Here is a 57,671-nt window from a genome sequence, read left to right as displayed (position 1 = left end):
CGCAACCGCATCCTGAAGATGAGCACCGCTGTGGCCGCCCTGGCCGGTGCAGGCGGCGCGCAAGCCGTGCAGCTGTACGGCGCCGTCGATACCTTCGTCAGCTACGCCAAGGTAGGCGCCACCTCCACGGCCGCGCTGCAGAGCGGCGGCACCTCCACCAGCCGCTTCGGCCTGCGCGACAGCGAAGACCTGGGCGGCGGCTGGAAGGCCAATTTCCAATTGGAGAGCGGCTTCGAGGCCGACACCGGCCGGCAGGCCAACCCCGGCGCGCTGTTCAACCGCGAGTCGTGGGTCGGCATCAGTCACGCGCAGTATGGCGAGCTGCGCCTCGGCCGCGTGTACCCGGCCTACCTGCCGCTGAACGCCGATCCTTTCTATGGCGTGGGCAAGCTGTCGCCGTTTGCCAGCTTCTTCATGCTGGCACACGACCTGGGGCCGGGCGCGTCGGCAGTGGCGGCGCGGCAGGCGAAGTCCATCGTCTACACCACGCCGTCGGTGGGTGGGGCGACGCTCAAGTTGCTGGTGGCGCCGTCGGGCAACGTGACTGGGCCGCGTACGGAGAATGCCGGTGCGGTGGCCGAAGTCAAACAGGGGCCGTGGCATGCGGCCGCGTCGTACAACGCGGTGTGGAAGCTGCGCGCGCCGGGCGCGTCGCAGGCGGTGCGCAGCGACATCGTGTCGGCCGCGCTGGCGCACGACTTCGGCAAGTTCACGCTGCTGGCGGCCTACAACGCCATCCGCCCGAACGCCGACAACACCTATCTCGCGCAGGCGGCGACGCTGGGCACCGAGATCAAGGTGGGGCGCGACGTGATTCGTGCGTCGGTGGCGTATCGCAACGTGTCTGGGCAGCCGAACAGCTCAGTGGGTGTGCTGGTTGGCTATGACTACACGCTGTCGAAGCAGTCCAACCTGTATGCCCGGGTTGGGAGCCTCCGCAATCAGGGCAAGGGGCGGATGCATTACCTGGCGGCGCCCATCAACACGCCGGGCGAGTCGATGCCCTTTATCGTGGCGCTGGGTTTGCGGCACAAGTTCTGACGCGCGTGCGATGGCTGTGGCGCTTGTTGCGATGCAGCCATCCGCGCGTCTTTCAGCGGCCGGAGCGGCGATACAGCTCGGCCATGGCGCCGCACGTTTCGATGTGCAGCATCAGCGCGCGCTTGGCTTCGCGGCGCACGATCTGCCAGACGTGGCTGAGGCGGGAGACAGGGGCAGTGTGGAGGGCGATGGCTTTCATGGCGGCTTCTTTCTGAGTGATGACCTAGGGAATACCCTAATGTTAGTCGCAATATTGCGTTGCAGCAATTTTGCGCGCCGCCATGTCGTCACATCGCCACAATCGAGTGACTAACCGGTCACTCGCGTCACCGTGCCGGCATCTCCGTTCACGCAGATCGTCTCGCCTTCCTCCAACACCGCACGGATGCCCGGTACGTTCACCACCGCCGGAATGCCGAACTCGCGCGCCACGATGGCGCCGTGCGACAGGTAGCCGCCGGTTTCCATCACCAGTGCGCCCACCTTCAGGAACAGGGGCGTCCACGCCGGATCGGTGCTGGGCGCGACCAGCACGTCGCCCGCTTGCAAGGTGGTGCCCTCGGCCGCGCGATCGACCAGCCGCGCGCGGCCCTGGGCGATGCCCGCGCCGACCGCCGTGCCGGTCCATTGCGTACCGTGTTGAGCGCGCGCCGGCGTCGCCGGTGTGGGAGCCAGTGCGCCGCCGTGCTCGGTGATGAGGTCCGGCTCATGCTCGGTGGCCCAGCGTTCCAGCGTGTGCCGGCGCTCGCGTGCACGCTGCGCGGCGAAATCCCGTGCCAGCGCACCGGTGGCGGCGCTCACGCATTCGTCGAGGGTGAGGTTGAAGATGTCGTCGGGCTGCTCCAGTCCGTCGGGTCCGCCTAGATGACCGGCCAGTTTCAGCAGGCCGATGCGCAGCGCGTCGAGGTAGGCCGTCAGCGCACTGCGCGCAGCCTCGCGCTGGTTGCTGTCACGCACGGCGCTCTTGAGCAGGGTCCGCACGAGCGGGCGCAGCCAGAGCGGCAGCCGCTGCGCGAGCTGCTGCCATGCCCGTTGTGACGCAGCTTGCTGGCGCGCATGCACGGCCTGCGCATCGCTGCCGACCAGCCCGACGACGAGGTCGAGCAGGTAATCCGGCTGCTCGCGCCAGCGCGGGTTGCGGAAGTAGCTCTCGGCAATGGCGCGGTGGCCGTAGCGCTCCAGGAAGGTGCCGAAGCGCTGACGGAACGCGCTGTGCGCCGGCAGGTGCTGTGCCCACTCGGCGCCAATGCGCGTGTCGCTGCGCAGCCAGGCGAGCGCTTGATCGTCAGACGCCGCCACCTGTGCCAGCGCCATCAGGTCGTAGCCTTGCTGCGCGGTGACGCTGGGTTCACCACCGGCCATCAACGCGGCGGCCAGAGCATGGCCCTCGCCGGGGCAGTATTTCTCGATGACGTCGACCAGGCCCGACACCGAACCGCCCGCTGAGCCCTGCAGGAAGAACAGGCTGTTGGCGCGCGCGACGATGGCGCAGCGTTCGCGCAGGCATGCCGCCAGCGCGGCGGCATCGTCAGGCCAGGCGTCTTCACGCCATTGCGCGGCTTGCTTGCGCGCGCGGTTCAGGTCGCTTTGCGCGTGGCGGCGATGCGCACCGGCGCTGAGCAGATAGCGCAGCAGCCGAGCGCCGCGTGCCAGGCGCTGCGGCCAGGTCACGGCCGGTACAGTGATCTCCGGTTGCGTGCCGCCCAGCATGGCGTTGATGGCGCGTGGCGCGATGCCGAACGCGTCGAAGGCCTCCCACTGCATCAGCGAGACGTCCAGATAGAGGCGCCCATGGAACAGCGCCGCGTGGTCCGTGCCGGGCAGCACGGGGTAGCCCGCCAGCTCGTAGGTGAGCGTGAGCATGCGGTTGGCGGCGTTGCGATAGAGCGCCCAATCGAACGGCGAGAGCGGATCGGGAAACACCTCGCGTGTGTTGCCGCGTGTCCAGACGTTCTGCTGCGGCTGCAGCGCGGCGTAGGTGTGGCGGCCGCGCGTGGTGACAGGGCGCGCCTGCACGATCCAGAATCGTGCGCCGTCCCAGACCCATTCGATGTCGTAGCGCGCCTGGGCAAAATCCAGGGCGCGGGCGGCGTCGCGCGCGAGCGCCGCGAGCTGCATGAGCTGCGCATCGTCCAGGACCGCGCGTGCCGCCTGGGCCGGCGGCGTATCCACGAGCGCTGTGCCGCCGTTGGCGCGCGGCTGCGTCATGCGCTGCTTGCTGCCGATGTGCCGCTCCAGCACGTGCAAACTATCGTCGATGGGTGAGGCTTGCAGCCGGTAGGTGTCGCCGTCGGTCTGGCCACTCACCAGGGCTTCGCCCAGGCCCCAGTGCGCGTTGATGATGAGCTGGTCGTCGCGCCCCAGCAGCGGGTCGCAGGTGAAGGCGATGCCCGAGACGACGGCCGGCAGCATCGGCATGACGACCACGGCCATGGCGAGGTCCGTGCTGTCGATCTCGAGCCGCGCGCGATAGGCCAAGGCCTGCGGCGACTGGGCGGAGTCCCACACCGCTTGCACCGCCTCGGCCAGCGCCTGCACGCCGATCACGTTGAGGCGCGTTTCGTGCATCCCCGCGAACGAGCGCTGCGACGAATCCTCCTGCGGTGCGGATGAGCGCACGGCCAGTGGCGTCTCCAGCCAGCCGCGGTCTTCCAGTGCCTGCGCGAGTGCTGCCTGCACGGGGTCAGGTATCGGTTCACCGATCGTGCGCCCGCGGCTCGACCGCGCCGCCAGCACGAACCCATCCGGCACGGGCACACCGAGCGCGGCCATGCGGCCGAGTTGCCAGCCTTTGCCACCCGCCACCGCGGCGCCTGCCATGGCGGCACCCTGCCAATCCAGCACGACATCCAATACGCGCGCGTCCATCACGCCTCCTTGCGGCCGGCGCCGCGCACGAACACGTCGATGATGGCGGCAAAGCCTTCATGCAGGCTTTGCTCCGGATGCGGCAGCCAGCGCATGAGCGCGCCAAGGTAGAGGTATTCGAACAGTGTCGCCAGGTGGTCAGCCGTGAGCGTGGTGTCGAGTTCGCCCGCGAGCTGGCCGGCGTGGATCAACGCATTGAAGATGGACGCGAGGCCGCTGCGCCTGCCGACGTCGCGGTAGCGCGAGGCCAGATCGGCGTCGGCAAACCGGTAGCGGAAATACGGGGCGAGATACGGGCGGCGCGTGTTGCACCAGTCGGCCGAGGCCGACAGCAGCACGGACATGCGTGCCACGAAGCCGGTCTGCGCTTCGATCAGCGGGCGCAGTTGCGCGCCACCGTCTGCCAGTTCGGTATGGAACTGGTGGGCCAGCAGCGCTTCCTTGACGGGAAAGTGGTTGTAGAGCGTGCCCTTGGAGACATCCGCCTGCGCGGCGATCTGCTCCATCGTCACGGCGTCGTAGCCGTGTGTTTCGAACAGCGCAAAGGCGGTGGCGGCCAGGTGATCGAGCGTCTGGATGCGTTTGCGTTCACGGCGGCCAGGTTCGTCCGCCAGCAAGACCGATATCATCGCGGCACCTCATTTATTTGACGACGTACAATTTTATACGTCGTTCAAAAATATGCGCAAGCGCTGACGAGGGATTCGGATGTCGGTGGGACGGTACCGTCACTCAACTTTGCGGATGGTGCCCTGCGCCGCCGCGCACAGCCGGCGCTCGCCGGCCTGCACGGCAAATACGTCGCAGCGGCACACGGCCTGGGTCTTGCCGCTGCCGACCACGGTGGCCACCGCCAGCAGCTGGTCGGCATCCTTGGCCGGGCGCAGGTAGTTGATCTTGAACTCGGCGGTCACGGCATCGCCCAGCACCGAGCCGCCGGCGAAGGTGAGCGCGTTGTCGGCCAGGTACGACAGCACGCCGCCGTGCACGAAACCGTGTTGCTGCAGCAGCACAGGCGCCATTGGCAGCGACAGTTCCGCATGGCCCGGCGAGAACGCCTCAAGCTGCGCGCCCAGCGACGCGCTGAAGGGTTGCTCGGCGAGGACCTTGCGGCCAAAGGTAAGCAGGTCGAAGGACATGGGCGTCTCCTAGGGGAAATCAGGCGCTGATTGCGTGCCAGATGCCGATCGCGAGCTGCTTGCGCGTGGCCGGCGCGACGGTGATGGGCTGCTGCCGCGTCCACAGCGGCGTGAGGTGGATCAGCGGCGCGAAGACCAGGGCGATCCACACGTCGAAAGCCATCGCGCGCATCTCGCCGGCGGCGGCCTTGCGCTCGGCCCAGGCGCGCAGCACGGCAAAGGCCTCTGCGTTGGCGGCGCCGAGCGCGTGCGGTGCGCTGGCTACGGCGTCGGTGCGGCGCAGTTCGTGCAGCACGCGGGCGCGCTGCGGATGCAGCGTGACCCAGTCGATATATGCCATCACCAGGGCCCGGGTGCCGCGCTCGGCCGCCGGATCATTGGCCAGCACCGGCAGCAGGTGCGCGTGGAAATCCTGCAGCGACTGCTGATACAGCGCCAGCACCAGCTGTGCCTTGGTCGGGAAGTGGTGGTACAGGCTGCCGTTGCTCGCTTGCGCGCGCACGCGCACCTGCTCCATGGAGGTGGCGTCGTAGCCCTGCGCAAGGAAGAGATCGGCGGCGGCGTCGAGCAGCGCGTCGCGGGTGGTCGGTGTCGTCATGGACTGGAGTATTGCTCTGGAGTTCTACTCCAGTCAAGCGCCGAAACCCAGCGACCCGGTACGTGACGGGCGGGAAAAAAAAAAACGGCCGATCTTGCGACCGGCCGTTGCTGCTGCGGCTTCAGCCCGCTCGGGCCTACGCCCTGCGATCAGGCAAGCTCAAAGCGATCCAGGTTCATCACCTTGTCCCACGCGGCAACGAAGTCGTGCACGAACTTCTCCTGCGCATCCGCGCTTGCATAGACTTCAGCCAGGGCCCGCAGCTGCGAGTTGGAACCGAAGATCAGGTCAACGCGCGTGCCTGTCCACTTGCGTTGGCCGGTGGCGCGGTCCTGCCCTTCAAACACGTCCTCAGCGTCCGATAGCGGCTTCCACTCCGTGTCCATGTCGAGCAGGTTGACGAAGAAGTCGTTGGTGAGCGCCTCCGGCCGCTGGGTGAAGACGCCGTGCTGGGTTTGCCCCACGTTGGCGTTCAGCACGCGCATGCCGCCCACGAGCACCGTCATTTCCGGCGCGGTCAGCGTCAGCAGCTGCGCCTTGTCCACCAGGAATGCCTCGGCCGGCACGGCACGCTTGCCTTTGAGATAGTTGCGGAAACCGTCGCCGATCGGTTCGAGCACCGCCATGGAAACCACATCGGTCTGTGCCTGCGAGGCATCCATGCGGCCCGGCATGAACGGGACCTTTACCGCGTGCCCGCCGTTCTTTGCGGCTTGCTCGACGCCCGCGCAACCGGCCAGCACGATCAGGTCGGCCAGCGATACCTTTTTGTTGCCGGACTGGGCGTTATTGAACTCGCTCTGGAGTCGCTCCAGGGTCTCCAGCACCTTGGTCAGCTGCGGTGGCTGGTTGACCTCCCACGTCTTCTGCGGTGCGAGCCGGATGCGTGCGCCGTTGGCGCCGCCGCGCTTGTCGGAGCCCCGGAACGTGGACGCCGACGCCCAGGCCGTCGACACCAGTTGCGAGACCGACAGCCCCGAGGCCAGGATCTTGCCCTTGAGCGCTGCAACATCCTGCTCATCGACGAGCGTGTGATCGACCGCCGGGATGGGGTCTTGCCAGAGCAGTTCCTCCGTCGGCACTTCCGGGCCGAGATAGCGTGCGCGCGGTCCCATGTCGCGGTGCGTGAGCTTGAACCATGCGCGCGCAAACGCATCGGCAAACTGATCCGGATGCTCGTGGAAACGCCGCGAGATCTTTTCGTAGGCCGGGTCGAGCCGCAGGGAAAGGTCGGTCGTCAGCATGGATGGCGCCCGACGCTTGGACGGGTCGTGCGGGTCCGGCACGGTGTCGGCGCCCGCATCGCCCTTCGGCTTCCATTGATTCGCGCCGGCCGGGCTCTTGGTCAGCTCCCATTCGTACCCGAACAGGTTCTTGAAGTAGTCATTGCTCCACTGGGTTGGCGTGGTGGTCCAGATGACTTCCAGGCCGCTGGTGATGGTGTCATCGCCCTTGCCCGTGCCGAAGCTGTTCTTCCAGCCGAGGCCCTGCGCCTCGATGCCGGCCGCTTCCGGCTCGGGGCCCACGTTGGATGCTGGGCCGGCACCGTGCGTTTTGCCGAAAGTATGGCCGCCGGCGATGAGCGCCACCGTCTCTTCATCGTTCATCGCCATGCGCGCAAACGTCTCGCGAATGTCGACGGCGGCCGCGAGCGGGTCCGGGTTGCCATTCGGGCCTTCCGGATTGACGTAGATCAGCCCCATCTGCACCGCACCGAGCGGATTGGCGAGATCCCGCTTGCCGGAGTAGCGTTTGTCTTCCAGCCAGGTGGTTTCGGGCCCCCAGTAGACGTCTTCCGGCTCCCAAACGTCTGCACGCCCGCCGCCGAAGCCGAAGGTCTTGAACCCCATCGACTCCAGCGCGACATTGCCGGCCAGGATCATGAGGTCTGCCCATGAGATGTTCCGGCCATACTTCTGCTTGACCGGCCACAGTAGCCTGCGCGCCTTATCCAGGCTGGCATTGTCGGGCCAGCTGTTGATGGGCGCGAAGCGCTGCTGGCCGGCACCGGCGCCGCCACGGCCGTCGCCGGTGCGATAGGTGCCGGCGCTGTGCCATGCCATGCGGATGAACAACGGCCCGTAGTGGCCGAAGTCGGCCGGCCACCAGTCCTGGGAGTCGGTCATCAGGGCCAGCAGATCTTCCTTCACGGCCGCATAGTCGAGATGCTTGAACGCTTGCGCGTAGTCGAAGTCCTCGCCCATCGGGTCGGACTGCGGCGAGTGCTGGTTCAGGATCTTCAGGTTCAGCTGGTTGGGCCACCAGTCACGGTTCGACATGCCGCTGCCGGCGGTGTGGTTGAACGGGCATTTCGATTCAGTCGTCATGCGTTGTCTCCTGTGATCGCTTCCACTCGATGACCCGGTTGAGTTCATCGTCCGAACACTCCAATCAAATACTAATTTCTGCCAACCGCAGGCGGAAATTGGCTTATTTGATGGCGATGAGAGAGAAAACCTAAGACCGATGCGTGCCCAGCCTGCGGTGCCTTGTCACGCGGGGCATGGCGGCTGCACGCGTCTTCGACGGCGCAAAAGTGGCGTGTCCGACGGTCCGGTTCCGGTCACTGGCTCGATGAATGCACCACCGATTTTTCGGTGTGATGACAAACCTGGATCCGGAGCGAGGGCGCTCGACGCACGCTACGACAGCGGTTCGTGGCGGCCAGGCAGGGCGGGCGCGTGCTGGGCGGGGGAATGGGCTGGAAGAGGTGGCGCGCCGGGGAAGTGGGCGTGGCGCGCGATCAGCAGGGGAGCGCGTCCGGGGCGACGATTCCGCCGCCCCGGACCACAGTACAAGGTCGCTAGCGACCTTGCCGTGCTCAGAAGGTATGTCGAATGCCGACTTGCACGCCCGTCTCACCCTGCCCCGCGTCCGGCGTCAGGAACGATCCGGTGGTGATGCTGGCGCCGGCCATCTTGAAGCGCGCGGTGTTGTCGTTCTTCAGCCGCGAGATCACGCCATAGAGCCGCGTGCGCTTGGACAGGTCGTAATTGACGATGCCGCTGACCTGCCAGGCGCTGTTGCCCAGCGGCGAGCTGTCGCGGATGGTGGCGTACCCGGCGCCGACCGTCCACGCCGGCTGGATGCGGTAGTCCGCCGACAGCGAGTAGGTGCTGTGGTAGTTGCCGGGCACGTTGCCCACCGGACCGACCGTGGGGTCGTACTTGCCGGCCGGGTTGCTCAGCGCGTTGCCGGTGGTGGCGGAGATCACCTCGTTCGCGCGGAAATAGCCGAAGTAGACCTTGCCGCGGCCGTAGTCGACGTTGCCGCCGGCCATGAATTCGCGCACGCGGTTGCTGTTCGACGCATTGGCGGCGTTCAGGTAGGCCAGCGCGAAGTACACCGGGCCTTGCGTGGTCTGCACTGCCGCCTGGTAGACCGCGTTGCCCGCCATCGAACCCGCCTGTCCGCCCACGGAGTAATGCAGCTCGAACTGCGTGTTGGCGAACTTGGGCGAGAGATAGCTGAGGTCGTTGTCGACGCGCGCCAGCCAGTTGGCGAAGTTGTTGTAGCCCGAGCCGTAGGTGGCGGCGCCAAAGGCATCCATGTTGCCGCTGTAGGTGAACATGGCCGAGTTCTGGCGGCCGGCACGCAGCTCACCATACGGCGCGGCCACGCCCACCCAGGCCTGCCGATCGAACAGGCGGTACGAGTTCTGCGCCTGGCCCGAGCTCGGGTCGAACCCGCTTTCCAGGTTGAACGTCGCACGGTAGCCGCCACCCAGGTCTTCCGACCCGCGCAGGCCCCAGCGGCTGGTCATCTCGCCATTGCTGCCGAGCACCGACAGCGACGTGCTCTTGCCGCCCACGGTGGCCGACTGGTAGCCCGTAAACACGTCGAGCACCCCGTACAGCGTTACGGCCGGGGTCGCCGACGCCTGCGCATGGGCCTGCTGCGCGCCGATGGCCCCGATGGCCGCAGCCGCCAGCATTGCATTCCATTTCGTCTTCATATTGTCTTGATGCCTCCTCTCTTTTTTCCCTCAAAAAAACTGTGCTGCCGGCTCAGCGATTCGGCTGCGGGGCCAGCAGTCGCTTCACGATCAACGCCAGCGGTACCGTGAAGCAGAAATGGGACATGAACCCGCCGATGATCACGACCGGGTCGGTGTAGTTCGGGTGGTTGTCGGAGACGACTGCGATGGCCACGTGCATCACGATCCAGGCGACGATGGCGTAGAACAGCGCGACGAAGGTCGCCTCGTAGCCGCGCCGGCGGAAGGCCGGCCAGATCATCGCGAACAGCACGCCCCAGCTCAGCGCAAAGACGAAGTGGATGCCCGTGCCGATGAAGTACGCCCAGAGGCCGATCGACTCCTGGAATGCCTTGCCGAACACCAGGCCGGTGGCGTTGCGTGGAATGCCGGCCAGCGGCATCAGGTGCTGCGCCCCGACCCAGATCAGCGCCTCGTAGATCCAGATGATGACGGCGCCCGCCAGGCCGCCGATCAGGCCGGCACGGAGGATGGCGTGAAGGCTGGGCGCATCGGACGTATCCGGGCGCGTGCCCCCGACGAATTCGCTGCTGCTGACATGGCTGGCCATGGTGGTCTCCTGATGATTTTTAAAATGGTCTGGGTACGGCTGCAGTCATGGGAAGGACGGCCGCGAGACTGCAGGCGCGGCGAGAATCGGAAACGACGATTTGCGAGGTGGCCTACGGCGAAAGTGCTGCGTCCGGCGCGGGCGCGTGCTGATGCCGCTGTCCGAGAATCGCGTCGGCATAGGCCTGCCAGCCGTCGCGCTCGGTGATGCCCTGGAATGCCTCGCTTTGCGCCAGCCGTGCCACCCACTGCTGCTTCTCGGCAATGGCGCGCGACATCAGCGGTTCGATGCCGGTCTCTGCCACCGTGCGCGCGGCTTCGGCCATCTCCTCGGCGCGCCGCTTGCCATGCAGCGCGACGCGGCTGAACAGGTAGGCGCCCAGCGTTGGCCAGTCGATGCCGGGAAAGGTCTCAGCGAGGGTGGGCAGCATGTGGGCCTCGACACCGTAGGCGCGCGCGTTGGTATAGCTCTCGATCACCAGCGCTTCCAGGCCCTTGATCAGGATGCTGCGGCTCATCTTGATGGCCGAGGCGATGCCGACCTGATCCGACACGGTCGTGGCCTGCATGCCCAGCGCGTTGAGTGCGCCCTCCAACGCCGCTGCCCGCGCGCCACCGATCAGCATGGGCACGCGGATGCCATACGGCGGCACGGAGGTCATGACGCCCGCCTCGATGTAGTGCGCCCCTGCGGCCTGGATGGCTTGCGCCGCCTGCTGCTTTACGCCGGGAGATGCCGAGTTGAGGTCGAGGAAGATGGTGTCCGGGCGGATGCTGCCGGCCGCCTGCCGTGCCACCGCCAGCGTGTTGGCCGCCGTCACCGCCGAGATGACAAGCGTCGCCTCCTCGCATAGCGCGGCGCAACTTGCGGCGGCCCGAACGGGCGCGCTCACCTGCGCGCTGAAGACAAGGTCCGTCTCAAAGCGCACGTCCCACGCGCTGACGCGGGCGACGGCAGGGTGCGCCGCCAACGCGCGCGCAAAGATGCCGCCCACTTCTCCGAAGCCGATCAATCCCACTCGCCATGGCGTCATGGTGGTCTCCTGCGTTGCCCGTTGGTCGGTGCGTGGACTAATCGATGTAGCGCAGCCCGGCGCGGGCCAGGGTGTCGCGCATGCTGTACATGTCGAGGCCGAGCTCGCCGGCGGCGAAGCGTGCGCGCTTGGCCTCTTCGTTGGCGGTGCGGGCGGCGGCGGCTTCAGCCACCGCTGCGGCAGCGGCGGCGGGCACGACCACCACGCCATCGTCATCGGCGATCACCACATCGCCCGGGTTGACCGGGGCGCCGGCGCAGACCACCGGCACATTCACCGAGCCCAGCGTCGCGCGCGTGCAGCCCTTGGCGTGAACGGCGCGGCTGAAGACCGGAAAGCCCATCGCGGTGAGGTCCTTGACGTCGCGCACCCCGCCGTCGATGACCAAGCCCGCCGCGCCACGTGCGCGGTACGAGGTGGCCAGCAGGTCGCCGAAGAAGCCGTCGAAGCTGTCGGTGGTGCAGGCGGCGATGACGATGTCGCCGGGCTGGATCTGCTCGGCGGCCACGTGCAGCATCCAGTTGTCGCCGGGCTGCAGCAGCACGGTGACGGCGGTGCCGCAGGCGTGTGCGCCGGCGTAGATCGGGCGCATGTAGGGCTTCATCAGGCCGATGCGGCCCATGGCTTCATGCACGGTTGCCACGCCGAATTGCGACAGGGCGGCAACCGCATCGGCGGGCGCGCGTTCGATGCGGCGGTGGACCACGCCGAGAAGGGTGTTGGCGGTGCTCATGCGGAGGCTCCGGTGGTAGCGAGGGCGAGGCCTTGGTTGAACTGGCCATGGTGGCCGCGCGCCTTGAGCTGCGCGTCCAGGCGCGGGTACACGCGCCGCGCGTTGCCCTCGTAGATCTGGTAGCGGTCTTGCGCCGACAGGCTCTGCGCGTGGTCGATGTAGCGGCGCGTGTCGTCGAAGTAGTGGCCCGTCTCCGGATCAATGCCGCGCACGGCGCCGATCATCTCGGAGGCGAACAGGATGTTGTCGACCGGGATGACCTTGGTGAGCAGGTCGATGCCGGGCTGGTGGTAGACGCAGGTGTCGAAGAACACGTTGCGCAGCAGGTGCTCCTGCAGCGGCGGCGTCTTCAGCTCCTGCGCCAGGCCACGGAAGCGCCCCCAGTGGTACGGCACCGCGCCGCCGCCGTGCGGGATCACGAACTTGAGCGTCGGGAAGCGGCGGAACAGGTCGCTGGTGAGCACCTGCATGAAGGCCGTCGTATCGGCATTCAGGTAGTGCGCGCCGGTGGTGTGGAAGCACGCGTTGCAGCTCGTGCTCACGTGGATCATGGCCGGCACGTCGTACTCGACCAGCTTCTCGTAGATCGGGAACCAGTAAGGATCGGACAACGGCGGCGAGGTCCAGTGGCCGCCCGACGGGTCTGGGTTCATGTTCACGCCGACGAAGCCATAGTCGACGACGCAGCGCTCCAGTTCCGGAATGCAGGTGGCGATGTCCACGCCCGGCGATTGCGGCAGCATGGCCGCGCCCACAAAGTGCTCCGGGAACAGTTGCGACACGCGATGGCACAGCGTGTTGCAGATGGCCGCCCACGTCGCGCTGGTCTCGAAGTTGCCGATGTGGTGCGCCATGAACGACGCACGCGGCGAGAAGATCGTCAGGTCGGAACCGCGTTCCTGCATCAGGCGCAGTTGGTTGATGCGGATGGCTTCGACCAGCTCGTCGTCGCTGATGTGTAGTTCGTCCGGCGACGGCCCGAGCGCGGGCGTCGACAGGTTGGCGATCTGGCGGCGGCGCCAGTCTTCGAGGGCGTTGGGGGCGGTGGTGAAGTGCCCGTGGCAATCGATGATCATGGGTGAACAGATCCTTCGTCAGTCAGTTCGCGGGCCAGGCCGCGGCGGGAATCAGCACTTCGCCGCGCATGATGGGGCGCGCGGTGCGCACCAGCGCGCTGCGGGCGATGCCGTTTGGTTGGGTAGGGTCGGTCTCCAGCTCGACGGTGAATTCGCCGGTCGGGTGTTCGACGCTGATGGAGTAGATGGGGCCGATGCCGGCCACCTGGGCAATGCCGCTGGCAACGGTGCCCGGCAGCACGCAGGCCGTGCCGACCGTGACGGCGGCCAGCACGCCGATCGCCTCATGGCACACGCGCGGGATGAAGCAGCGCGTGGCGATGTTGCCGTCGTCGCGTGGCGGTGCGAGCAGGCACATCTTGGGGTAGCTCCTGTCGGTGACGTCGCCCAGGCCCATGCGGTGGCCGGCGGCCAGGCGCAGGGCTTCGAGCGTCTGCTTGAGCGGCGTGTCGGCGTTCAACTCGGCGACGGTCTCATAAGCGGTGCGGCCGAGGTCGGCGGCGCGCAGCAGCACCATCGGCATGCCGTTGTCGATCAGGGTCGCTTCGATGGTGCGGGTGTGGCCGGTGGCCGGGTCGTCGATCGACAGGGTGTCGATGGCGCGGCCGGTTGGTAGCAAGGCGCTGCACACCGAGCCGGCGGTATCGAGAAAGTCGATGACGATTGGGGCAGCGGTGCCGGGCACGCCGTCGATGCGCGCGTCGCCGGCATAGCGTGGCTTGCCGCCCGGCGTGGGCACGGTGATGTCGCACAGCATGCCGGTGTTGCGGGTCAGTACGCGGGCACGCGTGGTCTCGGCGCCGGGTGTGAGCAGGCCGGTTTCGATGGCGAAGGGCACCACGGCGGCCAGCATGTTGCCGCAGTTGGGCGTGGTGTCCACGGTGTCCGTGTTCGGCTGCAGTTGGGCAAAGGTGAAGGCCAGGTCGGCCTGGCCGGAGGTGTCGCGCGCGACGATGCCGACCTTGCTGGTGAGCGGGTGGGCGCCGCCCAGGCCGTCGATCTGGCGCGGGTCGGGGCTGCCCATGGCGGCGAGCAGCGCGCGGTCCCGTGCCGCAACCTCTGCCGGCAGATCGGCTTCCAGGAAGAACGGGCCGCGCGAGGTGCCGCCGCGCATCAGGATGCAGGGCACGGCGTGCAGATCGGAATCGAGAGCAAACGTCATGGCGGGGTCTGGCTGAACGACTGGTGCCCGGAGTATCGGCGGGCACCACCTGGCCTTGGTTGCCATGTAGCGGGGGAGCTGTTCTAATTTTCTTATCGCGTTAGGTTGCTCCCTTTCCATGCAGACGATCAGCTTGCATCACCTCTACGTGTTTACCGGCGTGGCCGCGGCCGGCGGCGTGCGGCGCTCGTCGGAGACGCTGCATCGCGCGTCTTCGGCCATTGCGCGTTCGGTGGCGGCCCTGGAGGCGGCGCTCGGCGCCGAGCTGTTCGAGCGCAAGGGGCGCGGCATGCTGCTCACGCGCGCGGGTGAGATCGTCCTGATGCGCGCGCAGCAGATCGAGGCGGCGCTCAAGGAAGTGCGCGAGGATGCGGTCCGCTTGCGCACACGCCAGGGTGCGCCGATCGCCAGCCTGGAAGCGCTGCACAACGAACGCCGGCTCGAGGTGGCGGCGCTGCTGTCGGAGGTGCATCACATGCCGAGCGTGGCAGCCGCCCTTGGCATTTCGCAGTCCGCCGTCAGCCAGGCGGTGGCACGCTTGGAAGATGCGTTGGGCCAGCCGCTGTTCGCACGCACTGCGCGCGGCATGGTGCCGACCGATGCCGGCAGCCGCTGGGTGGTGCGGTTCGAACGCGTGCTGGCCGAGCTGCGCCACATTCACGCCGACATCGCGGCCTTGCAGGGTGCACTGGAAGGCACGGTCACCATCGGCGCGCTGCCGCTGGCGCGCACGCAATTGTTGCCGACGGCGATTGCGGAGGTGCATGCGCAGCATCCGAAGCTGCGCTTCCGCTCGCTGGAGAGTCCGTATGAGGAATTGACCGCCGGGCTGCTGAGCGGCCGCATCGATTTCATCCTCGGTGCCTTGCGCCCGCAGCACTCGCAGGGCCTGACCACCGAGGCGGTGTTCGAGGATCGCATCTCGATCATCGTGCGTGCCGAGCATCCGCTCGCCAGGCGGAAGAAGCTGGGTTTGCGCGATCTGGACGGCTACCCCTGGGTGCTGTCGCGCGCGGGGGCGCCGTTGCGCGAAGCGCTCGATGCGGTGTTCACGCGCCAGGGGCTGCCGCTGCCGCAACCGCTGGTGGAAACCGGCGATCTCGCCCTCGTGCGCGGTCTGCTGCTGCGCGGCGATATGGTCACCGCGCTGTCCACCTACCAGCTGCACTACGAGCTGGAGGCCGGCTGGCTGCGCGCGCTCGACCTGCCCATGCCGGACATGGCGCGCGGCATCGGCATCACTACGCGTATGGGTGCGCGTCTGTCACCGGGCGCCGATGCGCTGCTCGCTGCGATTCGCCGCCATAGCCAGGACTGGCGCTGATCTTCACGTGGTGTGAAGGCCTTTCCTCACAGGTCGTCCTCCATGCACTTGCCGCAGCCCGATAAGTAAACGGCAACGCGAGCCGCGCTGATTAGCAATGCATCCGTTCCCCTGCCTACGTAGACTGCCGTAGCCGTGAAGCCTGCCTTCATGGCAACCAGTTTTTCGAACGATAAGAACCCGCCAGTGGTTCGCCAGGAGACGGCATGACTACCAAGCAACGGCTCGACATCCGGGCCTACATCAATGAACGCGGCATGTCCGGGTACCAGTGGCTGATGCTGGGCCTGTGCTTCCTGATCGTGGCGACCGACGGCATGGACGTCGCCATCATGGGCTTTCTCGCACCCGACATCACCCGCGAATGGGGCATCTCGAAAGCGAGCTTTGGCGTGGTGATGAGCGCGGCGCCCATCGGCCTGGCGGTGGGTGCGCTGCTGGTCGGGCCGTTGTCGGACCGCTTCGGCCGCAAGAAGCTGCTGGTCGCGTCGATCGCGCTGTTCGGCCTATTCAACCTGGCGAGCGCGTTTGCCGGCAACACGGTGGCGCTGTCGCTGCTGCGCTTTCTCACCGGCCTGGGCCTGGGCGCGGCGATGCCGAGCACCACGACGCTCTTGTCGGAGTACGTGCCGGAGCGCTCGCGCAGCATGCTGCTGGCGACGATGTTCACCGGCTTCAACCTGGGCTCGGCGCTGGTCGGGTTTGTGGCCGCGGCGCTGCTGCCGCATTTCGGCTGGCGGGCCGTGTTGATGGTGGGCGGCGCGATTCCGCTGCTGTGCCTGCCGTTCTATCTGGCGCTGATTCCGGAATCGGCGCGGTTCATGGTGGTCAAGCAGTTTCCTGCCGAACGCATCGCCCGCACGCTGCGCCGTGTGTGCCGCAGCGACATTCCCGCCGACGCCGCATTCACCGTCAGCGAGCCGCCGGTCAGCGGGTCGCAGCCGGTGCGCACGGTGCTCTCGTCGGACTACCGCGGCATCACGCTGGCACTGTGGGTAACGTACTTCATGGGCCTGCTGGTGATCTACCTGCTGAGCGGCTGGCTGCCCACGCTGATCAAGGACGCCGGCCTGTCGATCGAACGCGCGGCCAACCTGACGGCGCTGTTTCAATTGGGCGGCACCGTGGGCGCACTGGTGGTGGGCTTCTTCATGGACCGCGTGGCGCCGCGCCGCGTGATCGGCACGGCCTATCTGCTGGGCGCGGTGTGGATCTTGCTGCTGTCGTCCGGAAGCGTAAGCTCGGGCTTGTTCGCCTTCTACGTGCTGGCCGCGGGCTTCTGCATGAGTGGTGCGCAGACCGGGCTGAACGCCTTCGCGCCGTCGTGCTATCCGACCCCGGTGCGGGCCACCGGCGTGAGCTGGATGCTGGGCATCGGCCGCTTCGGCAGCATCACCGGGTCGATGGCCGGCGGTGTGCTGCTGACGATGGGTTGGAGCTTCAGTGCCGTCGTCGCCATCCTGGCCATTCCGGCGGCCATGGCGGCGGTGTCCATCGTCTCGACCAAGGCGCAGCCGCGCGCCGCTATTGCTTGACCAGCTCGATTTGATTGCTTGATTGATTCCCATGGCTACTATCGTCGGCGCGATCGCGTCATCCCACACTCCCACCATCGGCTTCGCGCTCGACGCCGCCAAGCAGCAGGACCCGGCCTGGGCGCCGATCTTCGCGGCCTACGCGCCGGTGGCCGAATGGCTGGCGCAGGCGAAGCCGGACGTGCTGCTGGTGGTCTACAACGACCACGTCACCTCGTTCTTCTTCGACCATTACTCGGCCTTCGCGCTGGGCATTGGTGATGCGTATGCGCCGGCCGACGAGGGCGGCGGCGCGCGCCAGTTGCCGCCGATCGGTGGGCATGTCGGGCTGGCGCGCCACGTGGGCGCGTCGCTGGTGGCCGATGAATTTGACATGTCCTTTTTCCAGGACAAGCCGCTCGATCACGGTTGCTTTTCGCCGCTCTCGGTCATGCTGCCGCATGAACAAAGTTGGCCGGTGCAGATCGTGCCGCTGCAGGTGGGTGTGCTGCAGTTTCCGGCACCGTCGGCGCGGCGCTGCTACAAGCTCGGCCAGGCGATCCGCCGCGCAGTGGAGAGCTACCCGGAAGACCTCAAGGTCGCCATCGTCGCCACCGGCGGCCTGTCGCACCAGGTGCATGGCGAGCGCGCCGGCTTCAACAACACCGCGTGGGACCAGACCTTCCTCGATCTGTTCGAGTCCGACCCCGAAGCCCTGCTCGAACTCACGCACGCCGACTACGCCCGCCTGGGTGGCTTCGAGAGCGCGGAGGTGGTGATGTGGATGGTGATGCGCGGCGCCATGTCCGCGCGCATGAAGTGCCTGCACCGCGACTACTACCTGCCGTCGATGACCGGCATTGCGGTGGCGCTGTACGAGAACGAGGCGGCGACCGATCCCGATCTGCAGGCCGCCCGCGCGCAGCGCCAGCGCGAGCATATCGGACATCAGCTCAAAGGCATCGAAGCACTGGAGGGCACCTATCCGTTCACGCTGGAGACGAGCGTGCGCGCCTATCGCATCAACCGCTACCTGCACCAGTTGATCCAGCCAGAATTCCGCGTGCGCTTTCTCGCCGATCCGGTGGCCACATATGACGAAGCCGGGCTGTCAACCGAGGAGCGCGATCTCATCACGCGGCGCGACTGGCGTGGCCTGATCCACTACGGCGTGATCTTCTTCTTGCTCGAGAAGCTGGGTGCCGTCATCGGGGTGTCGAACCTGCACATCTATGCCGCCATGCGGGGCCAGTCTCTGGCCGATTTCCAGAAGACGCGCAACGCGCCCGGCGCGCTGTATTCCGTGACGGGCGGCGCGGGCAGTGGGGCAGCGTGGACTAATCCTGCTGTGCAGCCCGACGCGTCGGTGTCGTAGCGCGTGGTCCGTGCCGCCAGGTATCGGCGGCGTCACTTCGGCTTGCCTGTGCGGCTTCTGCGCACTAGCTTGAAACGGCGAGGACCCGAACCGCGATGAGACGACACCTGCCACATCCACGCCGCCTGTTTCTCCTGCTGCTCGCGTGCCTGTGCGTGGTTCCGGTGTCTGCCCAAGTGAGGAAAGCCATGCCGCTCACCCTGACTTCCACCGCCTTTGCAGCCGGTGGCGAGATGCCCGAGAGGCTCACGTGCGAAGGCACGGACACGTCACCGTCGCTGGAGTGGACCAGTGTGCCACCGGGCACGCGCAGCCTGGCGCTGATCGTCGATGACCCGGACGCACCCGACCCCGCTGCGCCCAGCATGACGTGGGTGCACTGGGTGCTCTACAACATGCCGCCCGGCACGCAGTCCCTTGCTGAAGGCGCTGCCAGAGGGCATCTGCCGCCCGGCACACGCGAGGGCCGCAACGACTGGCAGCGCACCGGCTACGGCGGGCCGTGCCCACCCATCGGGCGCCATCGCTATTTCCACAAGCTGTATGCGCTGGATGTGGAGTTGCCGGAGCTCCACGAGCCGGACAAGGCGGCGCTCGAGCGCGCCATGCGCGGTCATGTACTGGCGCAGGCCGAGCTGATCGGGACGTACCAGAAGCGCAAGCGCTAGGGGTGGCTCACACTCGCTCAAGTGGCTGGCGCGCCATACCGCTTGCGCAGCTCCAGGTTGATGGCCAGCACGTTGACCATGGGCTCGCCCGCCAGGCCGCTCAGCGGGGCCTTCGCATGCTGTGTCAGCAGATCGGCAATTTCGCGGTGCACGGTGTTGCCGTCGCGCTTGGTGTCGCGCGCCCACGCGGCGGCCACGCGGTCGAGCTGAAACATGGCGTTGATCAGCGTGATGTCGGGGTCGAGGCCCGAGGCGGAAGCGGTCACCATGTCACCCGGCACGGGGGCGAGATCGGCTTGCGGATGGTCCTGCCGCCACATGTCGAAGAAGATGGCCTGGATGTCGCTGCCGTCTTTCGCGAACTCGACGCTCGCCACCGGCTTGCCGTCCGCGCCCGGGTGCGTGGCATCCACCGGAAACATTCCCGGATGCACTTGCGAGACGTCCACGAAGAACGGTACCGCCAAGTCTGCGGGCTTGGGCTGCGGCGTGCCCGGGTTGTCCTTGACCCACGCGGCCACCGCTTGGCTGTGCGCCTTGGCCCACGCATCAACGTAGGCCGTATGCGTCGGGCTGCCCGTCACCCAGGCTTGCGCGAGGCTGTTGTGCGCCTGCGCCCATTGCGCGACCAGATGCGGCTGCCCTTGGAAGCGATCGGCCTGGAACCAGCGTTCCACATCCGGCCCGACCACCTGGCCCGCTTGCGGGCCGCTGGCGTAGCGGGCCACCGGCGCAATCGCGCGTGCCACGCGATCGCGCAGCGTGTAGTTGGTCGGCGCCAGCGATGACGAGCCCGACGCGGAAGCGTCATACGACACCGCCGACGGGCGCGGCTGGAAGTACTCATCCTTGGTAAAGGGCTGCGCGATCAGCAGCGACCCGACCAGCTTGCCGTCCGGCCCCTTCACCATGCTGCCGTTGGCCTGGAACGGAAACGCAGTCTGGCCGATCACCCACAGCACGGCCGGATACAGGCCGCACACGATCACCACCACGCTGGCGAGTAGCACCAGGCTTTTGCGCACGTGACGGAACATGGTTGCCTCCGTTGTCCTCGCCCATCGTCCCTAGCTGGCCAGCTTCAAGGCGACCAACAGCAGGTCGATCAGCTTGATGCCGATGAACGGCACCACCACGCCACCCACACCCCAGATCAGCAGATTGCGGCGCAGCAGCGCATCCGCGCCCAGCGGCCGGTAGACCACGCCCTTCAGCGCGATCGGGATCAGCATCGGGATGATGAGCGCGTTGAAGATCACCGCCGACAAAATGGCCGAGGTGGGCGAGTGCAGCTGCATCACGTCCACCGCCTTCAGCCATGGCAGCGTGCCCGCAAACAAGGCCGGCACGATGGCGAAATACTTGGCCACGTCGTTGGCGATGGAGAAGGTCGTGAGCGCGCCGCGCGTCATCAGCAGCTGCTTGCCGATCTCCACCACTTCAATGAGCTTGGTCGGGTCGCTGTCGAGGTCGACCATGTTGCCGGCCTCCTTGGCGGCCTGTGTGCCGGAGTTCATGGCCAGGCCCACATCGGCCTGCGCGAGCGCTGGCGCGTCGTTGGTGCCGTCGCCCATCATGGCGACCAGCTTGCCTTCGGCCTGTTCCTTGCGCAGGTACACCAGCTTGGCCTCCGGCGTGGCCTCGGCGATGAATTCATCGACCCCGGCCAGGCCCGCGACGGTGGCCGCAGTGAGTGCGTTGTCGCCCGTCACCATGACGGTGTGCAGGCCCATCTTGCGCAGGTGCAGGATGCGGTCGTGGATGCCCGGCTTGAGCACGTCTTCGAGCACGATCACGCCGACGATGACATTGCCGGCGGCCACCACCAGCGGTGTCGCGCCCTTGCCGCCCACCAGCTTGACCATGCCCGCCAGCTCGGCCGGCACGGTGCCGCCCAGCTTGGTGACGTAGGCGGTGACGGCGTCCGGTGCGCCCTTGCGCAGCACGCGGCCATCCGACAGGTCGATGCCGCTCATGCGCGTCTGCGCTGAGAACGGCACCAGCGTCGCCCCGGCGGGCGGCTCGTTGTGGTGCTTCTCGCTCGGAGCCGCCACCGCGACGATGCTCTTGCCCTCCGGCGTCGGGTCCCCCAGTGAGGCGAGTGCTGACAGCTCGCGCAACTGCGGTTCGGTGGTCGTCACCATCGGCAGGAACTGCGTTGCGCGCCGGTTGCCGACCGTGATGGTGCCGGTCTTGTCGAGCACCACGGTGTCGATATCGCCCGCCACCTCCACCGCCTTGCCGCTCTTGGCGACGATGTTGGCACGCAGAGCGCGGTCCATGCCGGCAATGCCGATGGCGGCCAGCAGCGCGCCGATGGTGGTCGGGATCAGGCACACCAGCAGCGCCACCAGCGTTGGCACATCGGTGCCCAGGCTCTTGAGCGGTGCGGACAGGCCCAGATAGCTCGTCATGTACTGCTCGGCATTCAGCGCCATCGGCCACAGCGGGATCACCACGATCAGGAAGATGAGCGTGAAGGCCGACAGCACCAGCGTCAGCGCGATCTCATTGGGCGTGCGCTGGCGCACCGCGCCCTCCACCAGGCTGATCATGTGGTCGATGAAGGTGTCGCCGGGGCGTGCCGTGATCCGGATGGTGATCTCGTCGGCAATCACCATGGTGCCGCCGGTCACGCCCGAGCGGTCGCCGCCGAATTCGCGGATGACCGGCGCGGATTCGCCGGTGATGGCCGACTCGTCCACGGCAGCGGCGCCCTGCACGACTTCACCGTCGCTGGGGATGATCTCCCACGCCTTGACGATCACCAGGTCGCCTGGCATCAGCTGCGCGGAGTTGACGGTCTCGATGGCATCGCCGCGCAGGCGGTGGGCCATGGTGTCCTGGCGCGTGCGGCGCATCGATTCGGCCTGCGCCTTGCCGCGCTCCTCGGCGATGGTGGTGGCGAAGTTGGCGAACAGCACCGTCGCCCACAGCCACGCGTCGAGCGCGAGAAAGTACGTCAGCGGCACCTGGCTCTCGGCATGCCCGAGCGCGGCCTGCACGGTGTAGAACAGCGTGAGCAACGCGCCGAGCTCCACCACGAACATCACCGGGTTTTTCCACTGCACGTTGGGGCGCAGTGCCAGCACCGCGTGCCACATGGCAGTGCGTACCAGCGGCCACGGAAACAGTTCGTGCGGCATCAGGCTGACCGGCGGCTTTACGTCACGGGACAAGCCGCTGATCGCATCGTGAGGGCTCTTTAACGTAGCCATGGCAGTTGTCCTCCGCACGCGGCGCTATCCGCCAAACGGCGTTGGCCCGAGGTGTTCGGCCAGCGGCCCGAGTGCCGCCACCGGCAGGAACAGCAGCGCCCCGACGATCATGATCGTCCCCAGCAGCAGCAAGCCGAAGGTGAGCGTGTTGTCGCGCATGGTGCCCAGCGTTTCGGGTGCGGTCTTCTTGCGGCCCAGGAACACCGCCATCGCAATCGGCGCGATGATGGGCAGGTAGCGGCTGAACATCATCACCAGGCCGGTCGACACGTCCCACTGCGGGGCGGACGGCGGCGGGTTCGGGTTGGCGTTCAGGCCATAGCTGACTGCCAGCCCATCGAACGCCGAGCCGTTATTGGCCGACGCTGACGAGAACTGGTAAGTGATCTCGGTAAAGCCGTGTGGGCCGGCATTGGCCTCGGCCTTGGTGCCCCAGTCGGTGGCCGAGAACAGGCCGGTTGGGCCCAGGATCAGGATCGGGTGGATCAGCAGCGCAATCATGGCGAGCTTCATTTCGCGCGCGCCCACCTTGCGCCCGAGGTATTCCGGTGTGCGGCCCACCATCTGCCCGGCCAGGAACACGCCCACGATCAGGAACAGCAGCAGGTTGATCATGCCCACGCCCTTGCCGCCGAACACGCAGTTGATCCACATGCCGATCAGCGGCGAGAGCCCGGCCAGCGGGTTCAGGCTGTCGTGCTCCGCATTGACGGCACCGCAGGTGACATCCGTGGTGATGGCCGCGAAGGTGGCCCCGGCCGAGGTGCCGAAGCGCAGTTCCTTGCCTTCGAGATTGCCCAGACGCTGGTCAACCGGCAGCGCGGGCAAGGCCGGCACGGTCAGCACGGGTGGCGCGCCGCCTGCCTGGCTCGGCAGCGTGTAGCTGCGTGCCACCGGGTGCGCGGTGAAGGCGGGGTTGGGCTGCAGCGTATCCCAGTAGATGACCCAGCCGATCAGGGCGACCATCATCGTGAGCATCACGCTGTAGATCACCACTGCATGGCGCAAGCGCCGCAGCATGCGGCCATACATCAGCACCAGCGCAAACGGGAACACCATCATCGCGTCGGTAGTGAGCACGTTGCTGACGGCGGTCGGATTCTCATACGGATGCGCGGCGTTCATGCCGTAGAAACCACCGCCGTTGGTGCCCAGCATCTTGATCGGAATCACTGCGGCGACAGGGCCGACGATGATGGTCTGCTGCTTGGCCTCGCCATTGTCGGCGGTGCCCATCGCGGCAGGCTCCAGCGTTGTGACCTGGTAGGCGCTCTGGTACGTCATCGGTACGCCCTGCTGGATGAAGATCGTGCCGCATACCAGCGCCGCCGGCACGAACATGTAGAACACCACGCGCCACATGTCGACGAAGAAGTTGCCGATCAGCGCCTCGCCGCGCAGCGCGCGGATGATGGCCGTGAGCGCGCACAGCCCCACCGCTGCCGAGAGGAACATGTTCGGCAGGATGAAGAAGAGTTGGCTGAAGTTGGAGAGGTGCTGGTCGCCCGAGTAGTGCTGCAGGTTCGTGTTGGTCATGAACGAGATGACCGTGTTGAAGATCGTCGACGGCGCGAGCATGCCGCGCCCCAGCGGGTTGAGCGGTGCGATGGGCTGCAGCGAGAGCACCACGTAACCGAACACGAACAGCACGGCGTTGAACACCAGCAGCGCGACCGTGTATTGCTTCCAGTCCTGTGGCCCGCTGTTCAGGCGCGCCTCGAACCAGCGCAGACCCGGTAGCGGCGTGTACTTGCCGTCCATGATCCACGCCATGTAGCGCGAGAGCGGAATGGAGATGAGGATGGCGATTGCCAGGATGAGAAGCGGCAGGGTCCACATAGCCCCTCCCTGCAAATGAAGTGCGGGCGGAGGGTTCCGCCTAGAACCATTCCGGCCGGATCAGGGCCAGCACCAGGTACACGAAGACGAACAGGGACACGCCCGCGGCAAGCCAGGTCATGACAGCCACTCCATTGACTGCGCTGCGCTTAGATGCGTTCGCAGCCGAGCAGGAACCATCCGCACACGCCCATGCCGGCCAGGCCGAGCACGAACAGCAGCGGAAGCCAGACGACGAGATTCATGCGTGTTCTCCCACGCAACTTGTGCACGATGCGCATCTTCGCGCGACACGTTGGGTGATCGTTTCGGCGCGCATCTCTCTGGCTCAGGTATAGGCACGCCGAGGTCACGATTGGGTAAAGAAGCGCATGCGCGGTGTCAAATTTCCGTAAACGCCGTGCCATGGCAGTGACCTGTCCGGCGCTCGCCCACCGGGTCCAAAAACCCTGTGCAGAGTGGGCGCATTGGGCGGCGCGATTGGTGCCAAAACAGTCCGCACGGTGTTGCCCAAAGCCAACGAAAAAACTGCTTGCAGGGTCACGTACGACTTTGTTACTCTCCGCTCCGTCATAGCTACGGAGTGATCTCCATGGACAGTTGTTCTAGTCGACCTTCGGTCGCACTTTGAACGGCTAGACAGTCTGGGCGCAACCGCGTTGCGCCTCTCCACTGCCTAGCCGTAATGCACGGCGGGTAGTGGCTCTTGTGCGGGTTCTCCGCGCAAGCCCCTTCCCCAAAATTCGATCGCTTTACCGACACGGCCAATGTGGCCGCGTGCGTCTTTGCGTGCGCGGTTCCCAGGGGGGACCGTCGTCGGCTCATGCCTACGTCCGTCAAAAAGAAGCGGACGAGGGAGGCCCCATGCTGCTTTTCTCGATGCTGCAATACGCTTTGGTCGCGGTGCGCCCGCTCGTTCTGGTGCGTGCTGCTGCGCTTCGCCGTCCGGCCTTGCTGGCCGTGACGGCCCTGCTGTCCGTTTTTACCCATGCCGCCCACGCGCAAGGCATGACTGCTGCCGAAGCACCCGCGGCTAACCAACCCGCCGAGGAACAAGTCGCCGTTGTTGGTTCCAAGGTCCCCGCTCCTGCTGAACAAGCGCCGGTGGTGCCCGAACCGGAGCGGTGGAACCTGCACGCGCAGGCCACGCATATCACCCAGTGGCACGGCAAGTTCAAGGCACCGTATGCCGGTTCGAACAGCTTGGCCTCGGACGGTGAGAGCAGCGAAACGACCGACGCGACGGTCTTTCTCGGGCTGCGCCTGTGGCACGGCGCGGAGCTGTATGCGAACCCTGAACTCGACCAGGGTTTCGGCTTGAGCAACACCCTGGGCGTGGCGGGTTTCCCCAGCGGCGGGGCGTACAAGGTGGGCCGTAATTCGCCCTACTACAAGCTGCCCCGGTTCTTCCTGCGCCAGACCATCAACCTGGGCGGTGAGACGCAGGCGTTGGAGTCCTCGGCCAACCAGCTCGCAGGGTCGAAGACTGCGGACAACATCACGGTGACGGTCGGCAAGTTCTCGGTGGTGGACATTTTCGATACCAACACCTACGCGCATGATCCGCGCTCGGACTTCCTGAACTGGTCCGTGCTCGAATCCGGTGCCTTCGACTACGCGGCCGATGCCTGGGGCTACACCCGTGGCGCCGCGGTGGAATGGACGCAATCGTGGTGGACTGTGCGCGGCGGCTTCTTTGCCCTGTCGGTGACACCAAACGCCGAGGCACTGGATGTCGGCTTCGGGCAGCGTGAGTGGGTGGGTGAGGTCGAGGCGCGCCATCAACTGTTCGGCCGTCCGGGCAAGGTGAAGCTGCTGGCGTTCGTGAACCAGGGCTACATGGGGCGCTATAACGACGCCGTGAACCTGGCGCAGCAAACCGGGTCCACGCCGGATACGTCCCAGGTGCGCCAATACGCGTCGCGCCGCGGCATCGCGCTGAACCTGGAGCAGGAACTGGCCCCCGACCTGGGCTTCTTCGCCCGGGCCAGCATGAATGACGGCAGCAAGGAAGCCTTCGACTTTACCGATATCAACCAGTCTGTCGCCGCCGGCTTCTCGCTGTCGGGTGACCGCTGGGGTCGCCACAAGGACAAGCTGGGCGTCGCGTTCGTGGTGAACGGGTTGTCGAAGTCGGCACGGCGGTATTTCGAGAACGGCGGGATGGGCGTGCTCGTCGGCGACGGTGCAATGAACTACGGCCGCGAGCAGATCGCCGAGATCTATTACAACTGGGCTGTCATGCCCCACGTCACGGTGGGTCTGGATTACCAGTACATCATCCACCCTGCCTACAACCGGGATCGTGGCCCTGTTTCGGTTGCTGCAGCCCGGCTGCATCTGGAGTTTTAACGCTTGATCCGTTAATTCGACGCTGTGACAAGGCCCGCTGGAGTTGTTCTCCAGCGTCCAGCGGGTGCCGTGACAGGCATGCGCGCCTTGTCCTGTAGCGTCTCTTGTAATGGAGGACCCATATGGACAGTCCGAGTCGACCTTATCCCAAAGCAGTTTCTTTCTCGTAGGCAAGTCCGCCGCCTGGGTCCTCCCAGCCGCTGGCTTGCCGATCTGGCAAGGCAGCGGTCTCTTTACCGCTCCTTGAAGTTCATCGCCGGAAGCCTTCCGGTTTGCTCCGCACGTGCCCAACGCAAGCACGCGCGGCAAGGAGTGTCACATGCGCAAGTTCACGATTCCCGCCCGCCGTTTCTCGTCGATGGTGCTGCCGTTCACCTCGCCCTTCATCCAAGCGCCCGCTGCCGTGCCGCAGCGTGGAGCGGATGCGGCGGCTACGCGCAGCAAGCGCCCGGCCGAGACGGGGCACACCATGTCCGCGCGCGGCTACGCAGAGGCGGCCGTCCGCCTGTCGCGCACGTACTGGTAATTCGTTTTCTGCATCGATCCAAAAAGAACAGGAGGTCAACATGACCCAAATGGCAACCGGCATTGACGCACCACCACGTCATGCCGCCCTCGACGACGCGCACATCGGAGACATCCGCGGTGCGCTCGGCACCATCGGCCAGCACGACACTGGCCCGCGCCAAGGATGGCGTGCACGTCTGCGCACGCTGCTAGCCATCCTTGGCCCGGGCCTGATCGTGATGGTGGGCGACAACGACGCCGGCGCCTTCGGCACCTACACCCAGGCCGGGCAGAACTACGGCACTACGCTGCTGTGGACGTTGCTGCTGCTGATCCCGGTGCTGTACGTCAATCAGGAGATGGTGCTGCGCCTGGGTGCCGTTACGCGCGTCGGCCACGCGCGGCTGATCTTCGCGCGCTTCGGCAAGTTCTGGGGCAGCTTCTCCGTCATCGATCTGTTCCTGGTGAATGCGCTGACGCTGGTGACGGAGTTCATCGGCATCAGCCTGGCGCTGGAGTACCTCGGCATTCCACGTCATTGGGGTGTCTGCGCGTCGGCCGCGCTGGTGATGGTGGCCGCTTCCACCGGTGACTTCCGCCGCTTCGAGCGCTTTGCGCTCGCGCTGGTGGCGGGCAGCCTCACGCTGATCCCGGTCTTCGTGATGCTGCATCCGCCGCTGGGGCAGGTTGCGCAGGATTTCTTCATCCCGGCCATGCCGGCCAACGCGCCGCTGTCGGAAGTGATGCTGCTGATCATCGCCATCGTCGGCACCACCGTGGCGCCGTGGCAGCTGTTCTTCCAGCAGAGCTATGTGATCGACAAGCGCATCACGCCGCGCTTCATCAAGTACGAGCGCGCCGACCTGTGGCTCGGCATCGTGCTGGTGGTGGTGGGTGCGGTGGCGATGATCGCCTTCAGCGCGCAGGCCTTCCAGGGTACGGCGGAGTTCGGCAAGTACACCGATGCACTGGGTACGGCCGTCGGCATCGAGAAGGCTGCGGGCCGCTGGGCCGGCATCCTGTTTGCGATCGCGCTGCTCGACGCCAGCATCATTGGCGCGTGCGCGGTGTCGCTGTCGACTGCGTATGCGATCGGCGACGTGCTGGCCGTGCGCCACTCGCTGCATCGCAAGCCGACCGAGGCCAAGGGCTTCTACGCCGTGTACTTCGGCCTGACGCTGCTGTCGGCCGGGCTGGTGCTGACGCCGGGCGTGCCGCTGGGGCTGCTGACCAACGCGGTGCAATCGTTGGCTGGCGTGCTGTTGCCGAGCGCGACGGTGTTCCTGCTGCTGCTGTGCAATGACAAGGCTGTGCTGGGCCCGTGGACCAATGGCCGCGTGACCAACATCTTCACCGGCGCAGTGGTGGCGGTGCTGGTGATGCTGTCCGTCATCCTGACCGCCGCGGTGCTGTTCCCCAACATCGGCACGGTGGAGATCGTGGCCGTGCTGGTGGGCGGCTCGCTGATCGCGGCGGTGATGTCGCTGGTGCTGTGGCGCATCGAGCGCCGCGCCAACCACGGCGTGGTGCACCAGAAGGTGAGCCTGCTCGACCGCAGCAAGTGGACCATGCCGCCGCTGGAGCAACTGACCGCTGCCCGCTGGACGCCGCTCAAGCGCACCTGGATGTTCGTGCTGCGCGGTTATCTGGTGATCGCGGCGGGGCTGGTGCTGGTGCGCATTGCCGGGCTGGTCACGGGCTGAGGCCGCACGCAGTCATGAAACGACAAGCCGGTCGCGCATGCGTGGCCGGCTATTTTTTTAGCCCTCCAGCCGAGGCAGCCGCACCGTGAACTGCGAGCCACGGCCTTCCGTGCTGCTGACCGTGATGGTGCCCCGATGCAGTTCCACCACCAGCTTGACCAGGTACAGCCCGACGCCCGCGCCCACCGTGCCGGCCACATTGCCGCCGCGCACATAGCGCTCGAACAGCCGGTCGATGTCGCGCTCCGGAATGCCCAGGCCATTGTCCGCCACCGATACGCTCACGCTGTCCGCGTCTGCGCTGATGCGCACGGTCACCCGCGCCTGCGCATGCGGCGACGAATACTTGACGGCGTTGCCGACCAGGTTGCTGAAGGCCTGGAACAGCAGCTTGGCATCGCCATAGAAGGTGTCGGGCACGCCGTCGTCGATGCGCTCTTCGATGTGCGCGGCCGGCGAGCTGTCGCGGTGCATCTCGCACACCTCGTGCAGCAGCGCCGGCAGCGGAAAGTGCGTGCACCGCACCGCCGCCAGCGTGGTGCTGTCGAGCCATTGCGACGAGTCCAACAGGTGGTCCATCAGGTGCGTCATGCGCGCTACTGCCGCGCGGATCTTGCCGCAGCGCTCGTCCAGCACCTCGGTCGAGGGCGCCTCGCGCATGCGCATCAGCCGCTGCGCGTGGCCGTCGATTACGTTCAGCGGTGTGCGGAATTCATGCGAGGCCATGGAGACGAAGTTGCGCTGCAGCTCGGCCATGCGGCGCTCCTTGGCCAGCATGTCCTGCAGCACCACGGCCTGGGAGACCAGCGCGTCCTTGCTGCGGCCCAGCTCGACGGTGTTGTCGCGAAAGCGCGCCACCGCCTGTGCGATGTCGCCGATCTCGTCGCGCCGCTCCAGGCTGGGGATGTCGACGTGCGTGTCGTTGTTGGCGATGCGGTGCATGCGCTCCACCAGCGTGGCGATGGGGCGCGACACGGCGTAGGCCAGGTAGGCCACGGCCACCACCACCAGGCAGGCCGCCACCACGATCGCGCCGATGATGAGCTGGCGGGCGTCGTGATAGGCCTGTGCCTCGCGCTCGGTCTCGGCGGTGGCGCCGGCGGTACTGCGCTCCGTCAAGACGGTCAGCGTATCGTTGGCGCGGTCGTACGCTTGCCACGACTCGCCATGATAGAGCTGTATCGCCCCCGGGATGTCGCCCGCCTTGGCCGTGACGATCACGCGTTTGGTCAGATCGCGGTACGTATTCCATTGAGTGACGAACTGCCGATAGAGCGCGCGTTCGGCCGAGTCGTGCTCGATTTTTTCGTACCGGGATTGCGATCGCGCGATCATGTCGTCGAGCGCCGCGATCTGCTGGTCTGCGGCGAGCAGATCCGTGCGCGAGGTCGAGATCAGGTACTCCGCTTCCCCATAGCGGTAATCGGAAATGGAGTTATTGAGGTCACCCAGGATGCGGCTGCTTTGCAGCCAGCGGCCGCTGATCTGCGACGACACGCTGTGAAAGCTGGCTAGCTGATCAATGCCGAAAGCGCCCACGCCGACGACCAGCAGCAGAAACGTCACAAAGGCAAGCGAAAGTCGGACCCGAACGGGCCGCAGCATCGATAGCGGACGGAATTGGCGCATGCGTGGTTCGGCAGGCAGGGACATGGGGCGATGCATGGGGCGTGCCAGACGCTTTTTCGGGGGGCGCCGCGTTTCAGGCCATGCTTTTGGGCGGCGGCGGAAAATATCAGCAGATAATGCCATCTGGCGACGCGCTCAGGGAGACCTTCCTGTTGCGGCGCTGGCCAACAGTAACCATATCATCCACGCGGAATGATCATGAGCAATGCGGATCGAAAAATCCTCTGCATCGAGGACGATCGCGAAACAGCGGAACTGATTGCCGAGGAGCTGCTCGAGCGCGGATTCTCGGTCAGCCTGGCCCATGACGGGGAGCAGGGTCTGGCCGCTATCCTCCACGAAGCGCCGGATCTCGTGCTGTGCGACGTCGGCATGCCGGGCATGACTGGGTTCGAGTTGCTCGAGAAGATCGGTACGCTTGCCCCCCAGTTTTCCGACATCCCGTTCGTCTTTCTCACCGCGCTCGTGCAGCGCGAATATGAACTCAAGGGCCGCCGCCTGGGCGCCGACGATTACGTGGCCAAGCCGGTCGACTTCGACATCCTGACCAGCATCATCGAGACGCGGCTGGCCAAGAGCGCCCGGGCGCGCAAGCCGCACCCGCCGGTCAACCTGAGCGAGCGCGAGGTGGAAGTGCTGGCCTGGTCGGCGCGCGGCAAGACGTCGGGCGAGATTGCCACCATCCTCGGCCTATCCAAGCGCACCGTGGATTTTCATATCGACAACGCGCGGCAGAAGCTTGGTGTGGCGACCCGCATCGAAGCCGTGGTCAAGGCGTCTTCCTCCGGCATCATCAAGCCATAAAAGCACAGCGCGCCGGACCCCAGGGGATCACGGCGCGCTGCTTGCTGCCTCGTCATACCCCGCCCCGAAAGGCGGGGGTTACATCAGACCGGTGCGGTGTCTCCAGTCGACGGATCGTCCGACTCCGGCTCCTTGCCGAGGAACACCATCCGCAGTGCCGGCACGATCACCAGCAGCATCAGCGGGCCGATCAGCATGCCGCCCACCACCACGGTCGCCAGCGGACGCTGCACCTGGCTGCCGATGCCGGTGGAGATGGCCGCCGGGAACAGGCCGATGCACGCCGACAGCGCGGTCATCAGCATCGGCCGCATCCGCTGCTGCGCGGCATGGAACATCGCCTCGGTCGACTTCATGCCCTGCGTGCGGCGCAGATCGTTGTAGTACGTGATCATCAGGATGCCGTCCATCACCGAGACGCCGAACAGCGAGACGAAGCCGATCGCCGCGGAGATGCTGAAATCCAGCCCGGTCAGGAACAGCGCCAGCACGCCGCCAGTGATGGCGAACGGAATGCCGGCCAGCGCCATCAGGCTGTCGCGCGCCGAGTTGAACAGGCCATAGAGCAGCACCAGGATCAGCAGCATGCTCACGGGCACGGCAAATTCCAGGCGCTTCTTGGCTTGTTCGAGGTCTTCGAACTCGCCGGCCCACACGATGCGATAGCCTTCGGGCAGCTTGACGTTCTTGGTGATGCGCTCCTGCGCTTCTTCCACGGTGCCGCCCAGATCGCGTCCGCGCACGCTGAACTTGATCGGGATGTAACGCTCGTTGCGCTCGTGGTAGATGTAGGACGCCCCGGTGTCGAGCGAGATGTCAGCCAACTCGCGCAGTGGAATGTACCCGTTGGAGCCGTTCGGCGCCGAGTAAGCCACCCGGATGTTGCGGATCGCCTCGACGTTGTTGCGGTGTTCCGGCGCGAAGCGCACCAGCATCTGGTACTGGCGATCGCCTTCCACCACCATCGTGGCCACCGATCCGCCCAGCGCCGACTGCACGAGGGTGTTGACGTCGCCAGTGTTGAGCCCGTAGCGCGCCGCCGCCTCCCGGTTGATGCGGATGTTCAGGTTGGGCTGGCCGAGCACGCGGAACACGCCAAGGTCGGCGATGCCCTTGACCTGGTTCATTTCCGCGTAGACCTGATCGGCCAGCGACTCCAGCGTCTTCAGGTCGCGCCCGATGATCTTGACGGAGTTCGCGCCCTTCACGCCGGACAGGCCTTCCTCGACGTTGTCCTGGATGTACTGCGAGAAATTCATGGCAACGCCCGGCAGCTCATCCGAGAACTCCTTCTGCAGCTGCGCCACCATCTTTTCCTTGGTCATGCCCGCGGTCCATTCGGTGTAGGGCTTGAACGGGACATAGAACTCGGCGTTGTAGAAGCCGGCGGCGTCGCTGCCGTCGTCGGGGCGGCCATGCATCGAGACGACCGTCCTGATTTCCGGATGGCGCAGCAGGATCTGCCGGATCTTCGTCACCGTCGGCGCACCTGCTTCGAGCGAGACGGTCTGGGGCAGGGTGGCGCGCAGCCACAGGTTGCCTTCTTCCAGCGCGGGCAGGAACTCGGTGCCAAGGCGCGGGATCATCAGCCCCGTGATCAACAGCGCCAGGGCGCCGATGCCCACCGAGATCCGCTTGTTGTTCAGCGACCACTTCAGCGCCGGTGCATAGAGGCGATGCAGCCAGCGCACCAGGATCGTTTCCTTTTCTTCGACGTGCTTGGGCAGCAGGTACGTCGACAGCACCGGCGTAATGGTGAACGTCGAGATCAGGGCGCCCATCAGCGCATAGGCGTAGGTCCGTGCCATCGGCCCGAAGATCTGGCCTTCCACGCCCTGCATGGTGAACAGGGGCACGAAGGCGGCCAGCGTGATGGCGGCCGAGAAGAACACCGCCTTGTCCACCTGCAGCGCGCTGACGAAGACCATGCGGATGCGCTCGGGAATCCGGATGCCGAGCACCTTGCCGTCGCGGCCTGCCAGCAGCCGATGCTGCTCAACCGCCGGCATCTGGAGGTTGCGGAAGATGTTCTCCACCAGAATCACCGACGCGTCGACGATGATGCCGAAGTCGACCGCGCCCACCGAGAGCAGGTTGGCCGATTCGCCCATCAGCACCAGGATCATGATGCTGAAGAACAGGGCGAACGGAATGTTGATGCCGACGATGACGGCGCTGCGCAGATCGCCCAGGAAGACCCACTGGATGAAGAACACCAGCAGGAAGCCGAAGACCAGTGCGTGCAGCACGGTGTGCGTGGTGGTGGTCACCAGCTCGGAGCGGTCGTAGACCAGGTCGACCTTCACGCCCGGCGGCAGCGTGCCGTCGCTGTTGATCTTCTGGATCTCGGCCTTGACCCGTGCCACCACGTCGGTGGTTTTCTGGGTCCGGTTCATCACGACGGTGCCTAGGGCCACGTCGTCCTCATTGTCGCGCCCGGCAATGCCAAGCCGCGGCACGAAGCCGATCTTGACCGTTGCCACGTCCTTGACCTGCACCGGCACGCCGTTGTTTTGCGTCAGGACGGTCTTCTCGATGTCCTTGACGTTTTCGACCAGGCCGACACCCCGGATGTTGATCGATTGCTGGCCGAAGTTGAGTGTGCGCCCGCCGACGTTGATGTTGGCGTTGCCCAGCGCGGTCAGCATCTGCGGCAGGGTGATGTTGTACGTTTCGAGCTTGCGCGGGTCTACCGCAACTTCATAGCTCTTGGTCGGGCCGCCCCAGCTCACCACCTGCGCCACACCCGGCACCGTCAGCAGCCGGCGCTGGAGCACCCAATCCTGGATGGAGCGCAGGTTGGTCAGGCCATAGTGCGGCGGGCCCTTGACCTGGTAGCGCACGACTTCGCCCACCAGGCTGGAAGCCTGGATCTGGGCCTGCACGTTGTTCGGCAGGCTGACGTTCTGCTGCAGGCTCAACGCGGCCTGCGAATAGGCGAAGTAATACTCGATCCCGTAGTTGAAGGTCACCCGCACGAAGGACAGGCCGTAGAACGACGTCGAACGGATGCTCGACACGCCCGGCGTGGCGGCCAGGCCGACCTCCATCGGTACGGTGTAGTAGCGCTCCATCTCCTCGGCGGACATACCGGCTTGCTGCGCGGTGATTTCCAGGATGACGGGAGCGGGGTTCGGATACGCCTCGATATTGAGCTTAGAGTAGGCGTACAAGCCCGCCGCGGCGAATACCAGCAGGAACAGCAGAATGAGCGGTCGGCGCGTAAGCGACAACCTGAGAATGGCCCTCAGCACGGTCTACCTCTTTGTGAGCGCTGGATTGATCGGTCAGGAAGAAGCGCCAGGTTCACTGGCTGGCCGTCGCGGCGACGCTGCTCAGGAAGAGCGCGCCCTCGCTGGCGACCATTTCGCCCGGCTTGATCCCGTCGACGATCTGGACCAGTCCATCCTGTTCCAGGCCAAGCTTGACCGTACGTGGAACGAACTGCTTGCGGTCGGTGGTCACCCATACCGTCATGGTGCCGTCGCCTTCGCGCGCGATGCCGTTCGGCGCAATGGCCGGGGAACGGGTCGGCTCGCCCGTACGGATGGCGAAGGAGGTGAACATGCCCGGGCGCAACTCATGCTTCGGGTCCTGGATTTCCGAACGCACCAGTACGCGGTGCGTATTGGCGTCGACCGTGGAGCCCACGGTCGTCACGATGCCGGTAAACATCCGGCCCGGGAACGCGTTCACCTTGATCTGGACTTTCTGCCCCATATGCAGCAGCGGGCTGTCCGCTTCCGGCACGAATGCCTGCATCCACATGGTGGAGATGTCGGACACCGTGAACGGCGCCGTGCCGTTGCCGGGCTGCAGCAGCAGGCCCGGTTGCGCGCTGCGCGCGGTGATGCGGCCGGCGATGGGGCTGACGACCGTCAGAATGGGGTCGATGTGGCGCTGCTCGACGATGCGATCCATGTCCGCGGGGCTTTTGCCAAAGATGGCAACCGCGTCGCGAGCGGCTTTGTAGGCGGCTTCGGCGGCCTGTTGGTCGGACGTGGCCTGATCCAGGTCCTTCTGTGCAATGCCCTGGATCTCGAACAGCTGGTGCGCGCGCTCCAGCGCCCGCGTGGTCAGCTTGCGCGTGCCTGCCGCGGAAATCAGGGTGGATTCGGCCTGCACCAGATCGGGGCTCTCGATATCAAACAGCGGCTTGCCCTTGGGCACGTCGTCGCCGATCTTGGCGTACACGTTGCGGATCTTGCCCTGATAGGAAGTGAAGACCTGCACCGAGCGGTCTTCATTGAAGTCGATGTTGCCGATCGCATCACGCTGGTTGGCGAACTCGTGCTCTTCCACGGGGGCCACCTTGACGTGCGCGCCCTGCGATTGGCTCAGCGTTACCCCTTGCTGCCTGCGTGCTGCCGCATCCGAGGCGGCTTTGCTGGCAGCCTTGCTGGTCTCCGTCTGTTCGTATACAGGCGCGGTCTGCGTGCGCCCCGAAAACGCGAACATCAGGCCGGCTACGGCAACAGCGGCGGCGGCGCCCCCCACGGCGGCGGATTTTGCATCGAAACCCACGACAAACCCCCAAGATTACAAAAATTGCCCGCATGATGGGGGTCTGAGGCGGTCCGGTCTACTGTGATCAATCACAGTACGCGGTTCATTCGCCGCCGAATAGAATCCCGGCCATTCCATCGCTGACAAGAATTGGGCGCACCATGTCGTTTTCGGGCCACAAGCTGAATGTCGTTCTGAACGCAATTCCCTCGCACGCTCGTGCCGCAGCGGTTGCTGCCTGCATGCTGGTATCGGCCTGCGCGGTTGGGCCCGACTTCAAGACGCCGCCGGCGCCACAGGCCAGCGGGTACACACCGCAACCGCTGCCTGAGCAGACGACATCGGCGCAGACCGCCGGCGGCGAGGCCCAGCGTTTCGTCTCGGGCATGAAGGTGTCCGACCAGTGGTGGCGGACATTCCAGTCGGAGAAGCTGAACAAAGTGATCGCCGATGCGTTTGCCGCCAGCCCGACGCTGGCTGCGGCCCAGGCGGCGCTGAAGGTGGCGCATGACCAGATGCGCTCGCAGCAGGGCGCGTTCTTCCCGATGCTGCAAGGGAACTATTCGCCCGCCCGCAAGCAAGACGCGGTCGGCACGATTGCGCCCACGCTGACGTCGAACGCCCCGATCTACAGCTTGCACACCGCGCAGCTGACGGTGAGCTACGCGCCGGATGTATTCGGCGGGACCCGCCGGGCGGTCGAGTCGCTGCGCGCGTCGCGCGACGCGCAGTACTTCCAGCTGGAGGCGGCGTACCTGACGCTGGCGTCCAACATCGTGGTCGCAGCCGTGCAGGAGGCCTCGCTGCGCGCGCAGATCGAGGCGCAGCAGCGTGTGGTCGAAGTCAATACGAAGCTGCTCGACAACCTGCTGCGGCAGTTCAAGCTGGGTGCTGTTACCGGGCTGGACGTGGCCGCTGCGACGACGCAGCTGGCCCAGGCCGAGCAGGCCCTGCCGAATTTGCAGAAGCAGCTGGCTGTGCAGCGCGACCTGCTGGCCGCCCTGGCGGGCAAGCTGCCGAGCGAGGGCGTGGGCGAGACCTTCACGTTTGCCGATTTCGCCCTCCCGCAGGAGCTGCCGGTGTCGCTGCCGTCGGAACTGGTGCGGCAGCGCCCGGACGTACGTGCCGCGGAAGAACAACTGCATGCCGCCACCGCGCAGGTGGGCGTGGCCATTGCCAACATGCTGCCGCAATTCACGATTACTGCCACCCGGGGTGGGGCCGCCGAAGTCTTCAGCCAGATGTTCAGCGACGGCAACGTCTTCTGGGCCCTGGCGGCCAGCGTGACGCAGACCTTCTTCGACGGCGGCACGCTGTGGTTCAAGAAGCGCGCAGCCGACGCCGGCGTGGAACAGGCCGAGGCCCAGTACCGCGGCACCGTGATCACGGCGTTCCAGAACGTCGCGGACTCCCTGCAAGCGCTGGATGCCGACGCCAATATCCTGAAGGCCGCGCTCAAGTCCGAGCAGGCTGCAAACACCACGCTCGACATCACCACCAAGCAGCTTGGGCTCGGTTACGTGAACGTGCTGGCCGTGCTGAATGCGGAGCAGGCCTACCAGGCCGCTACCCAGGCGACCATCGCAGCGCGTGCCGGCCGCTTTAGCGATACGGCTGCGCTGTTCCAGTCGCTGGGCGGTGGCTGGTGGAACCGGCCTGAGGGGGCCGTGGCCCTGGAGCCCGACGCCGCATCGGCGCGTACCTCATCGACGCATTAACTGAGCGGAATCTCGAAGATCCACTTGAAGGTCCAGCGGTCGGTGGCGCGCGTCAGGCCCCGACCGATGCCGAAGTTGAAGACGAAGGGCTTGCGGTCCACGTCGAAGGCCAGGTACGCGGTGTGCTGCTGCTCGTGCAGCGGCGCGAGGTGGTTGATGGGCCCCAAGTCTGCGTAGTACTCCAGCCCAGCGCGCACGCCGGTCGCCACCGTGCGCGCGATCTTGAAGCTCGGCGCCGCATCGGGCACGCCGCTGCGACCCGGGCTCGACACTGTCCAATCCAGCACCGGGTTCACCGCCCACAGCCAGCGCGCGTCCTGGTAGCCGTAGATGGGGCGCAGCTCCGCCACGTTCTGCGATTGCTCGAAGCGGCGTGCCACGTGGGCCAGCTCCACGTTGATGCCGGCAAAGCGCCCCACACCGTCCTCCGGCCGCACCGGCATCCACTTCACGCGCACCTTCGGTCCGGTCACGTAATAGGTGTTGTCGCGCGTGAGGCTGGTCGGCACGTACAGGCCGAATTCAAGCGAGGGCGACCAGCCGTAGGAAAACTCGGCCGTTGCCCGCCACCCGTGCGGTGTCGTGATTTCACCGGGGTACGAAGGCTCGCTAATGCCGCTGGGCGTGGTGTTCAGGTGCAGCTCCAGGCCGACCTCGCCGGGGGCGTTGATGTCGCCGGTGTAGACCTGGATTTCGTCGGGCAGCACGGCGTGCGCGGGCAGCACCGGCAACCCGAGCACGACGGTCAGCCCGGCAATGCGGGCGAGGCGCGATAGCAGCATGGAGGACCCCAGTTTTTGACCCGGATCATAAATGCGCAATCGGGCGTTTCCGGAATAACCCCGGCTTGCAAACACAAATCGGCCTGAGAGGCGTTCGCGTTAGTGATCGGCCCCGGCGCCGGCGCGCACGTGCGCCTCATCCACCCCGAGTCGTGCGTGCAATTCCTGCCACCCCTTGGGTGTCACCAGCACCGCGCGCGAGGCTCGCGCGCGCAGCAGCCAGCCGGCCTCGCACAGCCGGTGCAGGAACTGGACGCCCAGCGGTCCGGCCAGGTGGTGCGTGCGCTCGGTCCAGTCCAGGCACTGGCGCGCCAGACCGCGCCGCGTCGGGCGGATGGCGCTCACATCCAGCCCGACGCTGGCAAACCATGCATGGCCGGCGGGCGGGATCTCATATTGTTTGTCTGCTACCGGCGCCAGGTAGCCGCGTGCCTGCATCGCCTGCGTGACGGCCACGCCAACCTGCCCCGCCAGGTGGTCGTAGCAGCAGCGGCAGAAGCCGAGCTCGCGCGCCTTGGCGCTCAGCACCGGGCGGCGTGCGGTGCCGGCGGGGCCGATGGCGGCCAGGTGCTCCAGCGCCTGCGCCACGTGCGCGCCGGCCAGCCGGTAGTAGCGATGCCGGCCTTCAGTCTCCAGCAGCAGTAGCCCGCCCTCCAGCAATTTGGCCAGATGCGTGCTCGCCGTCTGCGCGGTGACACCGGCGGCATGCGCCAGCTCGCCCGCCGGCAGGGCACGCCCGTCGAGCAACGCAGTCAGCATGGCCGCCCGGGCCGGGTCGGCGATCAGGAAGGCGGTGCCGGAAAAGCTGTTCGGAAGCGACATGGCGGACTCCTCGTCAACCCGGCCATTCTAGGGAACGGGCGGTCACGATGCTTCGACACGGATCGAAACGTCGCGCACCCGCTGCGCACTACGCTGGCGCCATCGTTCTCCAGGAGCTTGAACATGGATGCCTTGACGTTGCAGCCCGGCGCCGCCGCCCAGCCTGCACGCCCCCGCCTGGTGCTGTGCGCGCTGTCGATGGCCGTGCTGGTCGCGCAGATCGACACCGCGGTCATCAACCTCGCGATGCGGCCGATCGGTCAGTTCTTCCACGCCCCCATCGGCGCGCTGCAATGGGTGATCGACGCCTACAACCTTGCCTATGCCGCGCTGCTGCTCACTGGTGGTCTGCTGGCCGACCTGTACGGGCGGCGGCGCGCGTTCGTGGCCGGGGCGTTGGTGTTCACCGTGGCCTCGGTGGTGTGTGCGCTGGCGCCGTCCATCGGCTGGCTGATTGGCGGGCGGGCGCTGACGGGCGTGGGCGCGTCGCTGCTGCTGCCGGCCTCGCTCGCCATCCTGCGCGTGGTGTGGCAGGACCCGGCCGAGCGTGCCCGCGCACTCGGCGTGTGGGCGGCGTGCAATGGCCTGTCGATGGCGATCGGCCCGACCGTGGGCGGCCTGCTGGTGACGCACTTCGGCTGGCAGGCGGTGTTCTGGGTGGTGGTGCCGATCAGCCTGCTGGCCATGGGGCTGGCGCTGCGCGTGATACCGGAATCGTCAGACCCTGCGCATCGTCGCTTCGATGCGCTGGCGCAGGTGCTCGGCGCCGTTGCGCTGAGCGGCCTGGCCTTCGCCGCCATCGAGATGCAGCAGGCGCCGGCGGTTGCGCTGGCGGTGCTGCTGCTGGCGATGGCGGCCACCGCCGGGTTCCTCCACGTGGAAGCCCGCCACGGCGCGGCTGCGCTGGTGCCGCTGGACCTGTTCCGCATCCGCCCGTTTCGTGGCGCGATCGTCGCCACTGCCGGCATGACCTTCGGCATGTATGGCGTGCTCTTCCTGCTGCCGCTGATGTGGCAGAGCACGGGGCGCTTCTCCATCACCGGCGCGGGCATCGCGCTGATGCCGATGGCGCTGGTGTTTGCGGTGGTGTCGCCGGGCTCGGGCGCGCTGGTGCGCCGCTGGGGCACGCGGCTGGCGACGGCGGGCGGCGTGGTCATCATCGCGTGCGGGCTGCTGGTGCTGGGCGGGCTGGCCGATAGCGCATCGAACCTGCCGGCGGCCGTCGGGCTGGCACTGACGGGGCTCGGCATGGGGTTTGCCACCGGCCCGCTGATGGGCGCGGCGGTGGGGGCGGTGGGGCCGGAGCGTTCGGGCACGGCGTCCGCGCTGGTCAACGTGGCCCGCATGAGCGGGGCGACGCTGGGGGTGGCGATGATGGGCGCAGTCTATGCCAGCTGCCACGGTGGCGCGCAGGGGTTGCGCGCGGCGTTGCTGTGCGGCGCGGCGGTGCAGTCGGTCTGCGCCGCCATCGCCTGGAGGCATGGCACCCGCCAGCGCGGGTGATGGGGTTGGTTTGTGCAGGGGCCGGTGTCCAGCCCCTGCGTCGTCTGGCGGCGCCGTGTCAATGCCATGCGCTGTTCGCGCTCGGTTTCGCGCAACAGCAGCTGCGCCTTTTGTCTTCTGCCATCGCCGTCCTCGTCGCGCTTCACGCACGCGATACCAGGATCGCTCTGCAAAGGAATGGTTTAACGCGTTCCTAATTCACGAGAGGCGTGTTTGCCGTGGACACGCAAAAAAACCAAAGACAGCAAAAAAATTGCTGATGCTCTTGCTATGAAACCGTCACGGGCAGCCACATAAACTCCGATGCCGCCACCAATCCAGTCGTTTTATAGAGTGTCTTTGTCGTTTTCAGGGGGGAGCGGTGAGCCAATTTTTCTTATTTATTATTCAAAAAATATAAGGTGCGAATAATGGAACGCAAATGTTTGCGACCAATTGCCGTGGCTGTTCGCAGTATCTTTGCTGCATCGGTTCTGCTTGTATCGCTCGCTGGCTGCAACGACTCCGCCAATGACTCGCCCGCGGTTGCGACGCCCGCCGCGACGGATATCAACAAGGTCCAGAACGTCGTTGTCATCTATCTGGAAAATCGTTCCTTCGACAACCTGTTTGGCCACTTCCCTGGCGCCAACGGCCTCGGCAATGTCACGGCGGCGAACGCACAGGTGGATTTCGATGGTAAGACCGTGCTTGCGAACTTGCCCGCCGTCTGGGGCAGCCAGGCGGATCCTTCGCTGGGTCAGGTCAGCACCTTGCCCAATGCGCCGTTCCGTCTGGATGCGGCACCGATCAGCGGCACCATGAGCGTGGTCGGGCCGGATCTCGTGCATCGTTTCTATCAAAACCAGATGCAGATCAATGGCGGCGCCAACAACATGTTCGCGGCCTACTCGAACCGCGGCGGCTACGTGATGGGCTACTTCGACGGTTCAGGCTTGAACCTGTACAAGCTTGCCCAACAATACACACTGGCCGACAACTTCTTCCAGGGCGCGTTTGGCGGCTCGTTCCTGAATCACCAATATCTGGTCTGCGCCTGCGCCCCGACCTACCCCAACGCACCGGCCAGCGAGATCGCGACCGTCGACGCCAGCGGTAAGGCGCTGCAGATCGATCCGACCTCACCGGCCAAAGCCAATACGGGGGCGGTCAAATTTGTTCACGACGGTTCGGTGACGCCGGATGGCTATGCGGTCAATACCATCCTGCCGCCGTATCAGCCTAGCGCGGCGCCGTCTGCGGTGGGTCAAGACATTCGTCTGGCCAATCCCGCCGGCGATGCCTACGAAGGCTCGGCGGTACTGCCGCCGATCGACTCCAGCAAATTCACGACCATCGGCGACACGCTTACCGCGGCTGGGGTCAACTGGAAATGGTATGCGGGCCAATGGAACAACGCGCTGGCCGAAGGCCTGAACGTGCGCGACAGCAAGAACTACAAGCTGATCTGGACGGAAAACCCGGGCCAACCGGACTTCGAGCCCCATCATCAGCCGTTCAACTATTACACCCGTTTCGACCCGACCACCGCCCAGGGGCAAATCGAGCGCGCGAACCACCTGCAGGATGTCACCAACATGCTCAGTGATGCCGCAAACGGAACCTTGCCGCCGGTCGCGTTTTATAAGCCCGCCGGCAACGTGAACGGCCACCCCGGCTATTCCGACGTACAGGATGCCGATGTCGACCTCGCCAACGTGCTCGGCACGTTGCAGAAGAGCCCGCAATGGGCGCATATGGCGATCGTCATCACGACCGACGAGTTTGGCGGCTTCTACGACCACGTCGCGCCGCCCACTGGCGACCGTTGGGGCCCCGGCTCGCGGATTCCGGCTGTCGTGATTTCGCCGTACGCGAAGAAGGGCTATGTCGACCATACCTACTACGATACGGCGTCCATCCTGAAGTTCATCACCAAGCGCTTCAACCTGAAGGCACTGGCTGGCTTCCGCTCGGCCACCGGCGATCTGACCAACGCGTTTGACTTTACCCAGGCGCCTTGAGCGCCGATCAGCCGCGATCAGGCAGTCGATGGTGAACTGCCAACAATCGGCGATCAGTCAGCGGTGCTGACTGTTGATGGACCCCACGCTGTGCGCAGCGTGGGGTTTTTTCTTTTCGGTCCATCGCCTGAAAGCACAACACCCGCGAGCGCGGGTGTCGGGTTGGGTTGGCGCAGGGGCCGGTGTTCCAGCCCCTGTGCAGGACGATTAGCGTGCAGCCTTGGCCGACACCGCCACCGGTTCCGGCTGCCGCGCGTTCGGACGGCGCAGCAGACGCAACGCATACCACGCCAGCAGCAGGGCGCCCGCAGCGAACACGATGTCACCCGGCACGCGCAGCCACACCAGCGTCTCCATCAGCTTCGAGTGGACGATCTCCGGCGAGCGGGCGTACCACATGCCCTTGGTGATGCTGGCCCAGGCCTGGTAGATGCCGGCCGGCAGCAGCGACATGAACACCATCATCGCCAGGCCGATGTTCAGGCCCCAGAACGCGGGCTTGAGCAGGCTGTCGGCGTGCAGGCTGCGCGCATAGAGGCCGCGCAGGCAGAACAGCATCAGGCCGATGCCCAGCATGCCGTACACCCCGAACAGCGCGGCGTGTCCGTGGGCGGCTGTCATGTTCAGGCCCTGCACGTAGTACAGCGAGGCCGGCGGGTTGATGGCAAAGCCGAGCAGGCCTGCACCCACGGTGTTCCAGAAGCCCACCGCCACGAAGCACAGCACCGGCCACTTGTAGGCACCGAGCCACGCCACGCCCTGCGTGCGGCGATAGTTCTGCAGCGCTTCCAGCCCGATCAGCGTGAGCGGTACCACTTCCAGCGCCGAGAACACAGCGCCCACCGAGATGATCGAGGTCGGCGTGCCAGTGAAGTACAGGTGGTGCAGCGTCCCCAGGATGCCGCCGAACAGGAACACGATGGTCTCCGCCACGATGGCACGGTTGGCGCTGGCTGCCCGGATCAGGCCCAGCCGCGTGAAGATCAGCGCGACCACGGCGGTGGCGAACACCTCGAAGAAGCCCTCGACCCACAGGTGCACCAGCCACCAGCGCCAGTACTCGATCATCGAGTAGTGGGTGTGCTGGTCCCACACCAGCGAGGTCGAATAGAACCCGCCGATGCAGGTGGCCGACAGGAACACCATGGCGATCAGCCCGCGCGATTCCGACGGCGTCTTCAGCGCCGGCCACAGGGCGCGGCCGAGCAGCACCACCCAGAACAGCAGGCCGACAAACAGCAGCAGTTGCCACACGCGGCCCATGCTGGTGTATTCCAGGCCCTGGTTGCCGAGCCAGAAGCTGAAGTCCACGCCGCGATGCTGCAGCGTGCCCAACCAGCCCATGGCGGTGGAACCCACCACGATGAAGATCAGCGCCCAGAACAGCAGGTCGACCCCGAGCTTCTGGAACTTGGGCTCGCGGCCCGACAGCAGCGGCGCGATATACAGGCCCGTCGCCAGCCACGCCGTGGCGATCCACAGCACGCCCAGCTGCGTGTGCACCGTGCGGCTGATCACGTACGGCAGCACCTGCGCCAGCGGAATGCCAAAGAAGGATTCGCCCTCCACCGCATAGTGCGCGGTGATGGCGCCCATGCCGATCTGCAGCAGCATCAGCCCGACCACGGCAAAGAAGTACTTGCGTGTGGCCTTCATCGACGGCGTGGCGACCGCGTTGAGGAACGGGTCGTTCGCCAGCGGCTCTGCTTCCGCTTCATGCTTGCCGGCGCCATGGATCCACAGCATCGCGGCAATGCCGCCCAGCAGCAGGATGATGCTCACCATCGACCACATGGCCGCGCCGCTGGTCATGGTGTTGCCCACCAGCGGCTCGTGCGGCCAGTTGCTGGTGTACGACAGGTCGGTCTCGCCCGGGCGGTCGGTGGCGGCAGCCCACGACGTCCAGAAGAAGAACGCGGCCAGCGCTTCACGGTCGGCCTGGGCCGGCAGGACGCCGGTCGCCATCGCGTACTGGCTGCGCAGTTCCGCCAGCGACGGATCGGTGCCGAACAGCGCCTCGAAGTGCTGCGCGACGTCGCGGATGGCCTGCGCCCGTTCCTTCGAGACGGTGACGCTGTTGCGCGCCTCGTCATACGTATTGCGCCGCATCTCCTCCTTGACCGTCGCATCGACGGCTGCCTGTTCCGACGCCGTCAGCGACTTGCCTGCGCCATGTTGCTGCTGCGCACGCAGGGCCTGCAGCGCCGTCGCTTCGCGATGCAGCCAGTCGGCCGACCAGTCCGGCGCGACATAGGCGCCGTGGCCCCAGACGGTGCCGAGCTGCTGGCCGCCCGCTGACAGCCAGGCCTGCTGGCCGCGCTGGATCTGCTCACCGGTAAACAACACATCGCCGGCCGTGGTGACGACGGCCTGCGGAATGGGCGGCGCCGCCAGGTAGATCTGGCGTCCCAGATACCCGAGTGCCCCGAACGACAGGACAAAGATCAGGCCGAGCCACCGCCACAGCCTCTGATTGTTTTTCATGACAGGTTCCTCGCTAGGGTGCGATTGAGGGTGCGATTTGGGATGCGATCCGGGAGATCAGGCGCCGCCGCAGCTGCCGCAGCATTGGCCGGCGCTGGCGGCCGAGGCCACCTTGGTGATGGCCACACGCCACGTATGCGGGCCGCGTTCCAGGGTGGCCCAGGAGAACTGGCCGGGCCGCTCGATCTGGAACTGGGCTTGCAGCGGGCGCGGATCGTGATCGTTGATCAGCTCCAGCGCTTGGCCGACTTCGAGCTTGCCGAAGGTCGCGAAGATCAGCGGATGGCGCTCGCGCGGTGCCAGCACGCGCAGATCGAGTTGGAGGGAGGAGGCGAGCTGTGTCATGGGGAACTCCGTTCGGTTGGGTTCGGCATCTAAAAGATGCATCAAGAATGCATCTATAGTAGTGAGCGCAATCTACCTCGCTATTGATGTAGATCAGATGCTTGTTTTATGGGGCGCTTGATGTCCGCTGCATGGCGTCCTGCCGCGGCATGGACTGTGCGGTGCAGCATGGGGACGGCCGGTTCGCCGATTTTTCTTTGCGCTGTATCAAAACCCTACTGGCAACCGGCTTCTAACGTGAAGCGGACGACATCCATCGACTAATGGGGGAAAACATGAGCCGTCTTCAAGTGGTCCGCGGTCTGGTACGTGCGGGCCTGGTTTCTGTGGCGCTGGGCGCACTGCTGGCAGGCGGCGCACCGGCCGGGGCTGCCGCTAGGCTGCCGGGCGACTTCGGCCCGCCGCGCGGCGAGCCCATCCATGCGGTGCTGACCAGCCCGCCCAACGTGCCGCCCGCGGTCAACCGCAACTACCCGGCCAAGGTCATCGTGGACCTGGAGGTGGTCGAGAAGGAGATGCAGATCTCTGAGGGGGTGAGCTACACCTTCTGGACCTTCGGTGGCACGGTGCCGGGCAGCTTCATCCGCGTGCGGCAGGGCGACACGGTGGAGTTCCACCTCAAGAACCACCCGAGCAGCAAGATGCCGCACAACATCGACCTGCATGGCGTGACCGGGCCGGGCGGCGGGGCGGCTTCCAGCTTCACCGCGCCGGGGCATGAGTCGCAATTCACCTTCAAGGCGCTCAACGAAGGCATCTACGTTTACCACTGCGCCACCGCGCCGGTCGGCATGCACATCGCCAACGGCATGTACGGGCTGATCCTGGTGGAGCCGCCCGAAGGCCTGCCCAAGGTCGACCACGAGTACTACGTGATGCAGGGTGACTTCTACACCGGCGGCAAGTACCGCGAGAAGGGCCAGCAGCCGTTCGACATGGAAAAGGCCATCGATGAGCGCCCGACCTACGTGCTCTTCAATGGCGCGGAAGGTGCACTCACCGGCGACAAGGCGCTGCGGGCCAAGACCGGTGAATCGGTGCGCATCTACGTCGGCAACGGCGGGCCCAACCTGGTGTCGAGCTTCCACGTGATCGGCGCCATCTTTGACCAGGTGCGCTATGAGGGCGGCACCAACGTGCAGAAGAACGTGCAGACCACGTTGATCCCCGCGGGCGGCGCGGCCGTCGTGAAGTTCACCGCCAAGGTGCCGGGCAGCTACGTGCTGGTGGATCACTCGATCTTCCGTGCCTTCAACAAGGGGGCGATGGCCATCCTCAAGGTCGATGGGCCGGAAAACAAGCTGGTCTATTCGGGCAAGGAGCTCGATTCGGTGTACCTGGGCGACCGCGCTGGCCCCAATCTGGCCGCTGTCACCAAGGCGACGCAGGCATCGGCTTCCGGCACGCTCACCGTGCAGGATCAGGTGCAGGCAGGCCGTGCGCTGTTCGCGGGCACCTGCTCGGTATGCCACCAGGGCGCCGGCACGGGTCTGCCGGGCGTGTTCCCGCCGCTGGCCAAGTCGGATTTCCTCGCGGCGGACCCGAAGCGCGCGATCGGTATCCTGCTGCACGGCCTGAACGGCAAGATCAAGGTCAACGGCCAGGAATATGACTCCGTCATGCCACCGATGACGCAGCTCAACGATGACGAGGTCGCCAACATCCTGACCTACGTGCTCAACAGCTGGGACAACCCCGGCGGCCGTATCAGCGCCGAGGAGGTCAAGCAAATGCGTGCCCAGCCCGTGCCGTCCAAGGCGGTGGCCGAGCACTGACCTGATCTGCGATCGAGATCGCCATGGCCCGCCTGACCCACCGCATCGCTGCAGCACTGCTGGCGCTGGCCAGCGCCGCCGCCCAGGGCGCCGCCTATGTGCGGCTGCCCGGTGGCGACTTCGACAGCGTGCTGCCGCAGAACGCGCCGGGCCTGCCCCAGCGCGTGCGCGTCGAGCCCTTCGAGCTGCGCACGATGCCGGTGACCATCGGCGAGTACCTGGCCTTCGTGCAGACGCACGAGGCCTGGCGCCGCGACCGCGTGCCGGAGGTGTTTGCCGGCCCGTCGTATCTGCTCGACTGGGCCGACGCTTTGCATCCGGACCCGCAGGCCTCGCCACAGGCGCCGGTGACGGGCGTCACCTGGTTTGCCGCGCGCGCCTATTGCGAGAGCGAGGGCGCGCGCCTGCCCACCTGGCTGGAGTGGGAATCCGCCGCCGCGGCCGACGCCACCCGCGCCGACGCGCGCGACGACCCGCAATGGGGCCAGCGCATCCTCACCTGGTATGAGCGGCCGGCGCTGCGCGTGCTGCCGGCGGTGGGCGGCCCCCCCGACGTGCACGGCGTGCGCGACCTGCACGGCCTGATCTGGGAGTGGGTCGACGATTTCAACGCGCTCTTCATCGCCGGCGATAGCCGCACGCAGGGCGACCCCGACAAGCAACAATTCTGCGGCGCCGGTGCCATCAGCATCGTGCGGCGCGACAGCTATGCCGTGCTGATGCGCGTGGCGTTGCTGTCCTCCCTCGCGGGCGCGGATGCCACAGGTAGCCTGGGCTTCCGCTGCGCCCGCACCCTCCACGGAGACCAACCATGAAGTGCCTCAACCCCATGCGCCGCGCGCTGCTGGCGCTGTTTCTCCTGGCCGGTCTGGCCGGTGGCGCACAGGCCGCCGGTGCGCTCGCCTCCGGCTCGCTCTATCAATCCGACGTGACACTGACCGACCAGAACGGCCGCACCTTCCACCTGGCCGACCTGCGCGGCCAGCCGGTGCTGATCAGCATGTTCTATTCGTCGTGCCAGATGGTCTGCCCGATGATCTTCGAGACCATCCGCGCGACGCTGGCCAAGGGCGGCAAGCCCGCACAAGACGGCGTGCGGGTGGTGATGATCACGGTCGATCCCGAGCGCGATTCCGTCGGCGTGCTCAGGAAGACGGCCGCCGACCATAGTGCGGGCGACCACTGGCAGCTTGCGCGGGCCGATAGCAGCGGCACGCGCGCAGTCGCGGCACTCCTGGGCGTGCAGTACCGGCGCCTGGCCGACGGCGACTTCAACCACTCCAGCACCATCCTCCTGCTCGACACCGACGGGCGCATCAGCGCCCGTACCAACACGCTCGGTGCGACCGACCCGAAGCTGGTCGAGGCCATGCGCAAGCTGGTTGCCGGCAAGCCCTGAGCTGCGGTTTGCCTGACCCGGGCCGGCCCGGCGAGTGAACGTTACAGGCGTTACGTGCCATGCACCGGTGATGATGCGGCCGCGCTGCTACGCTGCCGCATCACTTCACTCACTCCCCCGACCGATGATGAGACTTCGCCAACTTGCCATGGGCGTCGCGCTGGCCGCGCTCGCGCCCTTTGCTTTCGCCAAACCGCTGTGCACGATCGTCGCCGATGCGGCCACCGGCACGGCATTGATGCATGACGGCCAGTGCAGCGAGCGTGTGACACCTGCCTCCACGTTCAAGATCGCCCTGGCCGTGATGGGCTATGACGCGGGCTTCCTGAAAGACGAACACGCGCCCGTGCTGCCCTTCCGCAAGGGCGACCCCGACTGGGGCGGCGATGCCTGGCGCAAGCCGATCGATCCGTCGTCGTGGCTCCAGTACTCGGTGGTCTGGTACTCGCAGCGCATCACGCACGCGCTGGGCGCCGACGCGTTCCAGTCCTACGTGCGCAAGTTCGACTACGGCAACATGGATGTCGCGGGCGACCCAGGGCGCAACAACAGCCTCGACCATTCGTGGATCACCTCGTCGCTGAAGATCTCGCCCGAGGAGCAGGTCGGCTTCCTGCGCAAGATCGTGAACCGGCAGCTGCCGGTGTCCGCGCGCGCGCTCGACATGACGGACCGCATCACGCAGGTCAAGCAACTGCCGGGCGGCTGGACCGTCCACGGCAAGACCGGCACCGGCGCGCCCGGCACCACCGGCGTTGATGGCAGCTGGGACCAGGCCCATGCCTACGGCTGGTTTGTCGGCTGGGTGACCAATGGCACGAAGACGCTCGTGTTCGCCCATCTGATCCAAGACGAGAAGCTCGAACCCACCTACGCCGGCCCGCGTGCGCGCGACGCGTTCCTGGCCGACTTGCCGGACCTCCTCACGGGCGCCGCCAACTAAGCGGGCATGGCCCCGCAGGGCATTGCGCGCGCGCAAGCGGGGCTTGCAGCGCTGCGTATTTTTGCGGTGCAGCGCGCGCCGTAGAGTCCGGTGCATCCACCTCTTGGAGCGGCACGATGCGCCCGCAACTCACCCTCGTCAGCCACCCGCTTTGCCCCTACGTGCAGCGTGCCGCGATTGTCCTGCAGGAGAAGGGCGTCGCTTTCACGCGGCGCGACATCGACCTTGCCAACAAGCCGGACAGGTTCCTGCACGTCTCGCCGCTGGGCAAGACGCCGGTGCTGCTGGTGGATGAGGCGGCGATCTTCGAATCCGCCGTCATCTGCGAATTCCTGGACGAGACCGAGGCGCCGCGGCTGCATCCCGATGCGCCGCTGGCGCGGGCGCGGCACCGCGCGTGGATGGAGTTCGGCTCGTCGGTGCTCAACGCTATCGGGGCGTTCTACAGCGCCCCCGATGACAATGCGCTGGCCGCGCGCGCAGCGGATTTACGCCAGCGCTTCGCGCAACTGGAGGCGGCGCTGGCCGACGGGCCGTACTTCGACGGGGCGCATTTTTCCATCGTCGATGCAGTGTTCGGGCCCGTGTTCCGGTACTTTGACGTGTTCGATACGGTTGGCGATTTCGGCGTCCTAACGGGCTTGCCGAAGGTCAACGCCTGGCGCGCGCAACTGGCGCTACGGCCCTCGGTGCGGGATGCCGTCGGCTCGGACTATGCGGAGCGCTTGCATGCGTTTTTGCTGGCGCGGCGCTCGGCCCTGTCGCGCCGCATGACGGCGCAGGAACCGGCCTGAGCTCGCATTGCATCGCACAAAAAAAGAAGCCCGGCAGAGGGGGCGCCGGGCTAAGTGGGATGGAATTGCGGTTCGCAGTTCGCAGGACACACGATACAAAAAATACGAAACTCAGATTGAAAACAAATTAAAAGCGCGCCCGATTTTGAGGATTTACTCTAAGTAAATGCGCGCTTAACACGGGTGCTGGGCGCCGGTCTTGGCGTCAGGCCTGGCTTTGCGGGTCGGTGCCTGTGAGGCGTTGAGTCATGGTGGGCACGACGGGCTGCGCAGCGTGTTGTTAATACGCTGACTTGGATCGGGTTTTTAAAACGCCAGTAATCGTTTGCGCGCGGTTTTAAATCGGCGGGCGTTTCCACCGGGCTTGCCGGCCCCGCTGAGATTGGCAGGCGGGCCATGCCATGCCGAGGCCGCGCTCAAGGTGATGCCACCCGCGAGCAGATCGTCGAGACGGTGTAGCAGCTGACCTTCCATGCCGGCGGCCCGGTGCTGTGCGACGCGCTAGTGCTGTTGCCGGAAGTGTTCGTGGCTAACGGGGTGTGAGGGCGGGCGATGTCCCTGCTTGAGCCAGGGCTTCTGCCGCGACGCGACGCCCGTTGCCGGCAAGCCGCATTCCCAAGCGCCAGGCCGCATGGCGCGGGTTTGGAGCGGTCTCACCATGGGCGACGTGGTCGTGCTCTGCGCCTGGAATGCGTAAAAACCCTAGGCGCGGCCCGCCAATCTGAGAGATTCCTTATTCCATGCGAAAAGCATACGCTTGCTACGTAGTGCTACGTGTGGCGCCTGCGTACAGGTGCGGATGGTGCATTGAAGTCGGTGCCGCCACAGTGCGCATGCCCGGCACCGCGCCCGCGGCAGTTCGACCCGACTAGAACGACAAGACGGAGGACTCGCCCCACCGGCCAAACGGCACGGACAAGCCGACGTGGTTCCACGCCCCTCACCAACAACACAACAGAAGTCCCGCGCACCTCAGGAGACAAGCGATGAAGTACCTGCTCGCGCTGCCGTTCATCGGCCTGCTATGGGTTCCGTTCTATAACCAGGAGACGCCCGCGCTGTTCGGCTTTCCATTCTTCTACTGGTACCAGTTCCTGTGGGTGCCGATCACCTCGGCGCTGATCTGGATCGTGTACCGCCACGGCGTCAAGAAGGGAGAGGAATGATGGACGGTCAGATCAACTGGGTCGCGCTCGCGGTCTTCGTCTTCTTCTTTGCACTGGTGACGGTGTTGGGCTTCGTCGCCTCGCGCTGGCAGCGTGGCACCTCCGACCGCGGCGCGCACATCGATGAATGGGGCCTGGGCGGCCGCAACTTCGGCACCTGGATCACGTGGTTCCTGGTCGGCGGCGATTTCTACACGGCCTACACCGTGATCGCCGTGCCGGCGCTGGTGTATGCGGTGGGCGCGTATGGTTTCTTCGCGCTGCCGTACACGATCCTGGTGTATCCGATCGTGTTCATGATCATGCCCAAGCTGTGGAAGGTGGCGCAGCGCAACGGCCATGTGACCGCCGCGGACGCCGTCTACGGCCGCTATGGCTCGCGCCCGCTGGAGTTTGCGGTGGCGCTCACGGGCGTGGTGGCGACCATGCCGTATATCGCGCTGCAGCTGATCGGCATGGAGGTCGTGATCAAGGCGCTGGGCCTCACGGGTGAGCTGCCGCTGGCGGCGGCGTTCGTGATCCTCGCGCTGTATACGTACTCGGCGGGCTTGCGCGCGCCGGCGCTGATCGCCTTCGTCAAGGACATCATGATCTACATCGTGGTGCTGGTGGCGGTGGTGCTGGTGCCGGCCAAGCTGGGCGGCTACGGTGCGGTGTTCTCGCATGCGCACGATGCATTCGCCCTGAAGGGCGGAGCGACGGGCCTCACGCTCAAGTCGGCGCAGTTCCTGCCGTTCGCCACGCTGGCGATCGGGTCGGCACTGGCGGCGTTCATGTATCCGCATACGTTGACCGGCATCTTCGCGGCACGCAGCGCGGACACCATCCGCAAGAACGCCGTGTTCCTGCCGGCCTATACCGTGCTGCTGGGGCTGATCGCGCTGCTGGGCTTCATGGCCTACGCGGCGGGCATCTCGGTCAAGAACAACAACGACGTGGTGCCGGCGCTGTTCAACGCGCTGTTCCCGAGCTGGTTCACGGGGTTTGCGTTCTCGGCCATTGCCATTGGCGCGCTGGTGCCGGCGGCGGTGATGTCGATCGGCGCGGCCAACCTGTTCACGCGCAACTTCTGGAAGCCGTACGTCGCGCCGGATATCACGGCGGCGGGCCAGGAAAAGGTGGCCAAGGTCGTCTCGCTGATCGTCAAGGCCGGGGCGCTGATCTTCATCCTGTTCCTGCCGACCAAGTTTGCGCTGGACCTGCAACTGCTGGGCGGGGTGTGGATCGTGCAGACCTTCCCGTCGGTGGTGTTCGGGCTGTTCAACCTCTCCAACCGCTTCCGTGCGCCGGCGCTGCTGGCCGGCTGGGCGGCGGGCATGATCGGCGGCAGCTGGCTGGCGTTTGCCGACGGCATCAAGCCCGTGCATACGTTCGTGATCGGCGGCGGCAGCTACGCGATCTACACGGGCCTGACGGCGCTCATCTTCAACGTCGTGGTGGCGGTGGTGGTGCAGTTGCTGCTCGGCAAGCGTGGTGAGGAGACGCCTGCGCTGCGCCAGTCGGCGGGTTGAGCGTCGCGCTGTAGAGGCATACGAAGAGGGCCGGACCCGTAGGGTGCCGGCCCTTTTTCTTTGGCGCGGCTAGATCAGCGTGGAGTCGTCGCTGGAGAAATCGTCGTTGCTGAAATCGGTGTCCAGCAGGCCGTCGTCGCGCGACGTGGTGTCGGCATTGAGCGACCGGTCGCTGTCGTTCCCGTAGTAATTGTTGATGACCGTTTCGCTCGACCCGGTTCCCATGACCGGTTGCCCGCCCAGGAAGCCGCCGCCGCTGTTGTGGTGGAACAGGTTCTCGATGCCCTGGAACAGCAACGCGCCGCCGGCCACGCCCGCGGCCGTGGTGGCGATGCCGCCGAGCGCGCTGCCCATCCCGCCGCTCAGGAAGCCCGGGCGGGCGGCCGGTGCTGCCTGGGCCGGTGCGGGCATCGGCACGGGCGTAGCCGCAGCGGGTGCATAGCCGGGGGTTGGTGCGGCACGGTTGGCCGGATTGCCCCACGTGTTGGCCGGGTCGAGGAATGCATTGGACCCGCCCGCCTGTGCCGCCTGCACCTGGCTTTGCAGCGTTGCAATCTGCGTCTTGGCCGCGGCGAGCGCGTGGTCGAGCAGCAGGGCGCGCTGCACCAGCAAGTAGGCGGCATCGGGCTGCCGGGCAACGGCCTCGGCAATCAGGGCGTCGGCCTGCGGGTCCTTGGCGCCGGCCCGGGCTTGCGTGAGCTGGGCGAGGAAGGTTTCCAAGGCTTGCATCTCTTGCGGGGTCATGGTGTTTCCTATGCGTGTCGTGAGGGACGGGGCCAGTCTAGGAAGCGAGTCTTAAGCGAGCATTAAGAGGCGCGGCCGATCTGTACGTGCAGCATCGCCCACATAGGCGGTGGCTTGGCGTTTACCCCAGCGCAATCCTCCGTCAAATTACTTTACAACTAAACTATTCATGACTAATGTAATACCGCATCAAACGCGGAGTCGTCATGAAGATCGTCTGTATTGGTGGTGGGCCGGCCGGGCTGTATTTCGCCCTGCTGATGAAGCTGCAGGATCCGTCGCACGACGTGACGGTGGTCGAGCGCAACCGGCCGTATGACACCTTCGGCTGGGGCGTGGTGTTCTCCGACCAGACGCTGGGCAACCTGCAGCGCGCGGATGCCAAGAGCGCCGCGCAGATCCTCGACGCGTTCAACCATTGGGACGACATCGAAGTCCATATCCGTGGCCAGGTGGTGCGCTCCGGCGGCCACGGCTTCTGCGGCATCGGCCGCAAGCGGCTGCTGAATATCCTGCAGGCGCGCTGCGAAGAAGTGGGCGTCAAGCTCGTCTTCGAGACCGACGTGCAGGATGACACCGCCTACGCCGACGCCGACCTCATCATCGCCAGCGACGGCCTGAACAGCCGCATCCGCACCAAGTACGCCGCCACCTACCAGCCCGACATCGACACGCGCCGCTGCCGCTTCGTCTGGCTCGGCACGCACAAGCTGTTCGAGGCATTCACGTTCGCGTTTGAGGAAACCGAGCACGGCTGGTTCCAGGCGCATGCCTACCGCTTTGACGACGAGACCTCCACCTTCATCGTCGAGGCGCCGGAAGACGTCTGGCGCAAGGCGGGCCTCGAGACGATGGAGAAGGAAGACGCCATCGCCTTCTGCGAGCGCCTGTTCGCCAAGTACCTCGACGGCCACACGCTGATGTCGAACGCGAGCCATCTGCGCGGTTCGGCGCAGTGGATCCGTTTCCCGCGCGTGGTGTGTCGCCACTGGGTGCACACCAACGCGCACAACACGCCGGTGGTGCTGATGGGCGATGCGGCGCACACGGCGCACTTCTCGATCGGCTCGGGCACCAAGCTGGCGCTGGAAGATTCGATCGAACTCGCGCGCTGCGTCGGCCAGCAGCCGGGCGACCTGAAGGGCGCGCTCGACACCTACGAAGCCGTGCGCAGCGTGGAAGTGCTGCGCATCCAGAACGCCGCGCGCAACTCGACCGAGTGGTTCGAGAACGTGTCGCGCTACGCCAACCTGCCGACCGAGCAGTTTGCCTACTCGCTGCTCACGCGCAGCCAGCGCATCAGCCACGAGAATCTGCGCCAGCGCGACAAGGCCTATCTCGAATCGTTTGAAGACTGGATTGCTGAGCAAGCCGGTGCACCGCGCGTGCCTGACCACGGCTCGGTGCCGCCGATGTTCACGCCGTTCACCGTGCGCGGCGTCACGCTCAAGAATCGCGTGGTGGTGTCGCCGATGGCGCAGTACTCGTGCGACGACGGCCACCCGGCGGACTATCACCTCGTGCACCTGGGCGCGCGCGCCATGGGCGGTGCCGGGCTTGTGATGGCTGAAATGACCTGCGTCTCACCCGATGCACGCATCACCCCGGGCTGCCCGGGCTTGTGGAACACCGAACACCGCGACGGCTGGGCGCGCATCGTGCAGTTCGTGCATGGCAACAGCGATGCCAAGCTCGGCATCCAGCTCGGCCACGCGGGCGCCAAGGGCTCGACGCGGGTGGCGTGGGAGGGCATCGACCTGCCGCTGCCGGATGGCAACTGGCCGCTGACCTCCGCTTCGCCGCAGCAGTATCTGGATGGCGTGAGCCAGTGGTCGCACGCCATGACGCGCGACGACATGGACCGTGTGCGCGACGACTTCGTCCGCTCGGCACGCCTGGCCGCCGAGGCCGGCTTTGACTGGCTGGAGTTGCACTGCGCGCACGGCTATCTGCTGTCGTCGTTCATCTCGCCGCTGACCAATCAGCGCAGTGACGCATACGGCGGCTCGCTGGAGAACCGCCTGCGCTTCCCGCTCGAAGTCTTCCACGCCGTGCGCGAGGTGTGGCCGCAAACCAAGCCGATGTCGGTGCGCATCTCCGCGCACGACTGGGTGGAAGGCGGCATCACGCCGGACGATGCGGTGGAAATCGCCCGCATCTTCAAGGCTGCGGGCGCGGACATGATCGACTGCTCGTCGGGCCAGGTCAGCAAGAAGGAGCAGCCGGTGTTCGGCCGCATGTTCCAGACGCCGTTTGCCGACCGCGTGCGCAACGAGGCGGGCATCGCCACCATCGCCGTGGGCGCGATCTCGGAGGCGGACCACGTCAACAGCATCATCGCCGCCGGCCGTGCCGACCTGTGCGCCGTGGCGCGTCCGCACCTGGCCAACCCGGCCTGGACGCTGAACGAGGCCGCGCGCATCGGTTACCTCGACATGCCGTGGCCCAAGCAGTACCGCGCCGGCAAGCTGCAGCTCGAACGGAACCTGGAGCGCGAGCGCGCGATGGCGGCGCAGGCGGCGGGGCTCTCGCCGCTGGAGCAGGCGAACCGCATGCAGGGGGTTTGAGATGCCGATGCTGGCAGGACACCATGCCGTCGTCACCGGCGCGGGCCGGGGCATCGGGGCCGCGATCGCCGCGCAACTGGCCGCGCAAGGCGCCACGCTCACGCTGATGGGGCGCAACGCAGCCGTGTTGGAAGCGACTGCGGCTACGCTGCCGGACAGTGCACGCGCCCAGGTGGTCACGTGCGATGTGGCGGACGCAGCGAGCGTGTCGACGGCCTTCGAATCGGCGCGCGCCGGGCTCGGCCCGATCTCGATCCTCGTCAACAACGCGGGGCAGGCCGAGAGCGCGCCGTTCGCCAAGACCTCGCTCGACCAGTGGCAGCGCATGCTAGCCGTCAACCTGACCGGCACCTTCCTGTGCACGCAGGCTGCGTTGGCTGATGTGCAGGCGTCGGGCCGTGGGCGCATCGTCAACATCGCCAGCACGGCCGGGCAGCGCGGCTACGCTTACGTGTCGGCCTACGTGGCGGCCAAGCATGGCGTGATCGGCCTCACGCGCTCGCTGGCGCTGGAGCTGGCCGCGCGCGGCGTGACCGTCAACGCCGTGTGCCCCGGCTACACCGAAACCGACATCGTGCGCGAGAGCATCGACCGCATCGTCGCCCGCACCGGCCGCAGCGCCGAGGAAGCGCGCGCCGAACTGACCAAGGGCAACCCGCAAGGCCGGCTGGTGACACCGGACGAGGTGGCCAACGCCGTGGTGTGGCTGTGCTCGGATGGCGCATCGTCGATCACGGGCCAGGCCATTTCGGTCTCGGGCGGGGAGGTGATGTGAGCACCAGCCGCACTCGCCGCAAGACCGCCTTCGCGACGCGCGCCTCCGGCTATCACAAGGTGGTGGAGGTGCTCGGCGATGAGCGCATCGGCCTGGAGGCCCGCGCGCAGGCCGACGACCATATCGACGTGAAGATCTGGCTGCGCCTGCTGGCCTGCAGCACGCAGATCGAACAGCAGATTCGCCAGCGTCTGCGCACGCGCTTCAACACCACGCTGCCGCGCTTCGACTACCTCGCCCAGCTCGACCGCTACCCGGACGGCATGCGCATGAACGTGCTGTCGCGCTACCTGATGGTGACGGGCGGCAACGTGACCGGCCTGACCGACCAGTTGGAGAAGGAAGGGCTGGTCAAGCGCGAACCCGACCCGGACGACCGCCGCTCCTTCCGCGTGTCGCTCACGGCCGCCGGCCGCCAGAACTTTGCCGAGATGGCTGCCGAACACGAACGCTGGCTGATCGAGATGTTCGATGGCCTGGGCGTTGCCAACAAGGACGCGCTTTACGCGCAACTGGGCCGGCTGCGCATGCATCTGGCCGAGCGCGAAGTTGAGCTCGACGCCCGCGATGATCAATCCTCCCCGACCCTGAATAAACCATGACCGACCGCATCGATCCGGCCCTGCTGGCCGGCAACCGCCGCCCGCTCGCGGGCTACCAGGCCACGCACTTCAAGTGGAGCGTGGTGGGCGGCGTCGCCACCA

At 66.3% G+C, this 57,671-nt stretch carries 46 protein-coding genes and 1 pseudogene (1 of these 47 running past the window's edge); 23 read left to right on the top strand and 24 right to left on the bottom strand.

Going from position 1 to position 57,671, the window contains the following annotated elements; all coding sequences use genetic code 11:
* A protein-coding gene (locus QZ609_RS01625) for a porin (RefSeq protein ID WP_295490130.1) crosses the window boundary here: on the top strand, positions 1–1,041 show its 3' portion. The gene continues 3 nt to the left of window position 1, outside the view; only the last 1,041 of its 1,044 coding nucleotides appear in the window; its start codon lies beyond the left edge, outside the window; the stop codon is at positions 1,039–1,041.
* Positions 1,042–1,093: 52 nt separating this feature from the next.
* On the opposite strand, the gene QZ609_RS01620 is transcribed toward QZ609_RS01625, so the two are convergent.
* The 12 genes from QZ609_RS01620 to QZ609_RS01565 form a co-directional block, all read right to left on the bottom strand.
* Positions 1,094–1,240: a hypothetical protein gene (locus QZ609_RS01620; RefSeq protein WP_295490126.1), complete on the bottom strand. Its 147-nt coding sequence runs from the start codon at positions 1,238–1,240 to the stop codon at positions 1,094–1,096.
* Positions 1,241–1,350: 110 nt separating this feature from the next.
* The gene (locus QZ609_RS01615) at positions 1,351–3,909 is read right to left on the bottom strand and encodes a PEP/pyruvate-binding domain-containing protein (protein WP_295490124.1); all 2,559 of its coding nucleotides are present in this window, start codon (positions 3,907–3,909) and stop codon (positions 1,351–1,353) included.
* Positions 3,909–4,538, bottom strand: a complete 630-nt coding sequence (locus QZ609_RS01610) for a TetR/AcrR family transcriptional regulator (RefSeq protein WP_295490121.1) — start codon at positions 4,536–4,538, stop codon at positions 3,909–3,911. The genes QZ609_RS01615 and QZ609_RS01610 overlap by 1 nt, the downstream gene beginning before the upstream one ends.
* Positions 4,539–4,637: 99 nt before the next feature.
* On the bottom strand, positions 4,638–5,048 hold the full coding sequence (locus QZ609_RS01605) for a PaaI family thioesterase (protein WP_295490117.1): 411 nt from the start codon (positions 5,046–5,048) through the stop codon (positions 4,638–4,640).
* A 19-nt stretch (positions 5,049–5,067) separates the two neighbouring features.
* The gene (locus QZ609_RS01600; RefSeq protein WP_295490114.1) at positions 5,068–5,646 is read right to left on the bottom strand and encodes a TetR/AcrR family transcriptional regulator; all 579 of its coding nucleotides are present in this window, start codon (positions 5,644–5,646) and stop codon (positions 5,068–5,070) included.
* Between the two features lie 149 nt (positions 5,647–5,795).
* Positions 5,796–7,973, bottom strand: coding sequence for a catalase/peroxidase HPI (gene katG, locus QZ609_RS01595; RefSeq protein WP_295490112.1), 2,178 nt, complete (start codon positions 7,971–7,973; stop codon positions 5,796–5,798).
* A 494-nt stretch (positions 7,974–8,467) separates the two neighbouring features.
* Positions 8,468–9,601 carry a porin gene (locus QZ609_RS01590; RefSeq protein WP_295490110.1) on the bottom strand — a complete coding sequence of 378 codons (1,134 nt, stop codon included), beginning with the start codon at positions 9,599–9,601 and terminating at the stop codon, positions 8,468–8,470.
* A gap of 52 nt (positions 9,602–9,653) precedes the next feature.
* Positions 9,654–10,193: a hypothetical protein gene (locus tag QZ609_RS01585; RefSeq protein ID WP_295490107.1), complete on the bottom strand. Its 540-nt coding sequence runs from the start codon at positions 10,191–10,193 to the stop codon at positions 9,654–9,656.
* Between the two features lie 112 nt (positions 10,194–10,305).
* Entirely contained in the window at positions 10,306–11,226 is a 921-nt protein-coding gene (locus QZ609_RS01580) for an NAD(P)-dependent oxidoreductase (RefSeq protein ID WP_295490104.1), read from the bottom strand.
* Positions 11,227–11,263: 37 nt separating this feature from the next.
* Positions 11,264–11,959, bottom strand: a complete 696-nt coding sequence (gene ligK / locus QZ609_RS01575; RefSeq protein WP_295490102.1) for a 4-carboxy-4-hydroxy-2-oxoadipate aldolase/oxaloacetate decarboxylase — start codon at positions 11,957–11,959, stop codon at positions 11,264–11,266.
* Positions 11,956–13,035, bottom strand: a complete 1,080-nt coding sequence (locus QZ609_RS01570; RefSeq protein WP_295490099.1) for an amidohydrolase family protein — start codon at positions 13,033–13,035, stop codon at positions 11,956–11,958. The genes ligK and QZ609_RS01570 overlap by 4 nt, the downstream gene beginning before the upstream one ends.
* A 22-nt stretch (positions 13,036–13,057) precedes the next feature.
* Positions 13,058–14,197, bottom strand: a complete 1,140-nt coding sequence (locus QZ609_RS01565; protein WP_295490096.1) for a 4-oxalomesaconate tautomerase — start codon at positions 14,195–14,197, stop codon at positions 13,058–13,060.
* A 118-nt stretch (positions 14,198–14,315) separates the two neighbouring features.
* Here QZ609_RS01565 and QZ609_RS01560 point away from each other — a divergent pair, with 118 nt between their 5' ends.
* The 4 genes from QZ609_RS01560 to QZ609_RS01545 all read left to right on the top strand — a co-directional run bounded on the left by QZ609_RS01560 (position 14,316) and on the right by QZ609_RS01545 (position 19,078).
* Positions 14,316–15,521: a LysR family transcriptional regulator gene (locus QZ609_RS01560; protein WP_295490093.1), complete on the top strand. Its 1,206-nt coding sequence runs from the start codon at positions 14,316–14,318 to the stop codon at positions 15,519–15,521.
* A 206-nt stretch (positions 15,522–15,727) separates the two neighbouring features.
* Positions 15,728–17,056: an aromatic acid/H+ symport family MFS transporter gene (locus QZ609_RS01555; RefSeq protein WP_295490090.1), complete on the top strand. Its 1,329-nt coding sequence runs from the start codon at positions 15,728–15,730 to the stop codon at positions 17,054–17,056.
* A 31-nt stretch (positions 17,057–17,087) separates the two neighbouring features.
* On the top strand, positions 17,088–18,410 hold the full coding sequence (locus tag QZ609_RS01550; protein WP_295490087.1) for a gallate dioxygenase: 1,323 nt from the start codon (positions 17,088–17,090) through the stop codon (positions 18,408–18,410).
* Positions 18,411–18,598: 188 nt separating this feature from the next.
* A complete protein-coding gene (locus tag QZ609_RS01545) occupies positions 18,599–19,078 on the top strand; it encodes a YbhB/YbcL family Raf kinase inhibitor-like protein (RefSeq protein ID WP_295490084.1) in 480 nt (159 codons plus the stop codon).
* Between the two features lie 17 nt (positions 19,079–19,095).
* On the opposite strand, the gene QZ609_RS01540 is transcribed toward QZ609_RS01545, so the two are convergent.
* The 4 genes from QZ609_RS01540 to QZ609_RS01525 are packed head-to-tail and all read right to left on the bottom strand — an operon-like array spanning position 19,096 to position 24,256.
* Positions 19,096–20,115 carry a potassium-transporting ATPase subunit C gene (locus QZ609_RS01540; RefSeq protein ID WP_295490082.1) on the bottom strand — a complete coding sequence of 340 codons (1,020 nt, stop codon included), beginning with the start codon at positions 20,113–20,115 and terminating at the stop codon, positions 19,096–19,098.
* Between the two features lie 30 nt (positions 20,116–20,145).
* Positions 20,146–22,296 (bottom strand): potassium-transporting ATPase subunit KdpB, encoded by a 2,151-nt coding sequence (gene kdpB, locus QZ609_RS01535; RefSeq protein WP_295490080.1) that lies wholly within the window; start codon positions 22,294–22,296, stop codon positions 20,146–20,148.
* A 24-nt stretch (positions 22,297–22,320) separates the two neighbouring features.
* Positions 22,321–24,135 (bottom strand): potassium-transporting ATPase subunit KdpA, encoded by a 1,815-nt coding sequence (gene kdpA, locus QZ609_RS01530; protein ID WP_295490077.1) that lies wholly within the window; start codon positions 24,133–24,135, stop codon positions 22,321–22,323.
* 40 nt (positions 24,136–24,175) lie between these two features.
* Positions 24,176–24,256 carry a potassium-transporting ATPase subunit F gene (locus QZ609_RS01525; RefSeq protein WP_295490170.1) on the bottom strand — a complete coding sequence of 27 codons (81 nt, stop codon included), beginning with the start codon at positions 24,254–24,256 and terminating at the stop codon, positions 24,176–24,178.
* 743 nt (positions 24,257–24,999) lie between these two features.
* On the opposite strand from QZ609_RS01525, the gene QZ609_RS01520 reads away from it, so the two are divergent.
* From QZ609_RS01520 to QZ609_RS01510, 3 genes are all read left to right on the top strand, one after another.
* On the top strand, positions 25,000–26,487 hold the full coding sequence (locus QZ609_RS01520; RefSeq protein WP_295490074.1) for a carbohydrate porin: 1,488 nt from the start codon (positions 25,000–25,002) through the stop codon (positions 26,485–26,487).
* Positions 26,488–26,806: 319 nt separating this feature from the next.
* Positions 26,807–27,013 carry a hypothetical protein gene (locus QZ609_RS01515; RefSeq protein WP_295490071.1) on the top strand — a complete coding sequence of 69 codons (207 nt, stop codon included), beginning with the start codon at positions 26,807–26,809 and terminating at the stop codon, positions 27,011–27,013.
* A gap of 40 nt (positions 27,014–27,053) precedes the next feature.
* Entirely contained in the window at positions 27,054–28,697 is a 1,644-nt protein-coding gene (locus QZ609_RS01510) for an NRAMP family divalent metal transporter (RefSeq protein WP_295490068.1), read from the top strand.
* 57 nt (positions 28,698–28,754) lie between these two features.
* On the opposite strand, the gene QZ609_RS01505 is transcribed toward QZ609_RS01510, so the two are convergent.
* Positions 28,755–30,326 carry an ATP-binding protein gene (locus tag QZ609_RS01505; protein WP_295490066.1) on the bottom strand — a complete coding sequence of 524 codons (1,572 nt, stop codon included), beginning with the start codon at positions 30,324–30,326 and terminating at the stop codon, positions 28,755–28,757.
* Between the two features lie 198 nt (positions 30,327–30,524).
* On the opposite strand from QZ609_RS01505, the gene QZ609_RS01500 reads away from it, so the two are divergent.
* The gene (locus QZ609_RS01500) at positions 30,525–31,130 is read left to right on the top strand and encodes a response regulator transcription factor (protein WP_295490064.1); all 606 of its coding nucleotides are present in this window, start codon (positions 30,525–30,527) and stop codon (positions 31,128–31,130) included.
* A gap of 83 nt (positions 31,131–31,213) precedes the next feature.
* On the opposite strand, the gene QZ609_RS01495 is transcribed toward QZ609_RS01500, so the two are convergent.
* Positions 31,214–34,384, bottom strand: a complete 3,171-nt coding sequence (locus tag QZ609_RS01495) for a CusA/CzcA family heavy metal efflux RND transporter (RefSeq protein WP_295490062.1) — start codon at positions 34,382–34,384, stop codon at positions 31,214–31,216.
* A gap of 52 nt (positions 34,385–34,436) precedes the next feature.
* Complete coding sequence (locus tag QZ609_RS01490) at positions 34,437–35,654, bottom strand: efflux RND transporter periplasmic adaptor subunit (RefSeq protein WP_295490060.1); 1,218 nt, start codon at positions 35,652–35,654, stop codon at positions 34,437–34,439.
* A 224-nt stretch (positions 35,655–35,878) separates the two neighbouring features.
* Here QZ609_RS01490 and QZ609_RS01485 point away from each other — a divergent pair, with 224 nt between their 5' ends.
* The gene (locus tag QZ609_RS01485; RefSeq protein WP_295490058.1) at positions 35,879–37,354 is read left to right on the top strand and encodes an efflux transporter outer membrane subunit; all 1,476 of its coding nucleotides are present in this window, start codon (positions 35,879–35,881) and stop codon (positions 37,352–37,354) included.
* Here QZ609_RS01485 and QZ609_RS01480 read toward each other — a convergent pair.
* Entirely contained in the window at positions 37,351–38,136 is a 786-nt protein-coding gene (locus QZ609_RS01480) for a hypothetical protein (protein ID WP_295490057.1), read from the bottom strand. The genes QZ609_RS01485 and QZ609_RS01480 overlap by 4 nt on opposite strands.
* Before the next feature lie 99 nt (positions 38,137–38,235).
* Positions 38,236–38,958, bottom strand: coding sequence for a helix-turn-helix transcriptional regulator (locus QZ609_RS01475; RefSeq protein WP_295490055.1), 723 nt, complete (start codon positions 38,956–38,958; stop codon positions 38,236–38,238).
* 198 nt (positions 38,959–39,156) lie between these two features.
* Here QZ609_RS01475 and QZ609_RS01470 point away from each other — a divergent pair, with 198 nt between their 5' ends.
* Positions 39,157–40,461 carry an MFS transporter gene (locus QZ609_RS01470; protein WP_295490167.1) on the top strand — a complete coding sequence of 435 codons (1,305 nt, stop codon included), beginning with the start codon at positions 39,157–39,159 and terminating at the stop codon, positions 40,459–40,461.
* A gap of 410 nt (positions 40,462–40,871) precedes the next feature.
* Positions 40,872–42,464, top strand: coding sequence for an acid phosphatase (gene acpA / locus QZ609_RS01465; protein WP_295490053.1), 1,593 nt, complete (start codon positions 40,872–40,874; stop codon positions 42,462–42,464).
* Positions 42,465–42,671: 207 nt separating this feature from the next.
* Here acpA and QZ609_RS01460 read toward each other — a convergent pair whose 3' ends face one another.
* A complete protein-coding gene (locus tag QZ609_RS01460) occupies positions 42,672–44,948 on the bottom strand; it encodes a nitric-oxide reductase large subunit (RefSeq protein ID WP_295490050.1) in 2,277 nt (758 codons plus the stop codon).
* Between the two features lie 57 nt (positions 44,949–45,005).
* Entirely contained in the window at positions 45,006–45,293 is a 288-nt protein-coding gene (locus tag QZ609_RS01455; protein ID WP_295490048.1) for a DUF2249 domain-containing protein, read from the bottom strand.
* 275 nt (positions 45,294–45,568) lie between these two features.
* Between QZ609_RS01455 and nirK the strand changes: the two genes are divergently transcribed.
* From nirK to mctP, 7 genes are all read left to right on the top strand, one after another.
* Positions 45,569–47,068, top strand: coding sequence for a copper-containing nitrite reductase (gene nirK / locus QZ609_RS01450; protein ID WP_295490046.1), 1,500 nt, complete (start codon positions 45,569–45,571; stop codon positions 47,066–47,068).
* A 23-nt stretch (positions 47,069–47,091) separates the two neighbouring features.
* Entirely contained in the window at positions 47,092–47,883 is a 792-nt protein-coding gene (locus tag QZ609_RS01445) for a formylglycine-generating enzyme family protein (protein WP_295490044.1), read from the top strand.
* The gene (locus QZ609_RS01440) at positions 47,880–48,467 is read left to right on the top strand and encodes an SCO family protein (RefSeq protein WP_295490042.1); all 588 of its coding nucleotides are present in this window, start codon (positions 47,880–47,882) and stop codon (positions 48,465–48,467) included. The genes QZ609_RS01445 and QZ609_RS01440 overlap by 4 nt, the downstream gene beginning before the upstream one ends.
* Before the next feature lie 124 nt (positions 48,468–48,591).
* Positions 48,592–49,410 carry a class D beta-lactamase gene (blaOXA, locus tag QZ609_RS01435; RefSeq protein ID WP_295490039.1) on the top strand — a complete coding sequence of 273 codons (819 nt, stop codon included), beginning with the start codon at positions 48,592–48,594 and terminating at the stop codon, positions 49,408–49,410.
* 116 nt (positions 49,411–49,526) lie between these two features.
* On the top strand, positions 49,527–50,204 hold the full coding sequence (locus QZ609_RS01430) for a glutathione S-transferase family protein (protein ID WP_295490036.1): 678 nt from the start codon (positions 49,527–49,529) through the stop codon (positions 50,202–50,204).
* Between the two features lie 986 nt (positions 50,205–51,190).
* Positions 51,191–51,370: a DUF3311 domain-containing protein gene (locus QZ609_RS01425; protein WP_295490033.1), complete on the top strand. Its 180-nt coding sequence runs from the start codon at positions 51,191–51,193 to the stop codon at positions 51,368–51,370.
* On the top strand, positions 51,370–52,881 hold the full coding sequence (gene mctP, locus QZ609_RS01420; protein ID WP_295490030.1) for a monocarboxylate uptake permease MctP: 1,512 nt from the start codon (positions 51,370–51,372) through the stop codon (positions 52,879–52,881). The genes QZ609_RS01425 and mctP overlap by 1 nt, the downstream gene beginning before the upstream one ends.
* A gap of 69 nt (positions 52,882–52,950) precedes the next feature.
* Here the strand turns inward: mctP and QZ609_RS01415 are convergent, their stop codons facing one another.
* Entirely contained in the window at positions 52,951–53,625 is a 675-nt protein-coding gene (locus QZ609_RS01415; RefSeq protein WP_295490028.1) for a DUF2076 family protein, read from the bottom strand.
* Between the two features lie 206 nt (positions 53,626–53,831).
* Between QZ609_RS01415 and QZ609_RS01410 the strand changes: the two genes are divergently transcribed.
* The 4 genes and pseudogenes from QZ609_RS01410 to QZ609_RS01395 all read left to right on the top strand — a co-directional run.
* Entirely contained in the window at positions 53,832–56,192 is a 2,361-nt protein-coding gene (locus QZ609_RS01410; RefSeq protein ID WP_295490024.1) for a bifunctional salicylyl-CoA 5-hydroxylase/oxidoreductase, read from the top strand.
* A 1-nt stretch (position 56,193) separates the two neighbouring features.
* Positions 56,194–56,967 carry an SDR family NAD(P)-dependent oxidoreductase gene (locus QZ609_RS01405; protein WP_295490022.1) on the top strand — a complete coding sequence of 258 codons (774 nt, stop codon included), beginning with the start codon at positions 56,194–56,196 and terminating at the stop codon, positions 56,965–56,967.
* Positions 56,964–57,569 (top strand): MarR family transcriptional regulator, encoded by a 606-nt coding sequence (locus tag QZ609_RS01400; protein ID WP_295490019.1) that lies wholly within the window; start codon positions 56,964–56,966, stop codon positions 57,567–57,569. The genes QZ609_RS01405 and QZ609_RS01400 overlap by 4 nt, the downstream gene beginning before the upstream one ends.
* Positions 57,566–57,671 (top strand): annotated as a pseudogene (locus QZ609_RS01395) (enoyl-CoA hydratase); the annotation flags it as partial. The gene QZ609_RS01400 and the pseudogene QZ609_RS01395, both read left to right, overlap by 4 nt.

Source organism: uncultured Ralstonia sp., assembly GCA_913056305.1.
In the GTDB taxonomy this organism is placed as follows: domain Bacteria; phylum Pseudomonadota; class Gammaproteobacteria; order Burkholderiales; family Burkholderiaceae; genus Ralstonia.
Note: the sequence above shows the minus strand (reverse complement) of the source record. Positions and strands in the feature narration are given on the sequence as shown.

Bases quoted from the DNA above. Each gene is read 5' to 3' on its own strand.
- QZ609_RS01460 (WP_295490050.1), bottom strand. From the start codon at position 44,948: ATGAAAAACAATCAGAGGCTGTGGCGGTGGCTCGGCCTGATCTTTGTC.
- kdpA (WP_295490077.1), bottom strand. From the start codon at position 24,135: ATGTGGACCCTGCCGCTTCTCATCCTGGCAATCGCCATCCTCATCTCC.
- QZ609_RS01620 (WP_295490126.1), bottom strand. From the start codon at position 1,240: ATGAAAGCCATCGCCCTCCACACTGCCCCTGTCTCCCGCCTCAGCCAC.
- QZ609_RS01440 (WP_295490042.1), top strand. From the start codon at position 47,880: ATGAAGTGCCTCAACCCCATGCGCCGCGCGCTGCTGGCGCTGTTTCTC.
- QZ609_RS01520 (WP_295490074.1), top strand. From the start codon at position 25,000: ATGCTGCTTTTCTCGATGCTGCAATACGCTTTGGTCGCGGTGCGCCCG.
- QZ609_RS01540 (WP_295490082.1), bottom strand. From the start codon at position 20,115: ATGTTCCGTCACGTGCGCAAAAGCCTGGTGCTACTCGCCAGCGTGGTG.
- QZ609_RS01580 (WP_295490104.1), bottom strand. From the start codon at position 11,226: ATGACGCCATGGCGAGTGGGATTGATCGGCTTCGGAGAAGTGGGCGGC.
- QZ609_RS01455 (WP_295490048.1), bottom strand. From the start codon at position 45,293: ATGACACAGCTCGCCTCCTCCCTCCAACTCGATCTGCGCGTGCTGGCA.
- ligK (WP_295490102.1), bottom strand. From the start codon at position 11,959: ATGAGCACCGCCAACACCCTTCTCGGCGTGGTCCACCGCCGCATCGAA.
- QZ609_RS01410 (WP_295490024.1), top strand. From the start codon at position 53,832: ATGAAGATCGTCTGTATTGGTGGTGGGCCGGCCGGGCTGTATTTCGCC.
- QZ609_RS01585 (WP_295490107.1), bottom strand. From the start codon at position 10,193: ATGGCCAGCCATGTCAGCAGCAGCGAATTCGTCGGGGGCACGCGCCCG.
- QZ609_RS01550 (WP_295490087.1), top strand. From the start codon at position 17,088: ATGGCTACTATCGTCGGCGCGATCGCGTCATCCCACACTCCCACCATC.
- QZ609_RS01485 (WP_295490058.1), top strand. From the start codon at position 35,879: ATGCTGGTATCGGCCTGCGCGGTTGGGCCCGACTTCAAGACGCCGCCG.
- QZ609_RS01500 (WP_295490064.1), top strand. From the start codon at position 30,525: ATGAGCAATGCGGATCGAAAAATCCTCTGCATCGAGGACGATCGCGAA.
- QZ609_RS01415 (WP_295490028.1), bottom strand. From the start codon at position 53,625: ATGACCCCGCAAGAGATGCAAGCCTTGGAAACCTTCCTCGCCCAGCTC.
- QZ609_RS01430 (WP_295490036.1), top strand. From the start codon at position 49,527: ATGCGCCCGCAACTCACCCTCGTCAGCCACCCGCTTTGCCCCTACGTG.
- QZ609_RS01560 (WP_295490093.1), top strand. From the start codon at position 14,316: ATGCAGACGATCAGCTTGCATCACCTCTACGTGTTTACCGGCGTGGCC.
- kdpB (WP_295490080.1), bottom strand. From the start codon at position 22,296: ATGGCTACGTTAAAGAGCCCTCACGATGCGATCAGCGGCTTGTCCCGT.
- blaOXA (WP_295490039.1), top strand. From the start codon at position 48,592: ATGATGAGACTTCGCCAACTTGCCATGGGCGTCGCGCTGGCCGCGCTC.
- QZ609_RS01505 (WP_295490066.1), bottom strand. From the start codon at position 30,326: ATGCGCCAATTCCGTCCGCTATCGATGCTGCGGCCCGTTCGGGTCCGA.
- QZ609_RS01515 (WP_295490071.1), top strand. From the start codon at position 26,807: ATGCGCAAGTTCACGATTCCCGCCCGCCGTTTCTCGTCGATGGTGCTG.
- QZ609_RS01610 (WP_295490121.1), bottom strand. From the start codon at position 4,538: ATGATATCGGTCTTGCTGGCGGACGAACCTGGCCGCCGTGAACGCAAA.
- QZ609_RS01475 (WP_295490055.1), bottom strand. From the start codon at position 38,958: ATGTCGCTTCCGAACAGCTTTTCCGGCACCGCCTTCCTGATCGCCGAC.
- mctP (WP_295490030.1), top strand. From the start codon at position 51,370: ATGGACGGTCAGATCAACTGGGTCGCGCTCGCGGTCTTCGTCTTCTTC.
- QZ609_RS01555 (WP_295490090.1), top strand. From the start codon at position 15,728: ATGACTACCAAGCAACGGCTCGACATCCGGGCCTACATCAATGAACGC.
- acpA (WP_295490053.1), top strand. From the start codon at position 40,872: ATGGAACGCAAATGTTTGCGACCAATTGCCGTGGCTGTTCGCAGTATC.
- QZ609_RS01445 (WP_295490044.1), top strand. From the start codon at position 47,092: ATGGCCCGCCTGACCCACCGCATCGCTGCAGCACTGCTGGCGCTGGCC.
- QZ609_RS01470 (WP_295490167.1), top strand. From the start codon at position 39,157: ATGGCCGTGCTGGTCGCGCAGATCGACACCGCGGTCATCAACCTCGCG.
- QZ609_RS01600 (WP_295490114.1), bottom strand. From the start codon at position 5,646: ATGACGACACCGACCACCCGCGACGCGCTGCTCGACGCCGCCGCCGAT.
- QZ609_RS01525 (WP_295490170.1), bottom strand. From the start codon at position 24,256: ATGACCTGGCTTGCCGCGGGCGTGTCCCTGTTCGTCTTCGTGTACCTG.
- QZ609_RS01545 (WP_295490084.1), top strand. From the start codon at position 18,599: ATGCCGCTCACCCTGACTTCCACCGCCTTTGCAGCCGGTGGCGAGATG.
- QZ609_RS01590 (WP_295490110.1), bottom strand. From the start codon at position 9,601: ATGAAGACGAAATGGAATGCAATGCTGGCGGCTGCGGCCATCGGGGCC.
- QZ609_RS01565 (WP_295490096.1), bottom strand. From the start codon at position 14,197: ATGACGTTTGCTCTCGATTCCGATCTGCACGCCGTGCCCTGCATCCTG.
- nirK (WP_295490046.1), top strand. From the start codon at position 45,569: ATGAGCCGTCTTCAAGTGGTCCGCGGTCTGGTACGTGCGGGCCTGGTT.
- QZ609_RS01615 (WP_295490124.1), bottom strand. From the start codon at position 3,909: ATGGACGCGCGCGTATTGGATGTCGTGCTGGATTGGCAGGGTGCCGCC.
- QZ609_RS01405 (WP_295490022.1), top strand. From the start codon at position 56,194: ATGCCGATGCTGGCAGGACACCATGCCGTCGTCACCGGCGCGGGCCGG.
- QZ609_RS01570 (WP_295490099.1), bottom strand. From the start codon at position 13,035: ATGATCATCGATTGCCACGGGCACTTCACCACCGCCCCCAACGCCCTC.
- QZ609_RS01510 (WP_295490068.1), top strand. From the start codon at position 27,054: ATGACCCAAATGGCAACCGGCATTGACGCACCACCACGTCATGCCGCC.
- katG (WP_295490112.1), bottom strand. From the start codon at position 7,973: ATGACGACTGAATCGAAATGCCCGTTCAACCACACCGCCGGCAGCGGC.
- QZ609_RS01605 (WP_295490117.1), bottom strand. From the start codon at position 5,048: ATGTCCTTCGACCTGCTTACCTTTGGCCGCAAGGTCCTCGCCGAGCAA.
- QZ609_RS01425 (WP_295490033.1), top strand. From the start codon at position 51,191: ATGAAGTACCTGCTCGCGCTGCCGTTCATCGGCCTGCTATGGGTTCCG.
- QZ609_RS01480 (WP_295490057.1), bottom strand. From the start codon at position 38,136: ATGCTGCTATCGCGCCTCGCCCGCATTGCCGGGCTGACCGTCGTGCTC.